The 57671-nt window shown below is 71.0% G+C and carries 50 protein-coding genes, 1 tRNA gene and 4 pseudogenes (1 of these 55 running past the window's edge); 32 read left to right on the top strand and 23 right to left on the bottom strand.

Annotation, left to right across the window (positions count from 1 at the left end; translation table 11 throughout):
* Nucleotides 1-110 precede the first annotated feature (110 nt).
* Nucleotides 111-788 (bottom strand): potassium channel family protein, encoded by a 678-nt coding sequence (locus ACFW48_RS21880; protein WP_386316975.1) that lies wholly within the window; start codon nt 786-788, stop codon nt 111-113.
* Complete coding sequence (locus ACFW48_RS21885) at nt 788-1459, bottom strand: potassium channel family protein (protein ID WP_386316977.1); 672 nt, start codon at nt 1457-1459, stop codon at nt 788-790. The genes ACFW48_RS21880 and ACFW48_RS21885 overlap by 1 nt, the downstream gene beginning before the upstream one ends.
* Nucleotides 1460-2009: 550 nt before the next feature.
* Between ACFW48_RS21885 and ACFW48_RS21890 the strand changes: the two genes are divergently transcribed.
* The 5 genes from ACFW48_RS21890 to ACFW48_RS21910 all read left to right on the top strand — a co-directional run bounded on the left by ACFW48_RS21890 (nt 2010) and on the right by ACFW48_RS21910 (nt 7053).
* A complete protein-coding gene (locus ACFW48_RS21890; protein WP_386316979.1) occupies nt 2010-4073 on the top strand; it encodes an APC family permease in 2064 nt (687 codons plus the stop codon).
* 77 nt (nt 4074-4150) lie between these two features.
* Complete coding sequence (locus ACFW48_RS21895) at nt 4151-5503, top strand: class I SAM-dependent RNA methyltransferase (protein ID WP_386316981.1); 1353 nt, start codon at nt 4151-4153, stop codon at nt 5501-5503.
* Between the two features lie 280 nt (nt 5504-5783).
* Nucleotides 5784-5978 carry a ribbon-helix-helix protein, CopG family gene (locus ACFW48_RS21900; protein WP_121749681.1) on the top strand — a complete coding sequence of 65 codons (195 nt, stop codon included), beginning with the start codon at nt 5784-5786 and terminating at the stop codon, nt 5976-5978.
* Nucleotides 5975-6367 carry a type II toxin-antitoxin system death-on-curing family toxin gene (locus tag ACFW48_RS21905; RefSeq protein WP_386316983.1) on the top strand — a complete coding sequence of 131 codons (393 nt, stop codon included), beginning with the start codon at nt 5975-5977 and terminating at the stop codon, nt 6365-6367. The genes ACFW48_RS21900 and ACFW48_RS21905 overlap by 4 nt, the downstream gene beginning before the upstream one ends.
* Before the next feature lie 500 nt (nt 6368-6867).
* A complete protein-coding gene (locus ACFW48_RS21910) occupies nt 6868-7053 on the top strand; it encodes a hypothetical protein (RefSeq protein WP_386316985.1) in 186 nt (61 codons plus the stop codon).
* 103 nt (nt 7054-7156) lie between these two features.
* Here ACFW48_RS21910 and ACFW48_RS21915 read toward each other — a convergent pair.
* The 3 genes and pseudogenes from ACFW48_RS21915 to ACFW48_RS21925 all read right to left on the bottom strand — a co-directional run.
* Nucleotides 7157-7315 (bottom strand): annotated as a pseudogene (locus ACFW48_RS21915) (transposase); the annotation flags it as partial.
* Nucleotides 7316-7353: 38 nt separating this feature from the next.
* Nucleotides 7354-8913, bottom strand: coding sequence for an ISL3 family transposase (locus tag ACFW48_RS21920; RefSeq protein WP_386316988.1), 1560 nt, complete (start codon nt 8911-8913; stop codon nt 7354-7356).
* Between the two features lie 182 nt (nt 8914-9095).
* Nucleotides 9096-10298, bottom strand: coding sequence for an IS110 family transposase (locus tag ACFW48_RS21925; RefSeq protein ID WP_386316990.1), 1203 nt, complete (start codon nt 10296-10298; stop codon nt 9096-9098).
* Nucleotides 10299-10565: 267 nt separating this feature from the next.
* Here ACFW48_RS21925 and ACFW48_RS21930 point away from each other — a divergent pair.
* A pseudogene (locus ACFW48_RS21930) lies at nt 10566-11201 on the top strand (IS256 family transposase); the annotation flags it as partial.
* 52 nt (nt 11202-11253) lie between these two features.
* Nucleotides 11254-11706: an HAD family hydrolase gene (locus tag ACFW48_RS21935; RefSeq protein WP_386316992.1), complete on the top strand. Its 453-nt coding sequence runs from the start codon at nt 11254-11256 to the stop codon at nt 11704-11706.
* A 696-nt stretch (nt 11707-12402) separates the two neighbouring features.
* On the opposite strand, the gene ACFW48_RS21940 is transcribed toward ACFW48_RS21935, so the two are convergent.
* Nucleotides 12403-13410 (bottom strand): hypothetical protein, encoded by a 1008-nt coding sequence (locus ACFW48_RS21940; protein ID WP_386316994.1) that lies wholly within the window; start codon nt 13408-13410, stop codon nt 12403-12405.
* Between the two features lie 1146 nt (nt 13411-14556).
* Nucleotides 14557-15573, bottom strand: a complete 1017-nt coding sequence (locus ACFW48_RS21945; RefSeq protein ID WP_386316996.1) for a hypothetical protein — start codon at nt 15571-15573, stop codon at nt 14557-14559.
* Between the two features lie 1175 nt (nt 15574-16748).
* Between ACFW48_RS21945 and ACFW48_RS21950 the strand changes: the two genes are divergently transcribed.
* From ACFW48_RS21950 to ACFW48_RS21960, 3 genes are all read left to right on the top strand, one after another.
* Nucleotides 16749-17372: a DUF6183 family protein gene (locus ACFW48_RS21950; protein WP_386316998.1), complete on the top strand. Its 624-nt coding sequence runs from the start codon at nt 16749-16751 to the stop codon at nt 17370-17372.
* Between the two features lie 481 nt (nt 17373-17853).
* A complete protein-coding gene (locus tag ACFW48_RS21955; protein ID WP_386317001.1) occupies nt 17854-18420 on the top strand; it encodes a DUF5994 family protein in 567 nt (188 codons plus the stop codon).
* 29 nt (nt 18421-18449) lie between these two features.
* Nucleotides 18450-18638 (top strand): hypothetical protein, encoded by a 189-nt coding sequence (locus ACFW48_RS21960; RefSeq protein WP_386317003.1) that lies wholly within the window; start codon nt 18450-18452, stop codon nt 18636-18638.
* 241 nt (nt 18639-18879) lie between these two features.
* Here ACFW48_RS21960 and ACFW48_RS21965 read toward each other — a convergent pair whose 3' ends face one another.
* The 5 genes and pseudogenes from ACFW48_RS21965 to ACFW48_RS21985 form a co-directional block, all read right to left on the bottom strand.
* Complete coding sequence (locus ACFW48_RS21965) at nt 18880-19629, bottom strand: GAF and ANTAR domain-containing protein (protein WP_386317005.1); 750 nt, start codon at nt 19627-19629, stop codon at nt 18880-18882.
* 79 nt (nt 19630-19708) lie between these two features.
* A complete protein-coding gene (locus ACFW48_RS21970) occupies nt 19709-20431 on the bottom strand; it encodes an ANTAR domain-containing protein (RefSeq protein ID WP_386317007.1) in 723 nt (240 codons plus the stop codon).
* Nucleotides 20432-20815: 384 nt separating this feature from the next.
* Nucleotides 20816-21241: an STAS domain-containing protein gene (locus ACFW48_RS21975; RefSeq protein WP_386317009.1), complete on the bottom strand. Its 426-nt coding sequence runs from the start codon at nt 21239-21241 to the stop codon at nt 20816-20818.
* 436 nt (nt 21242-21677) lie between these two features.
* Nucleotides 21678-21878: pseudogene (locus ACFW48_RS21980) on the bottom strand (LysR family transcriptional regulator); the annotation flags it as partial.
* A 165-nt stretch (nt 21879-22043) separates the two neighbouring features.
* Nucleotides 22044-23243, bottom strand: coding sequence for a hypothetical protein (locus ACFW48_RS21985; protein WP_386317011.1), 1200 nt, complete (start codon nt 23241-23243; stop codon nt 22044-22046).
* A gap of 84 nt (nt 23244-23327) precedes the next feature.
* Between ACFW48_RS21985 and ACFW48_RS21990 the strand changes: the two genes are divergently transcribed.
* The 11 genes from ACFW48_RS21990 to ACFW48_RS22040 all read left to right on the top strand — a co-directional run bounded on the left by ACFW48_RS21990 (nt 23328) and on the right by ACFW48_RS22040 (nt 36161).
* Nucleotides 23328-24305 carry an ABC transporter substrate-binding protein gene (locus ACFW48_RS21990; protein WP_386317014.1) on the top strand — a complete coding sequence of 326 codons (978 nt, stop codon included), beginning with the start codon at nt 23328-23330 and terminating at the stop codon, nt 24303-24305.
* A 104-nt stretch (nt 24306-24409) separates the two neighbouring features.
* Nucleotides 24410-25471, top strand: a complete 1062-nt coding sequence (locus ACFW48_RS21995; protein ID WP_386317344.1) for a FecCD family ABC transporter permease — start codon at nt 24410-24412, stop codon at nt 25469-25471.
* Complete coding sequence (locus ACFW48_RS22000; protein WP_386317016.1) at nt 25468-26475, top strand: FecCD family ABC transporter permease; 1008 nt, start codon at nt 25468-25470, stop codon at nt 26473-26475. The genes ACFW48_RS21995 and ACFW48_RS22000 overlap by 4 nt, the downstream gene beginning before the upstream one ends.
* A 26-nt stretch (nt 26476-26501) precedes the next feature.
* Nucleotides 26502-27299, top strand: a complete 798-nt coding sequence (locus ACFW48_RS22005) for an ABC transporter ATP-binding protein (RefSeq protein ID WP_386317018.1) — start codon at nt 26502-26504, stop codon at nt 27297-27299.
* A 79-nt stretch (nt 27300-27378) separates the two neighbouring features.
* Nucleotides 27379-27492, top strand: coding sequence for a streptamidine family RiPP (gene amiA / locus ACFW48_RS22010; protein ID WP_240449975.1), 114 nt, complete (start codon nt 27379-27381; stop codon nt 27490-27492).
* Nucleotides 27493-27583: 91 nt separating this feature from the next.
* Nucleotides 27584-28441 carry a hypothetical protein gene (locus ACFW48_RS22015; protein WP_386317021.1) on the top strand — a complete coding sequence of 286 codons (858 nt, stop codon included), beginning with the start codon at nt 27584-27586 and terminating at the stop codon, nt 28439-28441.
* On the top strand, nt 28438-29925 hold the full coding sequence (locus ACFW48_RS22020) for a CocE/NonD family hydrolase (RefSeq protein WP_386317023.1): 1488 nt from the start codon (nt 28438-28440) through the stop codon (nt 29923-29925). The genes ACFW48_RS22015 and ACFW48_RS22020 overlap by 4 nt, the downstream gene beginning before the upstream one ends.
* Nucleotides 29922-31301 carry a YcaO-like family protein gene (locus tag ACFW48_RS22025; protein ID WP_386317025.1) on the top strand — a complete coding sequence of 460 codons (1380 nt, stop codon included), beginning with the start codon at nt 29922-29924 and terminating at the stop codon, nt 31299-31301. The genes ACFW48_RS22020 and ACFW48_RS22025 overlap by 4 nt, the downstream gene beginning before the upstream one ends.
* 200 nt (nt 31302-31501) lie before the next feature.
* The gene (locus ACFW48_RS22030) at nt 31502-32671 is read left to right on the top strand and encodes a SagB/ThcOx family dehydrogenase (RefSeq protein WP_386317027.1); all 1170 of its coding nucleotides are present in this window, start codon (nt 31502-31504) and stop codon (nt 32669-32671) included.
* A complete protein-coding gene (locus ACFW48_RS22035; RefSeq protein WP_386317028.1) occupies nt 32668-34407 on the top strand; it encodes an ABC transporter ATP-binding protein/permease in 1740 nt (579 codons plus the stop codon). The genes ACFW48_RS22030 and ACFW48_RS22035 overlap by 4 nt, the downstream gene beginning before the upstream one ends.
* The gene (locus ACFW48_RS22040) at nt 34404-36161 is read left to right on the top strand and encodes an ABC transporter ATP-binding protein (protein WP_386317031.1); all 1758 of its coding nucleotides are present in this window, start codon (nt 34404-34406) and stop codon (nt 36159-36161) included. Before ACFW48_RS22035 ends, ACFW48_RS22040 begins: the two co-directional genes overlap by 4 nt.
* A gap of 36 nt (nt 36162-36197) precedes the next feature.
* On the opposite strand, the gene ACFW48_RS22045 is transcribed toward ACFW48_RS22040, so the two are convergent.
* Together ACFW48_RS22045 and ACFW48_RS22050 are read right to left on the bottom strand one after the other, a co-directional pair.
* Nucleotides 36198-36283 (bottom strand) — tRNA-Leu (locus ACFW48_RS22045).
* A gap of 87 nt (nt 36284-36370) precedes the next feature.
* Nucleotides 36371-37588, bottom strand: a complete 1218-nt coding sequence (locus ACFW48_RS22050) for an MFS transporter (RefSeq protein WP_386317033.1) — start codon at nt 37586-37588, stop codon at nt 36371-36373.
* Nucleotides 37589-37740: 152 nt separating this feature from the next.
* On the opposite strand from ACFW48_RS22050, the gene ACFW48_RS22055 reads away from it, so the two are divergent.
* Nucleotides 37741-38082, top strand: coding sequence for an ArsR/SmtB family transcription factor (locus ACFW48_RS22055; RefSeq protein WP_386317035.1), 342 nt, complete (start codon nt 37741-37743; stop codon nt 38080-38082).
* 66 nt (nt 38083-38148) lie between these two features.
* On the opposite strand, the gene asnB is transcribed toward ACFW48_RS22055, so the two are convergent.
* From asnB to ACFW48_RS22070, 3 genes are all read right to left on the bottom strand, one after another.
* The gene (asnB, locus tag ACFW48_RS22060) at nt 38149-39999 is read right to left on the bottom strand and encodes an asparagine synthase (glutamine-hydrolyzing) (RefSeq protein WP_386317036.1); all 1851 of its coding nucleotides are present in this window, start codon (nt 39997-39999) and stop codon (nt 38149-38151) included.
* Nucleotides 40000-40114: 115 nt separating this feature from the next.
* The gene (locus ACFW48_RS22065; RefSeq protein ID WP_386317037.1) at nt 40115-41170 is read right to left on the bottom strand and encodes a Gfo/Idh/MocA family oxidoreductase; all 1056 of its coding nucleotides are present in this window, start codon (nt 41168-41170) and stop codon (nt 40115-40117) included.
* The gene (locus ACFW48_RS22070; RefSeq protein ID WP_386317039.1) at nt 41167-41676 is read right to left on the bottom strand and encodes a GNAT family N-acetyltransferase; all 510 of its coding nucleotides are present in this window, start codon (nt 41674-41676) and stop codon (nt 41167-41169) included. Before ACFW48_RS22070 ends, ACFW48_RS22065 begins: the two co-directional genes overlap by 4 nt.
* Nucleotides 41677-41894: 218 nt before the next feature.
* On the opposite strand from ACFW48_RS22070, the gene hemA reads away from it, so the two are divergent.
* Both hemA and ACFW48_RS22080 read left to right on the top strand, forming a co-directional pair.
* Nucleotides 41895-43124: a 5-aminolevulinate synthase gene (gene hemA, locus ACFW48_RS22075; protein ID WP_386317040.1), complete on the top strand. Its 1230-nt coding sequence runs from the start codon at nt 41895-41897 to the stop codon at nt 43122-43124.
* 91 nt (nt 43125-43215) lie between these two features.
* Nucleotides 43216-44214, top strand: a complete 999-nt coding sequence (locus tag ACFW48_RS22080; RefSeq protein ID WP_386317042.1) for a hydroxyacid dehydrogenase — start codon at nt 43216-43218, stop codon at nt 44212-44214.
* A 307-nt stretch (nt 44215-44521) separates the two neighbouring features.
* Here the strand turns inward: ACFW48_RS22080 and ACFW48_RS22085 are convergent, their stop codons facing one another.
* Both ACFW48_RS22085 and ACFW48_RS22090 read right to left on the bottom strand, forming a co-directional pair.
* Nucleotides 44522-45481, bottom strand: coding sequence for a LysR family transcriptional regulator (locus ACFW48_RS22085; RefSeq protein ID WP_386317044.1), 960 nt, complete (start codon nt 45479-45481; stop codon nt 44522-44524).
* Nucleotides 45478-46509 (bottom strand): ScbA/BarX family gamma-butyrolactone biosynthesis protein, encoded by a 1032-nt coding sequence (locus ACFW48_RS22090; RefSeq protein WP_386317047.1) that lies wholly within the window; start codon nt 46507-46509, stop codon nt 45478-45480. The genes ACFW48_RS22085 and ACFW48_RS22090 overlap by 4 nt, the downstream gene beginning before the upstream one ends.
* 116 nt (nt 46510-46625) lie before the next feature.
* Here ACFW48_RS22090 and ACFW48_RS22095 point away from each other — a divergent pair, with 116 nt between their 5' ends.
* The 4 genes and pseudogenes from ACFW48_RS22095 to ACFW48_RS22110 form a co-directional block, all read left to right on the top strand.
* Nucleotides 46626-47255, top strand: coding sequence for a ScbR family autoregulator-binding transcription factor (locus ACFW48_RS22095; RefSeq protein ID WP_386317049.1), 630 nt, complete (start codon nt 46626-46628; stop codon nt 47253-47255).
* Nucleotides 47252-48193 carry an NAD-dependent epimerase/dehydratase family protein gene (locus ACFW48_RS22100; protein WP_386317051.1) on the top strand — a complete coding sequence of 314 codons (942 nt, stop codon included), beginning with the start codon at nt 47252-47254 and terminating at the stop codon, nt 48191-48193. Before ACFW48_RS22095 ends, ACFW48_RS22100 begins: the two co-directional genes overlap by 4 nt.
* 110 nt (nt 48194-48303) lie before the next feature.
* Nucleotides 48304-48882: a dihydrofolate reductase family protein gene (locus ACFW48_RS22105; RefSeq protein WP_386317054.1), complete on the top strand. Its 579-nt coding sequence runs from the start codon at nt 48304-48306 to the stop codon at nt 48880-48882.
* A gap of 52 nt (nt 48883-48934) precedes the next feature.
* Nucleotides 48935-49181, top strand: a pseudogene (locus tag ACFW48_RS22110) (putative quinol monooxygenase); the annotation flags it as partial.
* Between the two features lie 57 nt (nt 49182-49238).
* On the opposite strand, the gene ACFW48_RS22115 reads toward ACFW48_RS22110, so the two are convergent.
* From ACFW48_RS22115 to ACFW48_RS22125, 3 genes are all read right to left on the bottom strand, one after another.
* On the bottom strand, nt 49239-49922 hold the full coding sequence (locus ACFW48_RS22115) for a response regulator (RefSeq protein WP_386317056.1): 684 nt from the start codon (nt 49920-49922) through the stop codon (nt 49239-49241).
* Nucleotides 49919-51112, bottom strand: coding sequence for a sensor histidine kinase (locus ACFW48_RS22120; protein ID WP_386317060.1), 1194 nt, complete (start codon nt 51110-51112; stop codon nt 49919-49921). Before ACFW48_RS22120 ends, ACFW48_RS22115 begins: the two co-directional genes overlap by 4 nt.
* 98 nt (nt 51113-51210) lie before the next feature.
* Nucleotides 51211-53445 carry an MMPL family transporter gene (locus tag ACFW48_RS22125; RefSeq protein WP_386317062.1) on the bottom strand — a complete coding sequence of 745 codons (2235 nt, stop codon included), beginning with the start codon at nt 53443-53445 and terminating at the stop codon, nt 51211-51213.
* Nucleotides 53446-53764: 319 nt separating this feature from the next.
* Here ACFW48_RS22125 and ACFW48_RS22130 point away from each other — a divergent pair, with 319 nt between their 5' ends.
* The 3 genes from ACFW48_RS22130 to ACFW48_RS22140 all read left to right on the top strand — a co-directional run bounded on the left by ACFW48_RS22130 (nt 53765) and on the right by ACFW48_RS22140 (nt 56151).
* Nucleotides 53765-53842, top strand: a complete 78-nt coding sequence (locus ACFW48_RS22130; RefSeq protein WP_370443954.1) for a 50S ribosomal protein bL37 — start codon at nt 53765-53767, stop codon at nt 53840-53842.
* A gap of 114 nt (nt 53843-53956) precedes the next feature.
* Entirely contained in the window at nt 53957-55306 is a 1350-nt protein-coding gene (locus ACFW48_RS22135) for an APC family permease (protein ID WP_386317065.1), read from the top strand.
* A 188-nt stretch (nt 55307-55494) separates the two neighbouring features.
* Entirely contained in the window at nt 55495-56151 is a 657-nt protein-coding gene (locus tag ACFW48_RS22140; RefSeq protein WP_386317067.1) for a TetR/AcrR family transcriptional regulator, read from the top strand.
* 231 nt (nt 56152-56382) lie between these two features.
* Here the strand turns inward: ACFW48_RS22140 and ACFW48_RS22145 are convergent, their stop codons facing one another.
* Nucleotides 56383-56976 carry a TetR/AcrR family transcriptional regulator gene (locus ACFW48_RS22145; protein ID WP_386317069.1) on the bottom strand — a complete coding sequence of 198 codons (594 nt, stop codon included), beginning with the start codon at nt 56974-56976 and terminating at the stop codon, nt 56383-56385.
* A 155-nt stretch (nt 56977-57131) separates the two neighbouring features.
* Between ACFW48_RS22145 and ACFW48_RS22150 the strand changes: the two genes are divergently transcribed.
* On the top strand, nt 57132-57671 hold the beginning of the coding sequence (locus tag ACFW48_RS22150; protein WP_386317071.1) for an MFS transporter. The gene runs 1077 nt beyond the window's last position; only the first 540 of its 1617 coding nucleotides appear in the window; its start codon is at nt 57132-57134; its stop codon lies off the right edge, out of view.

The raw sequence follows: 57671 nt of genomic DNA on the forward strand, positions 1-57671 counted from the left end.
GTCCCCCTCCACCCACTGAGGGCTCACGGGGGGGGGGCCCCCGTAGACCCCGGGCCCCCCCACCGTCGTACGCGGGTCCTGCGTCGTCGTACGCGGGTCCTGCGTCGGCTTCAGCGCGCGGCGTCGGTCCGCCGCGCCGACAGCAGGTCCTCCAGCTGCTCCTCGCGGGCCTGAGCCGCCACGAACAGCAGCTCGTCACCCGCCTCCAGGGAGTCCTCCGGGGAGGGTGTCAGCACCCGGGTGCCGCGGATGATCGTGACCAGCGAGGTGTCCTCGGGCCACTCCACGTCCCCGACCTGGATGCCGGCCAGGGCCGACTCCTCCGGCAGCGTCAGCTCCACCAGGTTGGCGTCGCCGTGGCTGAAGCGCAGCAGCCGGACCAGGTCGCCGACGCTCACCGCCTCCTCGACCAGGGCCGACATCAGCCGCGGCGTGGAGACGGCGACGTCCACGCCCCAGGACTCGTTGAACAGCCACTCGTTCTTCGGGTTGTTCACCCGGGCGACGACGCGCGGGACGCCGTACTCCGTCTTGGCCAGCAGGGAGACGACCAGGTTGACCTTGTCGTCGCCCGTCGCGGCGATGACGACGTTGCAGCGCTGCAGCGCCGCCTCGTCCAGCGACGTGATCTCGCACGCGTCGGCGAGCAGCCACTCCGCCATCGGAACGCGCTCGACCGAGATGGCGGTCGGCGCCTTGTCGATGAGCAGGACCTCGTGGCCGTTCTCCAGCAGCTCGCCCGCGATCGAGCGGCCGACCGCACCGGCTCCGGCAATGGCGACCCTCATCAGTGACCGCCCTCCTTTTCGGGACCCTTGGCGAACGACGCCTCGACCTTGTGGACCTCGTCGGCGCGCATCATCACGTGCACCAGGTCCCCCTCCTGCAACACCGTCTGCGAGGTGGGCAGGATGGCCTCCCCGAGCCGGGTGAGGAACGCCACCCGCACACCGGTCTCGTCCTGGAGCCGGCTGATCTTGTGGCCGACCCAGGACGTCGAGGTGTGCACCTCGGCGAGCTGGACGCCGCCGGTCGGGTCGCGCCACAGCGGCTCGGCGCCCGAGGGGAGCAGCCGCCGCAGCATCTGGTCGGCCGTCCAGCGGACGGTGGCGACCGTGGGGATGCCCAGGCGCTGGTAGACCTCGGCGCGGCGGGGGTCGTAGATACGGGCGGCGACGTTCTCCACGCCGAACATCTCGCGGGCCACGCGGGCGGCGATGATGTTCGAGTTGTCACCGCTGGATACGGCGGCGAAGGCGCCGGCCTCCTCGACGCCCGCCTCGCGCAGGGTGTCCTGGTCGAAACCGATACCGGTGACCCTGCGGCCCCCGAACGTGGAACCGAGGCGACGGAACGCGGTGGGGTCCTGGTCGATCACGGCGACCGTGTGCCCCTGCTGCTCCAGGGTCTGCGCGAGGGCCGAGCCCACGCGCCCGCAGCCCATGATGACGATGTGCATCGCCTCACACCCCGCTCTCTGCGGGCCCGCCGGCCTCTGTGGATGTCCTGCTCATGTCTCTCTTTCGGCTCGCCTGGCGACACGTCGCGGCCAGTGTGCGGGCCGCAGGGGAACATCATGCCGGTGAGCACCGACGCTGACGCCTCTCGGGGCCCCGGGATCCCGGATTCCCCGTCCGGGAGGCCGGGTCCCCTGTCCGCACCCAAACGTATCGGCAAGCCTCCAGGGCCCGCAGGGGCCGTCTCACCCCCCGGCCGACGACCCCCGCCGGCCGATGCTGCGGATGCTGGCAAGAGTCAGGATTCCGAGGCCGACGAGCGTGGCGGCGCCGCCGATCAGCTCTGCGCTCAGGTGCATGGGACCTCCAGGGGCGGCAACGGCCGGGAAGCGAACGGCAATCGGACGGTGTTTGTCATATAGGCATGCGAACCCGGCGACCTGCGGAATCCGCAGCCGCACCACCCCCCGAATTCACCCGTAGAGCAGACGGCGGGCCGATCTGGGGTGGCGGGTGGGCGGGCGCCCGTTCGAACGCTTACGATCCTCTGTTGTGTCCAAACTGACCGACGTGCCCAAGCGGATCCTGATCGGGCGCGCACTGCGCAGTGACCGGCTGGGGGAAACGCTCCTGCCGAAGCGCATCGCCCTCCCCGTCTTCGCCTCCGACCCGCTCTCCTCCGTGGCGTACGCGCCCGGCGAGGTGCTGCTGGTCCTGTCCATCGCGGGCGTGTCGGCGTACCACTTCAGTCCCTGGATCGCGGTCGCGGTCGTCGTGCTGATGTTCACCGTGGTCGCCTCCTACCGGCAGAACGTGCACGCCTACCCGAGCGGCGGCGGCGACTACGAGGTCGCGAACACCAACCTCGGGCCCAAGGCGGGGCTGACGGTGGCGAGCGCGCTGCTGGTGGACTACGTTCTGACCGTCGCCGTCTCCATCTCCTCCGGCATCGAGAACCTCGGCTCCGCGATCCCCTTCGTCGTCGAGCACAAGGTCCTCTGCGCGATCGCCGTGATCCTGCTGCTGACGCTGATGAACCTGCGCGGGGTCAGGGAGTCGGGCACCCTGTTCGCGATTCCGACGTACGTCTTCGTCGCGGGCGTCTTCATCATGATCGCGTGGGGAGCCTTCCGCGGCCTGGTCCTCGACGACACCATGCGCGCCCCGACGGCGGACTACGAGATCAAACCGGAACACGGCGGCCTGGCCGGCTTCGCCCTGGTCTTCCTCCTCCTGCGCGCCTTCTCCTCCGGCTGCGCCGCCCTGACCGGAGTCGAGGCGATCTCCAACGGCGTCCCGGCCTTCCGCAAGCCCAAGTCGAAGAACGCGGGCAACACCCTCGCGATGATGGGCCTGCTCGCCGTCACCATGTTCTGCGGCATCATCGCGCTGGCCGCCGCGACCGACGTCCGCATGTCGGAGAACCCGGCCACCGACCTCTTCCACAACGGCGTCGCGGTCGGCGCGGACTACGTCCAGCACCCGGTGATCTCGCAGGTCGCCGAGGCGGTCTTCGGCGAGGGCAGCTTCCTGTTCATCGTGCTGGCCGCGGCCACCGCGCTCGTCCTCTTCCTCGCCGCGAACACCGCCTACAACGGCTTCCCGCTGCTCGGCTCGATCCTCGCCCAGGACCGCTACCTGCCGCGCCAGCTGCACACCCGCGGCGACCGCCTGGCCTTCTCGAACGGCATCGTGCTCCTCGCCGGCGCGGCGATGCTCCTGGTCTTCGTCTACGGCGCCGACTCGACCCGCCTCATCCAGCTCTACATCGTCGGCGTGTTCGTCTCCTTCACGCTCAGCCAGATCGGCATGGTCCGCCACTGGAACCGCCACCTGGCCACCGAACGGGACCACGCCAAGCGCCGCCGCATGCACCGCTCCCGCGCGATCAACGCCTTCGGCGCCTTCTTCACCGGACTCGTCCTGGTCGTCGTACTGGCCACGAAGTTCACGCACGGCGCCTGGGTCGCCCTGCTCGGCATGTGCATCTTCTTCGCCACGATGACGGCGATCCGCAAGCACTACGACCGCGTCGCCGAGGAGATCGCCGCCCCGGAGGACCCCGACGAGGCGCAGCCCGACGACATGGTGCGCCCCTCCCGCGTCCACTCGGTCGTCCTGATCTCCAAGATCCACCGCCCCACCCTGCGCGCCCTCGCCTACGCCAAGCTCATGCGCTCCGACACCCTGGAGGCGCTCAGCGTCAACGTCGACCCGGCGGAGACCAAGGCGCTGCGCGACGAGTGGGAGCGGCGCGGCATCGCCGTACCGCTGAAAGTGCTGGACTCGCCGTACCGCGAGATCACCCGCCCGGTCATCGAGTACGTCAAGAGCCTGCGCAAGGAGTCCCCGCGCGACGCGGTCTCCGTGATCATCCCCGAGTACGTGGTCGGCCACTGGTACGAACATCTGCTGCACAACCAGAGCGCGCTCCGCCTCAAGGGCCGTCTCCTCTTCACCCCCGGCGTCATGGTCACCTCCGTCCCCTACCAGCTCCAGTCCTCCGAGGCCGCCAAGCGCCGGGCCCGCAAGCGGCAGGACTGGAACGCGCCCGGCGCGGTCCGGCGCGGTCCGGCCCAGCCCGACCGGGCGAAGGAGCCCTCGTCGTCGACGTAGACTGGACGGCTGTTGTCCTTTGACGTTCGCCTGCCGGCGTCCGTCTCTCGTCGTCCGTTCTCTGGAGTCACCCCGCCATGCAGGCAGAACCGAAGAAATCGCAGGCGGAGTCCCAGGCGGTCTCACTGGTGGGCCAGGAGTACGAGGTCGAGATCGGCCCCGTCGCCCACGGCGGCCACTGCATCGCCCGTACGTCCGAGGGACAGGTGCTGTTCGTCCGGCACACGCTGCCCGGCGAGCGCGTCGTGGCCCGGGTCACGGAGGGGGAGGAGGGCGCCCGCTTCCTGCGCGCCGACGCGGTCGAGATCCTGGACGCCTCCAAGGACCGCATCGAGGCACCGTGCCCCTTCGCCGGCCCCGGCCGCTGCGGCGGCTGCGACTGGCAGCACGCCAAGCCGGGCGCCCAGCGCCGCCTGAAGGGCGAGGTCGTCGCCGAGCAGCTCAAGCGCCTCGCGGGCCTCACGCCCGAGGAGGCCGGCTGGGACGGCACGGTGATGCCGGCCGAGGGCGACAAGCTGCCCGCCGGCCAGGTCCCGTCGTGGCGCACGCGCGTGCAGTACGCCGTGGACGCCGAGGGCAACGCGGGCCTGCGCAAGCACCGCTCGCACGAGGTCGAACCGATCGACCACTGCATGATCGCCGCCGAGGGCGTCAGCGAGCTGGGCATCGAGCAGCGCGACTGGACCGGCATGGAGTCGGTCGAGGCGATCGCGGCGAGCGGCTCGCAGGACCGCCAGGTCATCCTGACCCCCCGCCCGGGCGCGAGGCTCCCCATCGTCGAGCTGGACCGCCCGGTCTCCGTGATGCGGGTCGGCGAGAAGGACGGCGGCGTCCACCGCGTCCACGGCCGCCCCTTCGTCCGCGAGCGCGCGGACGACCGCACCTACCGGGTGGGCAGCGGCGGCTTCTGGCAGGTCCACCCCAAGGCCGCCGACACCCTCGTCCTCGCGGTCATGCAGGGCCTGCTTCCCCGCAAGGGCGACATGGCCCTCGACCTCTACTGCGGCGTGGGCCTCTTCGCGGGCGCCCTGGCCGACCGGGTCGGCGACAAGGGCGCGGTCCTCGGCATCGAGTCCGGCAAGCGCGCCGTCGAGGACGCCCGGCACAACCTCGACGCCTTCGACCGCGTCCGCATCGAACAGGGCAAGGTCGAGGCGGTCCTGCCGCGCACCGGCATCGACGAGGCCGACCTCATCGTCCTCGACCCGCCGCGCGCGGGTGCGGGGCGCAAGACGGTCGAGCACCTGTCGTCGCTGGGGGCGCGGAGGATCGCGTACGTGGCGTGCGATCCCGCTGCGCTGGCCCGGGATCTGGGGTACTTCCGGGACGGGGGGTATCGGGTGCGGATGTTGCGGGTGTTTGATCTGTTTCCGATGACGCATCATGTGGAGTGCGTGGCGATTCTTGAGCCTGCGGGCAAGGGTGCCTGACCTGCCATTTTGTTTCTTTGGTGGGTTGCTCGACCTGTTTCCCTCCGTGTAGCGGTTCAATCGGACGGATCAATCTTCGCCAGCTCTCTGACCTGCGAGTTCATGAGGATGCGCTGCACCAGGGCGACGCCTGAGATGTCTCTTCGGGGATTCTTGACGCTCGGACGACGCTCATAATGGCGTCTCTACCGCGCCTGCACGTTAGCGGTGCCAGCGGCCGCCTGGTTCCGCCCTCGCGGAGCCGAAAGCGCCGTTGATACCGTCCTGGTATCATTGTCGCATGGCGATGACACTCCGACTCCCCGACGACCTTGACGCGAAGCTCACCGAGCGGGCTCGCCGGGAGGGCCGCAGCAAGCAGGAACTCGCTATTGAGGCCATCCGTGACGCGCAGAACCGGGCCGAGCTGAAGGTCGATGACGTCCTGGTCGAGCTCATGGACAGTGATGCGGAGATTTTGGACTACCTGAAGTGACCGACGTGCGCTACCTCCAGATCGACGAAATCCTGGCCATCGCCCGTACGGTCAACGGTACGGAGCACAGCGTGCGTGACATGGGCCTTCTGGTGTCAGCGATCGAGCGACCCCGGACGAACGTGTTCGGAGCCGAGCTGTATCCCACGCTGCACGAGAAGGCGGCGGCACTGCTGCACTCCGTTGCCCGCAATCACGCACTGATCGACGGCAACAAGCGCACTGCCTGGCTGGCCATGCGCGTCTTCCTGCGGTTCAACGGCGTCAGTGCCAGTACCGTCCCACCGCCCGTCTCCATTGCCGGCCCGTTCGTCGAGGACGTTGCGCAGGACAACATCGATGTACCGGTCATCGCCAAGCGCCTGGCGGCCTGGTTCCCTGTTTTCTGAGATTCGACGACGTGAGGGCAGGGCACGCGCGTGCCCTGCCCTCACGCGCGGTCCGGTCCTGCTCAGGTCGAGCCGGAATGGGACGCTGTCTGCTGGAAGGCGTGGCTCCCTTTAGACGCGGGATACCGGACAGCAGTCGCAGGCTTTCCGCTCGAGTTCTTGGCTCGGGTCACCGGGTGACGCGGGGTGCCTTACCCCGGCGTCACGTACCCGGCGCCGATGCGATCGAGGCCCCTGCGTCAACGCGGCGACGGGGGACACCTGAGTCGACGCCCGCCTCTTGCCGGTCCCCGCTCCATCGCTCGACGCGTTGTCGACGATGACGGCGACCTCGCCGGATGGATCCCGGGGTGCAGGCGACGCCTGGTAGCCGCTGTCGCTCTGCGCCGATAGTTCTCTCAGTGTGTGTCTGCGCGATCAGAATGGGCAGAAGCAGGCCGGGTTCCACGGTCTGACCGAGTCTGTGGTAGGGCGTGAACAGGGAGCGTGAGGCTTCCAGCATGCCGGCGCCGGCGGCCGGGGAAGCCGGACCTGATCCGTCCGACCTCCAGGTCATCGGCGAGGCGACACCGGCATTTATCACCTCACGCCGGCCCACGGGCCTGAACGAGTTCGGGCCGTCCGGTGACAACTGCATCATCCAGTTCTCCTTCCTCGACCCGGCCTGGCGCCGACACGGCAGGTGAGTCGGCAGCGGTAGGGGTGCCCAGGGCGATCAGTGCCCCGTCGGCACCGAGTGCGGCGTCGCACAGCCGCGCGAGATCACGGCTGGATGCCTTGATGCCCCGCCACGCCGCGGTTCTTGATCTCGGTGAGGATGTGCAGCCAGTGCTTGGCGCCCTCGCCACCGTCGCCGGCCCACAGCCCGAGGATCTCCAGCCGGCCCTCGGTGGTGACGGCCAGGGCGACATAGATGGGCCGGTTGGCGACCGCGCCGTCGCGGATCTTGGTTCTGTCGACGATCTTGTGATCCGGACGGGCTGGACTCATCGCTCGAGTAGGACGCGTTTGCGAAGGAGACCGAGGCCGGCTCGGCCGAACATCTGACGCTTCAGCATCTTCAGCCGGTTAATGTTGCCCTCGACGGCGGCGGAACTGTGCGGCAGGGAGAGGCCGTTGCCGACGGCGTCGAAATCGCGGCGGAGGTTGCGGGCGAAGGATGCGAGTGGGGCCAGGGAGTCCTGTTCGGCTCCGGTGATCCAGTCTTCGAGGCGGTTGCCTTGGCGTGCGGTCATCATGACGGCGAACTTCCTGATGTGCCCGGTGAGCCGGTCCAGGCCGGGATCGCGTTCACGCAGCCGGTGGAGCTTGTCGGCGTTGTCATCCCGCAGGTGTTCGGGGTGGGTCGTGATCCAGGAGGTGACCTCGCGGACCGATGGAGGCTTGGGCCCCGGGTCTGGTGCGTATCCGCGCCCGGTCCGATAGCGTCGCAGATGACGCTGGACTGCCAACTCGCCTCTGGGATAACCCTGTTTCTGGATCTCGCGGCAGAGCTGAGCGGCGTTTCTGACACCTTCGTTCCAGCGTCGGTGCAGGTAGCCGGTGTACGGGTCGACGACATGCGCCCGCTGCAGGTTCTTGGCCACGACGTCGTCCGCGGAGCGGGCGTTGACCAGCTTGCGGACGGTGGCCTGGTGCAGTCCGAGTTTCCTTCCGATCGCCGCCTTCGACATCCCCTGCTGCCACAGCTCATGGGCAGCAGCATGCTGTTCACAGAGGCGAGTCACGATCTTCAGCTCTGCCGGCGGCCGGACGACCTGCGGTTCGCCGGGCGTGTCCGCCGGTTCCGAAGGCGGTTCGGCCAGACGGGAGCGGTAGCCGTTCACCGTCTTCTCGACCGCTTGGCCAAGATTGGCCCACAGGTGATAGCGATCAGCGACCTGCTGGGCCTGTGGCGCACCAACGCGTGCCCCCCCGAATAGCCGCTGGACCAGGTCCCGGCAGATCACCTTCACCTCGGGGTGGTTGCGGAGCCAGGCGGCCAGGTCCTCGCCCTCGCGCCCGTCGTAGAGATGAAGTGGACGGTGAGTGGCCATGTCGATCAGTACCGTGCCGTAGTGGCGGCCCTTGCGGAAAGCGAAGTCGTCGACGCCGAGAACCTCCACCTCGCCGACCTCCGGCTCGGGCAAGGCCCTGACCAGTCGCAACAGCGCATCCTTGCCCACGGTGATGCCGACCGCGAAGGCCAGGCGGGCTCCTGCCCGGCCGGCCAGGGCCAGCCCGATCTGTGTCAACACTCCTCGCAGCAAAGGGGTCTGTCGACTGTGCGGGCTCGTCAGTCCCGTGATCTGTTCAGCGAACGTCACCGCCGGGCAGGCAGAGTTCTCGCAGCGGAAGCGACGTATCGATAACTCGATCACGACACCGAGACCGCCCACGGCGACGTCACGCAGCTTGCGTACATACCGGCCATGCACCCGTGCCGAGCTCTGGCCGCACCGACAGACCGCGGTCGCCGCCCGCACCCGCGTCCGCAACACCACCTTGTCCGGCCGGCGCTCGACCTCCTCGACCAACAATGCGGACAGGTACGGGAACAGCTCCAAGAGCACATCACGAGAGCACGCGATGCCTGATCGCGAACATCCAGAACGGCTCGCCTACCCGTCCGGATCACGAGATCGTCGACAGAACCAAGGTCCGCGACGGCGCGGTCGCCAACCGGCCCATCTATGTCGCCCTGGCCGTCACCACCGAGGGCCGGCGGGGGGTGCCTCTATGTCTTTCATCAAGCGAGCCGTGGGGTCCTGGGTTCGTAGAAGGTTCCGTCGCGGAGTATGGCGAACAGGACGCTGATGCGGTGGCGGGCGAGGCGGAGGAGGGCCTGGGTGTGGGTTTTGCCGCGGGCTCGGCAGCGGTCGTAGTAGCTGCGGGAGGCGGGGTCGTGGAGGGCTGCGAACGCGGAGAGGAACATCGCGCGTTTGAGCTGTCGGTTCCCGCCTCTGGGGGCGTGTTCGCCGTGGATCGAGGTACCCGATGACTTGGTGGTCGGTGCGAGGCCGACGTAGGAAGCCAGGTGGGCGGCGCTCGGGAATGAGCTGCCGTCGCCGACGGTGACCAGGAGGACTGCGGCGGTCCTGACACCGACGCCGGGCATCGACGTCAGGACCTTGGCAAGAGGGTGGGCCTCCAGCAGGCTCTCGATCTGGCCCTCGAGGGTCCTGCGTTGTTCGTGGATGGCGGCCAGCGACTTGGCGAGCGAGGGCACGATCACATCGGGCGTGGTCGTGCCGGGAACGACGACGGTCTGTTCGTCGAGGGCGGTGAAGATGTCGTCGACGAGCCGCTGGGCCATGCGCGGGGCTCTGGGCCGGGTGACCTCGATCAGTTTGCGGCGGCCTGCCTTGCGCAGAGCGGCCGGGGATCCGTAGCGCTCGAGGAGCCAGGTGACGGCCTGGTGGTCCAGGCGGGGGCCCAGGACCCGTTCGGGGCTGGGGTGGAACTGGGTGAGCAGGCCGCGGATGCGGTTGGAGGTGCGGTTGGCCTCGGCGGCGAGGTCCTGGTCGAAGCCGACCAGCATGGTCAGCTCTGCGGCGACCTCGTCGGCGAGGTCGAGGGTGCGCAGGGTGTGGGGCATGGTGCGGGCGGCGTCCGCGATGACGGTGGCGTCTTTCGCGTCGGTTTTGGCCTCGCCGGGGTAGAGGTCGGCGATCCTGCGCATCGCGAGTCCGGGCAGGTAGGCGACCTGGCAGCCGGTGTCCCGGGCGACGGTCAGCGGCAGGGCGCCGATGGAAGCGGGCTGGTCCACGATCACCAGGACGGTGCCGAACTTGGCCTTGAGCTTGTCGAAGACGGCCCGCAGCTTCGGTTCGGTGTTCGGCAGCGGCTTGTCGAAGACCGTCTTCCCGGCCGGGTTCAGGCCGTGTCCGTGATGCGTCTGCTTGCCGACGTCCAGGCCCAGGAAGACGCCCACGCCGTCGATGCTGATCACCGTGCCCCCACATGTGTCGATGCGTGCCAGCCTCGGCGGTCGGGAGCCGTTCGCGCGCATCCACGTTATGCAGCCCTGCCGCCCGCGAGCGGCAGGGCATTGCGCCCGGCCGGGCGGTGGTCGGACCTCTCATCAGCGTCTGTGACGGCACCCCTCGGGCCCGGTGACACCACCCCCCAGGTCATCCCTTCGACAGGGGGCAACAGTCATGCCGGGCCCGGAGGCCAGCGGCCCTCTTGCAGGACCGCGAAAAAGATAACGGGGTAGATTCTCGGGCTGTGGGCCGGCGACGGCGGCGAGGGCGCCAAGCACTGGCTGCACATCCTCACCGAGATCAAGAACCGCGGCGTGAACGACGTCCTCATGCTGGTCTGCGACGGGCTCAAGGGCCTGCCCGAAGCGGTGGTAACCGTCTGGCCCCGCACCATCGTGCAGACCTGCGTGGTCCACCTGCTGCGGAACTCCTTCCGCTATGCCGCCCGCCAGGACTGGGACAAGATCGCCCGCCTCCTCAAGCCCGTCTACACGGCGCCGACCGAGGAAGCCGCCCTGGAGCGGTTCGCCGAGTTCGCCGACACCTGGGGACGGAAGTATCCGGCGATCGTGAAGCTGTGGAAGAACGCCTGGGAGGTGTTCACCCCATTCCTGCGGTTCGACACCGAGATCCGCCGCATCGTCTGCACCACCAACGCGATCGAGTCGGTGAACGCCCGCATCCGGCGGGCGGTCAAGGCCCGCGGCCACTTCCCCCACGAGCAGGCCGCCCTGAAGTGCGTCTACATGGCCATCATGTCTCTCGACCCCACGGGCAAGGGCCAGGCCCGCTGGACCATGCGCTGGAAGACCGCACTGAACGCCTTCGACATCACCTTCGACGGCCGACTCTCAGCAGCCCGCCAGTAACCCAACCACCCCAGTTACACCGCTCGTTTGACAGACACTGCGAACACTGAATGTGTTGATCAGGAGCTTGGGCTGTCCGAGAATCTTTCCACCGGGATCTCGGAGGTGCCGAAGTGGCGCCGTATACCGGGGTGTTGACATCTTCGCTGCCCTGCGTGCCCAGGGCCGGGCTCTGGCTGTGTTCACCGGTGCAAGTTCGAGGGCGGCCGGGATGCTGGTGAGGTCTGCAGGGTTGCATGTTGACGTGTTGATCGGTGGCGACCATGTGTCGCGTCCGAAGCCAGCACCGGACGGAATCCTCCTGGCTGCGAAGGAGATCGGTATCGATGCCGTGGACATTGCCTATGTCGGCGGCTCGCCACTCGACCTGCGTGCTGCTGTTGGCGCTGGAAGTCGCGGCGCGGCAGAGGCTTGGGGACACATGTACGGCCAGGCGGAGCGTGCGGATGTCGTTTTGTCGGGCCCCTGTAGGCACTTGATCTCCTGTTCATCGGGGACGTCGTGAGCTAGCGCATCACTTTTTGGTCCTGGCTCAGGGAGGCCAGGTCCGACTCACCCACACATCCATGGGAAGGCCGTGTGGACGGACAGCAAGGCGAGGACGAGACATGTGCTGACTCTGGCGAGGGTCGGGGAGCACGGTCCGGAGCCGTACGGTTCGCCCTCGAGGGCCGTGGACATGGACCGAGGAGGGACGCGGCGAAGTCTGAATGAAGCAAGCCCCCTCGCGCGCCCTCCGGCGAACACTTCATCAGGCGGCGACCGAGTGTCTTCACCACAGACCTCACGGACCGGCCGAGCAGCGGCTCGCACCTTGACGAAGGCCGTTCAGGCTGCCGCCACGACGCCGACGCCGGTCCGATCAAGAGCCAGCCAGTCGCCAGCTCCCAGCGGTGGTGGTCTTCAGGCGTGTCTGGAGGGTGTGTAGGTGGGTGCCACGTCGACCAGGACCCTCCGAGCATGCCCACTCCGCGGGAATCGAAATCTGCTGACCTCCAGCCCCTTCTGAAGGCCAGCGACGCCGGGATGCCCGCTGCCCTGCGTTCAGAGGTCGTCGCCAGTGGCGGCCTGGCGGAGCCTCCGGGGTGTCCGAACGGCCGATGGCCGTGGCGAGGAAGGCGCCCGATCGCTGGTGGCGACTGCCGCCTTGTGGCCCTGACGCTGCCCCAACTCGGTCCCGAGGAAGCCCGGCACGGATGGGTCAGGAGCGTACCTGAGCCGTGTTGGTGTTCTGGTCGGGCACACGAGCCTGGCGTGCAGTGCGACGTGGTGACAAGGGCATTTTGTTACTGTCCGGGTCGGCTGATTCGTGCTGCACCTCGGTGAATCTGCGCGCCGAGCCAGCGCGGACGACTTCGGGCATACGCTCGTTGGGTCGGAAGTACGCCATCTCCCAGACACCGTCAGAGATCCAAAGATTCCAGGTCTTAAGCAGCAGCCCCAGCTGAAGTGAGCTGACAGTGTTGCCGCGCCGTGGCCGGGCCGGATTCTGAAAGTATCGGCGGACAACCCATCTGGGGTCGGCTGTGTCCAGGTGGGCTCCGGAGATCAGGCCCCGGAAGAAGTCGTCCGCGTGCGAGGTGCTCCCGCCGTCCCGGTGGACCAGGTACGCGCATGCCAGTGACGCTGCGGGGGCGGAGTACACGCCGCTTTTCAGGGCGGTCATCAGTGGCAGGAAGTCCGGAAGGTCGAGGTACTCCGACTGGAAGAATCTTACGATCTCGGCGTTGGTGTAGACGACCGACCGCCATGCGGGCCAGGCAATCTTCTTGCGCTCGGCGTCGTAGAGTCGCAGCAGTCGGACGGTCGAAGAGATGTCCTTGCGGTGCCGCTCGACGCCCACCAGGGACAGCGCGGTGGCAGCGGAGCGAGCCTTGCCGCAGTCCATAGTGGTGGCTGTCTGGTGTGGCAGGTCCCGGACGACAAGGAAGCTGCGGGGCGTCTTGCTGATGATTACCGCTTCGAGGCGGTGTTGTCCCTGGATGGCGGCTCCATGACCGCACAGAGACAGGACGTCGGGGTTGTAGTCGTCCCAGCTACCGTTGCACATGTCACGAGCGAGCCGCCGGGCGTGAGAGGAATCCAGCTTGCGTGGGTTGCAGCCGTGCAAGCGGGTCTTCTCAAGGATTTCGGCTGCCGCAGCAGGGGTGACGATCTCACGCACCGGCAAGGGGAGCGGTGCAGAGGAAGACATGCTCTCGTCGTTCATGTCAGACTCCGATGGATCCGAGACAGAGGCGATTGGGTGGCGTTTTCCGCAGCGACGGTTCGTGTCTGCGCAGTCAGTCGCGGGCTCACGTCGCCGGAGCGGGCGACCTTGCTTTGTGAGAGGTGAGCCCAGCGCGGTGAGTAGTGCCCGCCTATGCCGACGGCTCGTCTTCCTTTTCTGGATCGAGAATGGGGCTCGGTTGACGGCGAGGCGGGCGGTGCACCGTCAGCTCGGCAAGGGCCGGTATTCAGTGGCCGGTGGTGTCAGTCCGTATGTTCATGGAAGAATCCGATGGTTCCACCGAATGCGAAGATTCCTGCGACCAGCCCGGCCAGTGGATCGCTGCTTGCGGACGCCGTGATGTAGCCCACGCTGTTGGCAAGGGTGACCGCGGCGCACAACACGAGGAGGGTGCGTTGTTTGAACAATGAATCGTGCCGGGCCTCTCTGAGAGGGGTGCTCTCGGGAGGCTGCAGGTGCGAAGGGGCATTGCAGAGCGGTGAAATTTCGTCCGGTTGAGGGACGGCATCACCGGGGGTCCTGCGCCAGCGTGAAGTGGCTCCGGATCTGGGAGAGTGACTCATGACCGTGTTTCTCCGTTCGCTGGGCACACGGGAAGGTGGTGGGAGCCCTCTCGGAAAGGGCTCCCACCTGCATATGATCAGTCACACCACCGAAGATCAATTTCTCTCGCGCGAATCGATGTCGTGGCGCGACCACGTGAAACCGGGTGGCGCAACGAGGTGCGTCGGATGTGCCCATTCGCTCCATGATTCGGAGCTACGTCGGAGACACGCGACCGCGGCTTGCCGGCAGCGCTGTCGAAAGACGTTCTGCTTGGGCCAGCGTGTTCTTGCCCACCGGCAACGCCGTGACAGCAGTCCATCCCGGCTACTGGTCGCAGCGACACTCCGCGGTGGCCTCGCCGCAGGAGGCGACCAAGCATGCCGGTCGGCCCTAGGAGGCAGAGCCGAAGGCTCCTGACGCACGTCCACGTCGATGTCCGACCCGGCAACCATGTCCGAAGCTCGGCGAGGCATGGTGTTGCGTGTCCGCCCGCCAATGCCTTGGTGTCCAGCAGCGCTTCTTGAACGGGTCGTGCAGGGCGAGCGGTCCAACGCCATCGCCTTGTCCGGGATGCGCCTCTCATGCGGGGAAACCCTCTTCCATGGGCAGGTGCATCATGCCCATCGTCTGTCCAGGAACGCCGGCTCGGTCTGCAGCTCGGCGGCGTGGAATGACGGGTCCGTCCATGCTCGGTTTCCTGAAGGATTGCTGCGTTTGTGCAGGACATGGCGCATTGACGATGTCTGGCATGCGCTGTGTCGCGCGAAAGTTGGCGATCTCCCAGGTCTGACCGGTGACCCAAAGGTTCCACGTCTTCAGGAGGAGTCCCAGGTGGAGGGCGCTGGTGATGTTGCCGCGTCGTGGCCGGGCCGGGCTGTGGAAGTACCGGCGAGTGATCCATCTGGGGTCGGTTGTGTCCAGGTGGGCTCCGGAGATCAGGCCCCGGAAGAAGTCGTCCGCGTGCGAGGTGCTCCCGCCGTCCCGGTGGACCAGGTACGCGCATGCCAGTGACGCTGCGGGGGCGGAGTACACGCCGCTTTTCAGGGCGGTCATCAGCGGCAGAAAGTCCGGCAGGTCGGAATACTTGGACTGGAAGAACCGTACGATCTCGGCGTTGGTGTAGACGACCGACCGCCATGCGGGCCAGGCAACCTTCTTGCGTTCGACGTCGTAGTTCTGCAGCAGTCGGATGGTCGAAGAGATGTCCTTGCGATGCCCGTCGACGCCCACTAGAGACAGCGCGGTCGCAGCCGATCGAGCCTTGCCGCAGTCCATCGTTGTCGCCGCACCATGTGGCACGTCCCTGGCGACAAGGAAGCTGCGGGGTGTCTTGCTGATGATCACCGCTTCGAGGCGGTGTTGTCCCTGGATGGCGGCTCCATGACCGCACAGAGACAGGACGTCGGGGTTGTAGTCGTCCCAGCTACCGTTGCACATGTCACGAGCGAGCCGCCGGGCGTGAGAGGAATCCAGCTTGCGTGGGTTGCAGCCGTGCAAGCGGGTCTTCTCAAGGATTTCGGCTGCTGCAGCAACGGTGACGACCTCGCGTACGAGATCAGGCAGCGCTACGGTAGCGGGCGCGGCGTCTTCGATCACGGTCAACTCCGGTTACGTGCTGAATGCGGGGCGAGCCGGAGTGGTTCACCGTGCGGACTTCTACGAGCGATCGGGTGACCGTTCTCCGAATTGGCGTCACTTGGCGCGGTGACCTGAAGCGTGGGCAGTGACGCAGCGGCGATGTATCACATCGGGCAGCTTCATAGCCCGCAAATGCCTAGTTCATCGAGCACGCGTGACGTTGTCGCAATAGTGACGGATGGCGCACTGTCAGTCGGTGATGACACGCATAGCAGCGGCAGGCAACCGTCCACGTACCGAAGGAATGAGGCGAGTGCCGTCCTGGACTGCTCGAAGAGCCCGTCACGCCACCGGCCGCTGGACCCGATTCCAGGGCGGCTTCCGTCGGCCCACGTTCGACTTCGAGCCCGATGAGGGGGAGCGGGCCCGCCGAACCGCCGACCTGTTCATCCACCAGGAGAGGCACCCAGAGGCGGACCACGTGCCGGAACCGTAGGGCGACGCGGCGACGGCGGATGTCATAGCGCACTCGGGTGTGCTGTTTCGCGGCTCTGCCAGGGCTGGTGCACCACGCTGTTGACCGGACCAGAGACTACACGGGCAATCTCGTCAGCGTCAGCGACCCGCTCCAGGGCCCTCATGGATCGTTCAGAACGCGGAGGCCTCTGGGCGCCACCGACTGACGCGTCCTCGACGGAGAGAGGGACCCTCTGGGTGCTCACAACGGTGCTCCGGCACGGCTGACGAACGTGGTAGCCCCGGCCTTGCCGTGGCAGTCGAGCAAGGCCGACCAGGCTGAGTTGACAGGGCGGTCAGGGACCAGACGCAGGACACTGCACTCGCTCCCGCCCCTGGACTGTTCGATGCGGAGACGATGGACACGTGGCTCGACACCTGTCCGGCGCGCTGCTTCTCCTCGATTGGGTGGCTGGTGTCACCCACTTGGGCGTGCAGAGCGACGTCAGGCATGGGCCCGCTCTGCCCTGGGAGCCCGAGCTCGCCTTTTAGTCAGTGGCGCGGGCCGTCGGGCGGATCGCCGAGACCCTCGCCGACACGCGCTCGCGGGACTGTGCGACGTTTGCCGTGGACTCGCGGATCGGCTGATGCCTTTCGAGATCACGGATCGAGGGAGGCCGATCGGTTGCTGCGTTCGGTGTCCGCGAAGCTGGTCAAGGCTCAGTACCCGCGGGACCTTGAGCCTCTGTTCGGGGGTTGCGGGACGGAATCCGAAGTCGGGCGTCGAGTTGCGGGCGTGTCTGCTCGGAGAGCTGACACTCATCGGCTCGGAGGCCGATCGGCGCTCTCTGGACGCGTACGCCGAAAGGCTGCGTGAGCTGGGACATCCGTTGGCTCGGCTGCCCAGGACGCGCCTGGAGATCGAGCATCGGTTCATGGTACGTGTCCGGGGACTGGGGTCGATCAAGACTTCGAAGCAGCTCCGGTCGCGCTTTCCGGAGATTCCCTCGACCAGCATCGGTGCCGTCGCGGGCCGCACGGCGGGTGAAACGCGTGACGGCGGGCGGGCGAAACGGCTGCTTGGCCGTTCACGGCCGGTGGATGGATCTGTGCGGTTGAGGCACCGTTCTTCACGCTGCCGAGTGCGCTCAGTCCGGACGACTTCGGTGACCGCCGGCGTGCCGCTCCTGGAAGCCGTGCGGCGCGCCGTGGAGCACCGGTGGCTGCGATTCATGGCGTTCACGGACTGGTTCCGCCACGACACCTCAGACGTGGCTTTCGCCGTCCTCGATCCCTCCCGAACCCGGGTCGCGGTGCTGGCGGCGACCGATACCGACGTCGACCGAGACGTTTTCGGGTAGCCGCAGCCGGCTCCCGACGGAGCCCGGCAGCTTCTCGAGCGGTCCCGGCCCTGGCGCTTCCTCGGCTGCCCCGGGCGTTGGAGCGCGGGCCGGGAGTGACGCTCGTGTGCTGTTCCGGGCGTTCGGTGCGGCTCTCCAAGCCTCGACCTACCTGCGCTGACCTGCGGCTCTGCGATGGGCATGTTGGATGAGGGATCCAGCAGCCCGGTCTTCGCGGGGGCGGTGGGAAGTCGTTTCGACGCTCATCTCGCGCTGATCCTGACGGGACCGCAGCGCATTGATTTCGGGGCCTGCCATCGGGTTTCAGGTTGGGCCATGGCGACGGCGGAGTTCTGCTGTCGGCTCCACGGTCCGTTCGGATTGTCCGAGGAGTAGGCTGGAGGTACCGAGGATTCTTCGCACACCGGCTTCCACGCTCGTGTCGTTTTCGGCGATTGATGACGCCGGGCCGGTCGTGACCGCCCGGGGCAGGGTTCGCGTCATGACTGCGACCACTTTCCTCCCGCCGACACTCGAAGGCCGGTCCTCCTCCTCACCGCCGCGTCTGTCGCTGGCTCCCGTCGGTTCCGCACCAGCTTTGCTGGACGGCGCCTGGTGGCCCCACTCCCGTGATCTCGAGGCGGAACTCCCCTCGCTGCTGGCGTTGCTCGATCCCTTGTGGGGCCGGATCACCCGCGTCACGGTGAATCCTGTCCACTGGCCGGTCGTCCCGCGCAAGGTGCCTCTCGCCGGGCGTGCGGTGAAGGTCGGCTGGTTCCGGGCCGAGCAGGATCCGCACGAGCTGTTGCTGCTCTCGTACCGCGTGGGCCGCTGGAACCTGCTGGTGGTCCCGCCGCAGACGCCGGCTGTCTCGGCCGCGTGGCTGATGGCCGCCGCGAGCGACCCGCTGGGCATGTCGACCGCGAGCCGGTTGATGGAGGAGGCGGCACTCCTGCGGACCGTGGCGGAGACCGACGGGGCCGTGGAAGCGGTCTGGGTCTCCGAAGGCGGGCAGGTGGCCGGCGATCCTGTCTCCGCGGCCACGGATTCCCGGGTCACAGCCGCGTAACCGAATCTGACGAAGGTGGTGTGAGGACCGTGGAGATCTTCGTGACCGTGATCGTGGTGCTCGCGGTGGTCGCTCTGGGTGTGCTGCTCATCCACCTGCTCAACGCGCAGAACGATGAACGCATCGCCGCCTTCCGGTACGGCACCGGTGGCCGCCGTGAGCTCAGCGACGGCGAACGCGGGCGGGTTCGACGCCGGCGCCACTCGCGGAACGGATGAACACAACGCCCGAGCGTAGGACGCCGTTCAATGGCGCCTGAAGGCCGCGATCGCCGGACGGCAATGCATGCGGGCGGAACGGCGGTCGTGCTTCCGGTCGTTCAGCGCCCTCGCCCCTGACCAGGTGCGTACCGCGTTCGCCGACATCGTGCCCTGCCTCGACGACGCGGTGCCGGTCGTGTCCGAGCCGGTGGGCAACGCCGTCCGGCACACGGCCGCCGCAACGCCGGGAGCCGTGGTCTCAACTCTCCGGCGCCCCCGACCAGGGCGCGGGCCAGGACCCCAGACCGGCGAGGGGCTCGGAGTCGTTGACGAAGGCGCGGGCCACGTCGGCCAGGCGCCGGTTGTGGGCGCGGGCGTAGCCGCGCAGGGAGCTGAACGCCTGCTCCATGTCGATGCCCTGGCGCTCGGCGAGTTTCCCCTTGGCCTGTTCGATCAGCACCCGGCTGTTCAACGCCGTCTGCAACTGCTCGTTGAGGATCGTGCTGCGGTGGGCGGTGCGTTGTTGCAGCAGGCTGATGGTGGCGACGTCGGCCAGTGCCTGGGCGACCAGCGTGGCGGCCGGGTCGAAGGGGCCGGGCGCGGCGCGGAAAAGGTTCAGGGCGCCCACGGTCTCGTCCCGCAGGCGCATGGGCAGGGCCTGGACGGCTCCGAACCCGCTGCGGTGGGCCACGGCGACGAAGCGCGGCCAGCGATCGACCTCCCGGGTCAGGTCGTGGACGATCACTGGTGCGCCGGTGCGGAAGCACTCGAGACAGGGGCCTTCGTCGTTCTGGAGCTGGAAGAGTTCCAGCAGACGGACCTGTTCGTCGGAGGCGGCCATGACGCGGAGTTTTCCGTCCCGGTCGGCGAGCAGTACCCCGGCGGCGCCGGCGTCGAGCATGCCGACGCAGCGGTCGGTGAGCAGGCGCAGGAAGTCGATGAGGTCGAAGTCGGCGACCAGGTTGTCGGCCAGCTCGACGAAGGTCTTGGCCAGAAGTCGTTGATCCACGTGGGCACCCTTGGTTGAGACTGGTCCCTGCCCCGAGGGGTGGGACGGGCGGCTCGTTCCTCGGCCGGCGTCGCCTGCGTCAAGTCTCCTCCTCGGCCTGGCCCTCCTCCGCGTCGGGTGAGAAGCGAAGCCTACGGGCCACCACGTCGGCGGCCACGTCGGCGAGTTGGCGTCCCTGGGCGTAGGCGTGGGCGCGGAGCCGGGCGAAGGCCTCTTCGATGCCGACTCCGAGCTGGATCGTGAGCATCCCGCTGGCCTGGTCGATCTCCGCTCGGTATGCGCCCAGGTCCTCGGAGCCGGGGACCGGGACCCGCCCGTCGGCCGGCGCGCCGGTCTCGCCGATCGTCGTATCGAGCAGGAGGAGGGTCGCGAGATGGGCGAACGCCAGCGCGTCGGCCAGTTCCTCCGCGTCGAGTACGGTCGGAATGCCGGCGTACAGGTCCAGGACCCCCGGGCTGATCGCCCCCATCCGCAGGGGAAGGGAGAAGACCGCTCGGGCTCCGGCCTCCAGGGCCGCGTCGGCGAACACGGTCCAGCGAGCCTGGATTCCGGCGGTGAGCAGATCGGGTGCCAGTACGGCCGAGCCGCGGGCGAAGGCGTCCACGCATGGCCCCTCACCGAGCGTGAGCTGGAGCTCTTCCAGTCGCCCGCTGATCTCGTCGGTGCTGCACAGTGGGTGGCTCGCCGCGGTCCGCGACATCGCCGACAGGCCGGCCCCGCCGACCGGTAGCGCGGCCACGGCCGCGGTGCAGACGTCCAACACACCGACCGGGGAACCGCGTCGGGCTGCCTCCCTGGCCACCAGCACCTGGATACGCGCCGGCCGGTTGTCAGGCTCGACCCGGACCACCCCCTCCAGACATCCCGACAAGGAGCTCCAGCCTCGCGGCGGCGTCGATCGGGTTGTGGTCCTGTGGGCGCGGCCGGACCGGGGTGCCGACGAACGCGAAGGCGCTGCGGGGTACCGCGGGTCGCCTGTTGCCGTGTGGCAGCGCCCGATCGCGGCCGAGCCGCCGGGAGCCGTCGCCGCGTACCGGGAATCCGGAGGCATGCCGCCTGAGACCGCCTGCCCCGGTGTTCACCGCGGCGTGCCCCGGTCGGCCGATGCCGGCGGTGAGACAGACCATGGCGGACGGCTCGCCGCCCCCTCGGGCTTCCGTGGCTGTCCCGGCCGGCCGGCGGCCGGTCATCCCGTGCCGCCCGAGAGGGCGGGCATCGTCGGGACGGACTCGTGCGGCGGGGCTGAGCGGGATACGGCAGGGGTGTCGCCGAGAGGAGGCGACGACTGGCCGAACGGGAGGCCCAGGAGGAGGAAGCCGCAGCCGGTCAGGTCGAGCATCCGGGCCAGCATCGCCGGAGGATGATGCAGTCGCAGGGTCTTCTCGGCCAGGGTGGCCTGCTGCGACGCACGAAGGAAGGCGTTGAGGCCGCTGCATTCGCAGAAGTTGACGGCGGTGAGGTCGACGTCGATGCTGCGGATGCCGTCCCGCAAGCACCGCTCCAGGGCTGCGCGCACCAACGGCACGGATTCGAGATCGATCTCACCGGCCAGGGTGATCAGTGTCCGGTCCCCTCGGTCATGGCGGTGGACGGCGAGCTGTGGAAGGGGCATGACGCCTCGGTTCGGAAGACTGTCCGGCAGCGGGCGCGACGGTGTCGGATCTCTTGTTCCCGGGCGCGCTGTCGGCAGGATGTGCGTTCGGCGGAGGTGGAACAGCGGCCGGTCCACAGCCTGCACAGCAGGCCCGCGCAGTTCCCTCCAGGGATGCGCCGGGTGGCGGACGAAGGATCCGCTTCCGCAGCCATCCGTGATCAGCAACAGAATGCCGCCGGGGTCTGGGACGTCTCCACAGCAGCATAGTCCTCGCGTCGTGGGATGGGGCGGTCCGAGGCCGCCCGATCCCACGATGCGGACGGTGCGGGACACGGTGGCCGGCGCGCGTCCGAGGCCCCGCACGGCACTCGGCACGCGGAGCACCCAGGACGCCCGAGTACGGCAGCCCCTGCTCGCAGCCCGGTCCGTACGCAACCGCCGCCGGAGGCCGCTGCCGGCCCGGTGTTTCCCGCGGCCGGATGTGAGCCGCGTCGTGGGTGTGCACCCGATGCCACCACAATGCTTCCCGCACAGGTACCGCATCGCACGGCGGCTCGACCACGCGTACGGCGGCGAGCGGCGCGAGGAGCCGGGCGAGGAGCCGGGCGAGGCGGGCCTGGATGAGGGCGATGCGCCGGTCGCCGGCGACCAGGAAGAGCACCAAGTGGTTCACGCCCGCCGAAATCCTGCGGCAGGCGACCTCCAACAACCCGAGAGGCTCGCGCTGATCACGAAGGACGGTGTGATCTTCAAGTACACGTTGGACCTGAGTACCGCGCCGGGGGAGTGCTGGGTCGGCAGCCCCGCCGGCCGTGCCCCGTCAACGGCCCACGGGATCGCCGTCGGCGCCGTCGTTCCGGCTGATCAGCATCACGTGGCCGCCGTGATGCAGCGGAGTGCTCAGTCGTAGGCGGGTCGCCTCGTGTCCCGTCTCCGAGTCGACCAGGTGCACTTCGCCGTGACCGCCGCGGGTGACGGCCACCCAGTCGGAGCCTGGTGAGGCAGCCACCGCTCGGCGTTCCACGCCCTCCCAGGGGGTGCCGCCGCGCCGCGGCGCGCCGTCCATGGCGGGGAGCGGGACGCGGCGAAGGGTGTCGTCGGCCCCCAGAAGCACCAGTTCGTCGCCGTCGGGGTGGATGCGGGTGAAGGCGGTGTCGTGCCGGGCGAGCGCCAGCCGGAAGACCAGACCGGGACCGAGTTCGGTGAGGAGGGTGCGGCCCGTCTCCAACTCGTGGAACCATGCCTGGTTCGTCCAGTCCGGCCACCGCAACGGGTCCGGAGGGCCCCCGCGCAGCGTGGTCCACAGCGCCCGCCGACGGGTGTCGAGGCGGAGGTACCAGCCCCGCGCGGGCGACTCCCAGGGAATCACCGTCCCGGCCACGAGCGTGTCACCCTTCCTGCGCGCCGAGTGCACTCCCGTGCCCGTGGCCGCGAACACCTGCCCCGATCCCGGGTCCTGCGCGTCACCGTGCCCGTCGTCCGGCAGGGGCAGGAGCGCATGAGGCGTGACCGCGGGGCAGCCGGGCGGAGCCGCGAGGAGATCCGCGAACCGGTGGACCGCCAGCGCGCCCGGTTCCCGGTGCCGCAGTACGACGAGCGGATCGCCGCCGCCCAGTACTGTCGCGCCTGGTTCGCCCACGCGTGTGCGTACGCGAGCCGCCTCTCCGGTGGCCAGGTCGACTACCGTCAGAAGGTCCGACCACGGTTCCGCGTTCTCGCCCAGGCCGGTTGTGACGGCCAGTCGGCGACCGGACGGATCGCAGGCCAGGTGCTCGGCCGGGACGGCGACGGGGACCGCGAGTTCCACGAGCTCGGCGCCGAACGGGTCGAGGACCAGCAGTTCCCCCCGGCGGTCGTCCACACAGGCCACCCGCCCTCCCGGCAGCGCCAGGAACCCGGCGTGCTCGGAGAGATGGCGCCCGGTGAGGCGTCCTGTGACGGTGCCGTCCGGCACGGTCAGGGCGTACACGGAGCCGGCCACGTGGTCGGAGACGAGCAGTGCGGAAGCGGCAGCGTTCATGGGTCCTCCAGGAGTATTTGGTGAAAACGATTATCATGTATGTTCGGTGCGTTCGGGGTCCCTGAAGGAGAAGCGAGGGCATTGATGCTGCGCGCACCGTCCAGATTCGTCCGTAGTTGGCTCACCGCGGCTGTGGTGGGTTCCGTCCTGGTCGGCTGCGGCTCGACCCCCGACGAGCCCGCGAGCGGCAAGGCCGGGCACACCGCGAAGACCGACGTCACCGTCGAACCCATCAAGGCGGCGACCGAGTTGACCGACGTGAACGGCGTCAAGGTCTCCCTGGAGGAGCAACCGAAGCGGATCGTCTGCCTGTTCGCGCTCTGCGACGACATCCTGACCGAACTCGGCATCGTCCCGACGGCCACCAACAGCGCGCTGCTCGCCCACCCCGGTTTCCTCGGGGAGGGGAAGGCCGAGAAGGTCGACGTCGTCCCCGGCGGATTCATCGCCCCGGAGGCGGAGGCGATCCTTTCCCACAAGCCGGATCTCGTGATCGGGCTTGGGGACACCCACGGCAAGCTCGCCCCCGCGCTGAAGGGCGCCACCGAGTTCTGGGCCATGCAGCCCGAGACGTGGGAGGACAGTGTCGGTTACCTGCGCGACACCGCAGCCCTCACCGGCCGCACCGCGGAGGGGGAGAAGGCCGAACGGGCCTTCCGGACCAAGCTCGCGAAGGCCGAGAAGGCCCCGAGCGACAAGACCGCCCTCATCATCTACGGCAGCGACGAGAACTTCGGCGTCGCGACGCCGGAGGGTGATGTGACCGCCAGCCTGTTCCCCAAGATCGCCGAGTACCCGTGGAAGTCCCGCGGCGTGGAAGGCAGCTACAGCCTCGAAGAGATACTCGCCCAAGGCGTCGATGTGCTGTTCGTCGAGACGATGAGCTTCGGTGACGCGGACGGCGAGCTGTCGGAGAAGCTGGCGAAGAACCCCCTCTGGAGCAAGATCCCGGCCGTGCGGAACGGCGACGTCCACGAGGTGAACTCGGAAGTGTGGGCCAAGGGGCGCGGTACCCGTTCGATGGGCATCGTCCTCGACGAGGCCACGGCCGCGCTGCGGTGAGGGCGCCCTCCTCGGCGCCCACTGCGGCGGACGGCCCGGCGGGCAGGGCCCGGCGGCTCTCACCGACTGAACGGAGGTGGCAGCCCCTCCTGCTGATCGGGGTGCTGCTCGCCGCGTCGGCCTGCGCACTGTGCCTCGGTAACCCCTACGTCCCACCGCACCGGCTCGTCGGCGCGGTGCTGGACGGGGACACCACGCTCGCCGGGATCGTGGTGACCGAACTCCGCGTCCCACGACTGGTGCTGGCGCTCATCGCCGGAGCCTGTCTGGGTGCGGCGGGGCTCGTGCTCCAGGAGGCGCTCCGCAATCCCCTGGCCGTGCCGGAAATGCTCGGTGTCTCCTCCGGGGCGGCGCTGGGCGTGGCCGCGCCGCTGGTGCTGACCCTGTCGCTGCCCGCCGCGGTCCAGCCCGTGCTCGCCCTCGGCGGAGCGGCGCTCGGCGGCGGGCTGACGCTGCTCGCCGCCGGGCTCGGGCGCAGCCCGTCCGCGGTGCTGCTGACCGGCGCCGCGGTCGCGGCCGCGTTGCAGGCCGCGCTGCTCGTCCTGATGGTCATGGCGGACCAGCTCGACCTCCAGCTCATCTACCGCTACCTGCTGGGGTCCCTCTCCGCCCGGACCTGGGACGATGTCGCGGGGCTGTGGCCGTGGCTGCTCGTCGCGGTCCCCGCCCTCGTGCTGTGTGCGCCGGTGCTGTCGGTGATGCGGCTGGGCGACGAGGACGCCGAGGCGCTGGGCGTACGGGCCCAGCGGGCCCGGCTGGGTGCGCTGGCCATCGCCGTCGTGCTGATCGCGCCCGTCACGGCCGTGTGCGGGCCCGTCGCGTGGGTGGGGTTCCTCGCCCCGCACCTGGCCCGGTGGTTCAACCCCGCCTCGGGAGCGGTGCGTTGGCTGCCGTGGTCCGCCGCGTGGGGTGCGGCCGTCGTGACGGTCGCCGATCTCCCCGCCCGGCTGGCGCTGGCACCCGTGGAGACCCCGGCCGGCGCCTGGACGGCCCTGCTGGGGGTCCCGGCCGGGGTCGCCCTGATGCGATCAGACCGCCGCCGGGGCCGGACCGGTGGGCGAAGGCAGGCCGATTCGACGCGCGGGCCGGTGCCGCACGGCGCGCCCGGGGCCCGCGGCGGCTCCCCACTCCCCGTAGCGAAGACCGGAACGGAGAACGCACGGTGAGCCGGCGTTTCGCGGCCCTCGCGGCGCTGGCCGTCGTGTGCGCGGGGGTGGAACTGGTGGCCGGACGCGGCATGTCGCCGGGTGCGGTCTGGGACGTGCTGGGTGGCGGCGGGGACGCGACGGAACGGCACATCCTCCTGCAGCTACGGCTGCCCCGACTGCTGGTGGCCCTGGGCGCGGGCGCGTCCCTCGCCGTGGCCGGGCTGATCCTGCAGTCCGCGCTGCGCAACCCCCTCGCCGGGCCCGAAGTGACAGGGGTGACCCCGGGGGCGGTCCTCGGGGCCGTCACCGCCACGGCTCTGGGACTCGCCGGGTGGGACTCGCCGCTGGCCGTGGTGCTCGCCGCGTGCGCGGGCGGATGCGTCGGAGCGCTGCTGCTCTGGCTGCTCGCGGGCCGCCAGAGCGGCGACCCCGCCCAGACCGCCGTGCATGGAGTCCTGGTGTCGGCGGTGCTCGGCGGACTCACCGCCATGGTGCTGCTCGTGGAGCCGGGCGAACTGGGCAGCGTCGTGCAGTGGCTGGTGGGCACCACGGAGGGCCGGGTGTGGGAACACTGGCACCTGCTGTGGCCATGGGCCCTGGCCTGGGGGGCCGCGGCCTGGCTGCTTGCCGGGCCGTTGACCCTGCTGCGCTGCGGTGACGACATCGCCCTGGCCGCCGGACTCGCCGCCCGGCGTGCCCGCACCCTCGCCCTGTTGTGCGCGGTGGCGTTGACGGCGGGTGCGGTGGCCGCCGTCGGAGCGCTGGGCTTCGTGGGACTGCTCGTCCCGCATCTCGCCGTGGCCGTCTTCGGCGCGGACCTGCGGACGAGTCTTCCCGGCTCCGCCCTGATGGGAGCGGTCGTCGTGTGCGGGGCGGACGCCGCGGCGCAGCTGTTCTCGCGGCTGCTGGCCCAGGCGCTGGACGCCGGACGGCTCACGCTTCCGGTCGGGGCGCTCACCGCCTGCCTGGGCGCCGCCCTGCTGCTGGTCGTCGTGCGCCGCGCGCCCGGCCGTACGTTCTGAGAGTCGACGGAGGACTGAGCACCACCATGAGCGAGTCCATGGGAATACACGTCGAGGGGGCCCACTTCGGCTACCCCGGACGTCCCGTGCTGCGGGGCGTCGACCTGGCCGTCCGGCCGGGTGAGCTGACAGCACTCATCGGCCTCAACGGCTGCGGGAAGTCGACCCTGCTGCGGCTGGCCGCCGGGCTGCTGCGGCCGGACCGGGGGCGTGTGCTGCTCGGCGGGGACGACCTCGCCGGGCTCTCCCGGCGGGCCACGGCCGCGAGAGTCGCGCTGCTGCACCAGTCGGCGCCCGCCGTACCGGGGATGACGGTCCGCCACCTGGTGCGACAGGGGCGGTACGCGGCACGGGGTCCGCTGGGCATGCTGCGCGAGGGTGACGATCCCGTCGTGCACCGGGCGCTGCGCGACGTCGGTGTGGAGGAATGGGCCGACCGTGACGTCGACGCGCTGTCCGGGGGTGAGCGGCAGCGGGTGCGGCTGGCGATGGCGCTCGCCCAGGACACCCGCGTCCTGCTGCTCGACGAGCCGACCACCTATCTGGACCTGCACCACCAGCTCGACGTGCTGCGGACGGTGGTCCGCCTGCGCGAGGAGCGCGGGCTCACCGTGGTCATGGTGCTGCACGACCTGGCCCACGCCGCCCGGTTCGCCGAACGCGTCGTCGCTCTGCGCGAAGGCCGCGTGGTCGCCGACGGGGCGCCGAAGGAGGTCGTCACGCCGGGGCTGCTGGCGGACGTGCTGAAGGTGGCCGGCCGGGTGGGCCGGGACCCCGAGGGCGGCTGGCCCGTGTGTTACCCAGATCACCCTCTCTCTGAATAGGAAATGAAAATCGATTCCATTAGTGTCGGTCGCGGCGCTCGACCGAACGCCGCATCTCCCTTATGAACAAGGAGAGTTCATGGACAACGAGCAGATCTTCGCTCCGATCGCCGACCCGGGTCAGCTGGCCCACGCCTCGGCCACCCACTCCAACGCGCTCGTCGAGAACCCCTTCGAGGACACCGAGGAGTAAGCGAGGGCCTCACCACCCTCGACCGTGGGCCCGCCCGTTGCCTTACGGGCGGGCCCACGCCCATCCCAGCCCCTGTCGTCAGGAGATCGTCGTGTCCCGCAGCCGGCTCGTACCCGGAGTCGAAGTCGTCGCCGTGCCCGGGCGGGGTCTCGCCGTCCGCACCAGCGAAGGAGAGTTCCTCAGCGTCCGGACACGGCAAGCGGACGAGAGCGCGTTGCTTTCCCTGCTCTCCGGCGCCGACGCCGCCCCGCTGGACGAGGAACTGCACCGTGTGGTCCGGGCATTCGAGGAGGCCGGCTACCTGGCGGCGGACGAGCCGCAGCCTCCGCGGTGGCCCGCCGACCGCCGGAACATCCGGCTGCTGGGCGACCCGGCACTGACCCGACCGCTGGCCGCGCACCTGTCCGCCCTGGGCGCCGAACCCCGAACGACACACACCGTGACCGCCCCCGACGCGTCGCCGCTGGAGATCGAGGACCTGCTCGAAGGAGACCCCGCCGCTGTCGCGTGGTGCCTGGACGGTCCGGTACCCGACGGGCTGTGGGAGGCCGCCGACCGGCTGCCCGAGCACGGGGTCGCCTGGCTGCGCTGCCACCGGGAGGGCTGGCAGGCGTACGTCGAGCCCCTCGCCGCCGCCTCCGGAGACGTCACCGCCGCCCACGTACGGGGCCGTCGGCTCGCCGCCACCCCCGCCCACCGCGAACTGTCCGCCTACTGGAGCGGGCCTCGTACGTCGAGCGCACCGGTGCGGCTCACCGTTCCCGCCGCCGCGCTGCTCGCGGCTCTGCTGGCCGACGATCTCGGCCGGTGGGCCACCGACACCCCTGACACGGCCGGATTGCCGGCACGGCGCCGACTCCGACACGTGGACCTGCGCACGCTGACCGTCACCGAGCACCCCGTCCTGCCGGTGCCCGCCGTCGCATCGATGCCGAGGAAGGACGGATGACGTCCTTCCGTGCGGCTGTCGGAGGTCTCGCCACGGACGTGCGCCTCCCCGACGGCGCCGGCCCCTTTCCCGCCGTCCTCATCCGTACCCCGTACGACCGTGCCCGGCACCTGGCCGAGGCGCGCGGCTGGGCCCGTCGCGGGTTCGCCGCCGTCGTCCAGGACGTCCGGGGCCGGTTCGCTTCGCCGGGGGAGTGGCGTCCGTACGAGAACGAGGCCGCCGACGGGGCGGTGACGGCCCGATGGGTCCGGCGACAGCCGTGGAGCGACGGCCGGTTCGTCGCCGTCGGCGCCTCCTACGCCGCCCACTGCGCCCTCGTCCTCGCCCTCGAAGCACCCGGGGAGGCGGAGGTCCGGCCGGACGCCGTCATCGCCGCCGTGCCCGCGCTGGGCGCGGCCGAGACCGCGCGCGAACCCTCCGGCGTGGAACGGCTGCTGGCCCGCGCCGGGTGGTGGGCCGCCCACGGCGACCGGCCGGACTCGGACGAGGGCGCGCTGGAGAAGGCCCTCGCCGCGGATCCCGGCCTGCTCACCCATCTGCCCCTCACCGGCCTCCCCGACCGGCTGGGACGAAGCCTGCCCTCCTGGGCGGGACTGTGGCGGCGACGCGAGCGCGGCCGACTCGTGTCCCGGGCCGCGCACGCCGATGTGCCCCTGCTCGCGGTCGGGGGCCACCACGATCACTTCACCGAGGACACCGTCGCCCTGTGGCGCACCTGGGGCGGGCCCTCGGCGCGCCTGCTGCTCGGTCCTTGGGGCCACGGTCTCGTCTCCGCGCCCGGGCCCGGCGCCGGCCCCGCCCACCGGGTGGTCCTCGGCGAGCTGTACGCGCGTTGGGCACACCGCGCCCTGACCGGGAGCCTCGCTGCCGGCCGCCACGGCGCACTGGCGCTGAGCGGCGGCGACCTGTGGCTGCCCGCGGGCACCGAAGGCGAACCGCGCACGCAGCCGTTGCGACTGCTGCGCGGCTCCGTCTTCACCGCCGACCCCGACCGCCCCGTCCGCTCCGACGACTTCACCGTGCCCACCGGGGGAGTCCCCGACCGTTGCCTGCTGGCCACCCCGCCGCTCCCGCGTCCGCTCGACGCCGTCGGGCCCGTGCGGGTACGGCTACGGGCCACCGCCGACACCCCGTCCGCCGACTGGGCCGTCCGCCTTGTCGCCCTCACACCGGAAGGGATCGCCGAGCGGCTCGCCGTCGGCGTCCTGCGCAGCGAGGCGCCGGCAGCCCCGCACGCCGAGTTCACCGTCGAACTCGGTCGGCTCACGCGCCGGCTGCGGGCCGGCACGCGGCTGAGGGTCGAGATCGCCGGACACCATTTCCCGGCCCACGCCCGCAACCCCCACACCGGAGACGACCCGGTCACGGCCGAGCGGCTCCTCGCCTCCCGGCGGGAGGTCGACCCGACGAGCGTGACGCTGACCCTGAACGTCCTCCCCTCCCGCCCCACCTCCACCGATCCCGCCAAGGAGATCCTGCGATGACGGCGCTGCCGCTGGAAGCACTCGTCGACCCCGTCTGCGGCATCGTCCGCGCGGTCAAGCCCGTCGAACACCCCGCGGGCGCCCCGCCCCGCTACACCGCGTTCACCGCCGAGATGTCCGACGCCCGCAGACTCGGCCTGTGGCCCGCCGACCGGGTCTCCCTCGGCACCACCTTCGGCGACCCCGAGCAAGCCCGGGTCGCCGCGATAGCCGAAGGGATGGAGCGGTACTGCGGCAACCGCGTGCCCCCGCCCGGCCACCCCGACGCCCCCCTGCGCGCGACAGCCGCCGAACTCGCCGAGAAGGGCCTGAGTCTTTACGGCCCCGACGACCTGCCCGCCTACGCGCCGTGGCAGTACAGCCGGGAGAAGTTCCCCTACCGCCCGCTCACCGCCGACACCCCGTCGCTGTGGACGCGCGGCACCGAGCGCCTGCCCGACGGACGTACGACGGAGGTCTGGGCACCCGCCGCCCTCACCCACCTCAACTGGCGCCAGGGCGACCTGCGCGAGCTGCCCCGCACCCACCACCTCAACTACGCCGGCATAGCCACCGGGCAGGGTTTCGACGACGCCGTCGAACGCGGCCTGCTGGAGGTCGTCGAACGCGACGCCCTGGAACTGTGGTGGCACCTCGACGGACCCACCCGCGGCATCGACCCGGCCAGCGTGCCCGGTCTCATGGACGACCTCGCCGGATCCGGGCTCGACGTCCACCTCGTCGAGATGCCCTCGGAGTTCGCCCCGTGCGTGGCCGCGCTGGTCCACGACCCGGCTCTCGGCCTGTACGCGGCCGGTTTCGCCTGCAAGTACGATCCGGCCGAGGCAGCCCGCAAGGCGGTACTCGAAGCGGTCCACACCTGGGTCTTCACCCAGGGCCTGACCGCCTCCGACGGCTGGGTCTTCCAAGCCGTCGAGGCCGGACTGCTCGCCCGCGGCCTCTACCTGGAGCACCGCGCCGACGGCCGGTATCTCGACGCGTGCGGCCAGTGGTTCGAGCAGGTACGGGACCTGGGCGCGCACGTGCAGGTCTGGCTGGACGAACGGATGGCGGCCGAGGCCAGGCGGTTCTCCGAACCCGCCCACGGCACCGTCTCCGTCGACGCGGTCGAGCCCGGCAGCCGCGAGCGCCTGGAGAACGCGCTGCGCGCGGGCGGCCACCGGGTCATGACGTTCGATCTGACCACCGAGGACGTCGCTGAAACGTCCCTGCGGGTGGCCCGGGTCCTCGTCTCCGGGCTCCTTCCCAACGCCCCCGCCGCCTTCGGCTACTTCGGCTGCCCGCGGCTCGCCCAGGCCGCCGTGCGACGGGGCTGGCGTACGACCGCGCCGGGCGCGCCCGAGGACTTCACGCTGGCGCCTCCGCCGCACATGTGAGGACCGCCGTGGAACATCTCGACCACGACCGACCGACGGACGGAAACCACTGCCCCGAGGACCGCCCGGAGGACTCCGAACGCCTCGGTGACGGTGGTTCGGCTGACGTGAGGCGCCTCGGTGACGGTGGTTCGGCGGACCTTGCGCGCCTCGATGACGGCTGCCCGGGGGACACGGACCACCTGGGGGAGGGGCGCTCGGTGGACACGGACCACCTTGTGGAGGGCCGTCCGGTGGACCTCGCCGCCGCTCTTGGGCGCGCCCGCTCCGCGCGGCGCCCCGCCCCCGACACACCCGCGGGGCCGGCGGTCCCGGCCTGGCCGGGACCGCCGCGGCCGATCCCGGAAGCCGACCCGGCCGAGCTCGATCTGCAGGCCCTGCTGCGCTTGTCCCTGGCCGCGTCGGACGGCTCGGGACGGCTGCGCCCGACCCCTTCCGCCGGTGCGCTGCACCCGGTGGACACCGAACTCGTCGTCGGCGCCGGCTGCTCCCTGCCGCCCGGCCGCTACGGCTACGACCCGCTGCGTCACCGTGTCCACCGCCTCGGCGGACAACCCGACGGCACGCTGCCGGGCGTGACCGTCGAACTCTCCGTCACCGCACGGCGTACGGTCTCCCACTACGGTCACCGCGCCTGGCCGCTGCTGCTCCTCGACACCGGACACGCCGCCGCCGCGCTCTTCCTCGCGGTCCGTGCGCTGGGCGCGGGGGAGCCCGGACTCCATATGGACGGGAGCTCCGAGCGGCCCCTCGCCGCCGTACACGTGCCCCCGCCCGGCCCGGTGCACCGGGCCGACGGATCGGTGCACCGGCTCGACGGCCTCCTGTACTCCCAGCCGTCGGCGAGCGCGCCCACACCTGATGAGCTGCTGGCCCGCCGCAGCACTCCGCCGCCGCTGCCGGGCGCCCCGGCCCCGGACGCGCTGCGGGCCGTTCTCATCACCAGCACCCGTGCGGGCGGCGGTGAGCTGCGGTGGTGCGCCGCCGTCGGCCCCCCACGACCCGGCCTGATGGAACTGGCTCCCGACGGCTCGACACTGCGCCGGTGTGCCGCCGGCGAGGCCCGCCCGACGCTCGCGGCCTGGGCGGCGGGCCAGGCATGGATCGCGGACGCGGGTGCCGTCCTGCTCGCCCGCGGCTGCCCCGCGGACGCCGACACACCTCATATCCGCCGTACCCACCTGCGGGCCGGATTCGCCGTCCATCTCGCCCACGTCACGGCCCGCCGCCACGGTCTGACCGCCCGGCCCGTGGGGTCCTGGCAGCAGGCGGACCTCGGTGCCGCACTGGGCGCCACACCCGGCCGGGACTGGATCGTCCACGGACTGGCCCTCGGCACCCTCCACGCCGAAGAGGAGAACACCTCGTGATCGTCCACCCCGAGCTGCGCCGCGCCGTCCGACGCGCACGGCGCCTCCTGCTCGCCGCCACCCTGCTGCAAGTCGCCGTCACCCTCACCCACCTGGCGCAGGCCGCTCTGCTGGCCCTCGCGCTCGCCGACCTGGCCCGCGGCCACACTGGACGACTCCCATGGCTGCTCATCGGGGTGCTCGCCGTCGTGGCAGGCCGCGCCGGACTCGGCACGTGGCAGCGGCGGACGGCCACTCGCGCCGGAGCCGAGGTCAGGGTCACACTGCGGGACGAACTCCTGTCCCACCTGGGGAGGCTGGGTCCCGCACACCTGACGACCGCACGCGCCGGAGCCGTCCGCACCACCCTCGTCGACGGCGTGGAGGGCGTCGACGCCTACGTCTCCCGCTACCTGCCCCAGCTCCTGATCACCTTGATCGTGCCGCCCTTGGTCCTCGCCGTCCTGGCCGTGGTGGAACCGACGGCTCTGCTCGGTCTCGTCCCCGCCCTGCTGCTCGCCCTGGGCGGCCCCCGTGCCTGGGACCGCCTCCTCGCCGCCCGCGGCAAGGAGCACTGGGACACGTACGAAGGCTTGGGCGCCGACTACCTGGAAGCCTTGCAGGGCATGCCCGCTCTGCGTGCCGCGGGCGCGGTCGGCCGCACCCGCGAACGCCTGGAGAAGCGCTCGGCGGCGCTGCACCGGGCGACCGTCGCCAAGCTCCGCGTCTCCCTGGTCGACACCGGCATCACCGACCTCGCCATTCAGGGTGGCACAGCCGCCGCCGCGCTCCTCGCCTGCTGGTCGGCCGTCAGCGGGTCCACCTCGGCGACCGGCACCTACCTGGTGCTGCTCCTCGCCTCCGAATGCTTCCGGCCGGTCCGCGACCTCGCTCGTGAGTGGCACGCCGGATACCTCGGTGTGTCGGCCGCGGACGGGATCGCGACGCTGCGCACCGCCGAGCCCGCGGTCCGTGACACCGGGACGACACCCTCGGACTGGCCGGCACCCCCTGAACTCCGTTTTGACAACGTCCGGTTCGCCTATGACGGCGCGTCGGCCCCCGCCCTCCGCGGTGTCTCCTTCACCGCGCCGGCGGGACGCACCACCGCGATCGTCGGCCCGTCGGGCGCCGGCAAGTCCACCCTGCTCGCCCTGCTCCTGCGCCACCACGACCCGGACGAAGGTCGGATCACCCTCGACGGGCGCCGCACCACCGAGTACTCCCTCGACGCGCTGCGGCAGGGCGTCGCTGTGGTGTCGCAGGACACGTACCTCTTCCACGCCACGATCGCCGACAACCTGCGCATGGCCCGGCCGGACGCCACGGACGAGGACCTGACCGCGGCGGCGCGCAACGCAGGGGTGCACGACGAGATCGCCGCGTTCCCCGACGGCTACGCCACGGTGCTCGGGGAACGCGGCGCCACCCTGTCCGGCGGGCAGCGACAGCGGCTCGCGCTCGCCCGAGCCCTGTTGGCGGACGCCCCGGTGCTCGTCCTCGACGAGGCGACCAGCTCGGTCGACGAACGCCGCGAGGCGGACATCGTCCGCGCACTGCTGAACGCCGCCGGCGACCGCACCGTCCTGGTGATCGCCCACCGGCTCGCCGCCGTCCAGCACGCCGACCACATCGTCGTCCTCGACGCGGGACGGCTGGACGCCATCGGCGACCACGCCGGCCTGGTCGAGGCCGGCGGCGTCTACGCCCGACTCGTCGAGGCCGGACGTACCCACCGAGGAGAACTCGCCGCATGAACCCCGCCATCGACTCCGCCACGACCGAAGCGGGCGTGCCCGAACGAGGTTCGTTGCGCGCCCTGCTCCCCGCCCTCGCCGAGCACCGAGCCATGACGGTCCGCACCTGCGCCGCCGCACTCCTCGAACAAGGCTCCCTCGTCGCGCTGGTCACGCTGGCCGCCCACACCGTGGGCGCAGCCGTCGTCGACACGAAGGCCCCTTCGCCAGGCACCGTCACCGCACTCGCCGCCCTGGTCCTCCTACGAGCGCTGACGACCTGGCGCGAGATGGACCTCTCGCACGACCTGGCGTACCGGGTACTCGCCGCGCTGCGCGTACGCGTCTTCGACGGGCTCGCCCGAAGAGCGCCCGCCCGAGTCGCGGGCCGACGCAGTGGGGACCTCGCCGCCACCGCCATGGCCGACGTGGAGGCACTGGAGTTCTTCTACGCCCACACCACCGCCCAACTCCTGGCGGCGGGGACGGTCTTCACCGGCGGTGCGGCGGTCCTCGCCGCGGTGGAACCGTGGCTGCTCGCGGCAGTGCTGCCGGTCGCGGCCCTGCTCGCCGCGGCTCCCTTCGCCGACGCGCGCGGACGCGCGGTACGCGGTGCCCGCACCCGGGTGGCCAACGCCACGCTGTCGGCCGACACGGTGGAGATCGTCGACGGACTGCGTGAGCTGCTGGCCTTCGGCACCCTTGCCGGACGCCGACGCCGGCTGGCGGAGCGCGGACGACGGCTGGGGGACGCCCAGCGCGCCGAGGCGACGTGGGAGGCCCTCGCCGCCGCGGTCCGCGATCTCCTCATCGTGGGGGCGGTCCTCGGCGTGGTGGCAACGGCGGCGCAGTCCATGGCCGCAGGGCGGCTGCACGGCGCGTGGGCGCCGGCGGCGATGGCGCTGGCCCTGGCCGTTCTCGGGCCCGTCGCGGAGTCGGCCCGGTCCCTGAGCCAGGCCGTGTCCCTGCGTGCCGCCGCATCCCGCGTCGGTGCGGCCGTCAAGGCTCCCGCGCTCGCCCCGCCGCCTGCCGCGCCCCGCCCGCTTCCTCCCGGCCCGCTGGGCGTCCGGCTGCGCCAGGTGAGGTTCGACTACGGCGGCAGTCCCGTCCTCGACGGCGTCGAGCTGACCGTCCGCGCGGGGCAGACGCTCGCCCTGGTCGGCGCCTCGGGCGCCGGCAAGTCGACCTGCGCCCACCTCCTGGCCCGCTTCTGGGACCCGTCCGAGGGCGAGATCCAGCTGGTACCCGCCGACGGCGACCCCATCGACCTGCGCGAGGTGGGCGACGCCGAGCTCCGGAGCGCCGTCGCGCTGGTGGGGCAGGAGACGCCCCTCTTCCACGGCACCCTCGCCGAGAACCTGCGGCTCGCCGCCCCCGAGGCCGACGACGACCGCCTGGCCGAGACGGCCCGCCTGTGCGGCGTCGACCGGATCGCCCCGCTGCCCACTCCGGTCGGCGAGCGCGGCGCCACCCTCTCCGGAGGCCAGAGGGCCCGTATCGCCCTCGCCCGCGCCCTCCTCGCGCGGCCGAGAGTCCTGATACTGGACGAGTCCACCGCCCACCTGGACAACGCGAGCGACGCCCAACTCGCCACCGCGCTCCACCAGGAAGGCCGCACGACCGTCGTCATCGCCCACCGCCGCGCCACCATCCGCCGGGCCGACCGCATCGCTGTCCTCGAAGCCGGACGCATCACCGAAGAGGGCACCTGGGAGGAGCTGACCGGCCGCCCCGACAGCGCACTCAACCGAAGCCTGTCCGACATCGCCCCATGAGGGCATGGAGCCTTTTCGGCCTTGAGATGTCCGCGGTGCCCGGGGCGGGGTTCGAACCCGCATGGCCCTGAAGGCCAGAGACTTTTAAGGTCCCCGTGTCTGACCGATTCCACCACCCGGGCCGGAGAGGGGCGCTCCCGGTCGGCCACCGGGGGAGAACGCCTTCCTCGGTGGCCGGTGCCTCCCTGTGCGGAGGAGGGGCGGTGCGCTCAGTCCGTCGTGGATGTTGCGGACGTCGCCGCGGATGCGGTGCTCGGTGCGGTGGAGGCCGCGGGCTTCTTCGCCGCGGCGCGTACCGCGGTGAGCTGGAGCAGCAGCGCGGCCGCCGCGAAGCCCGCCGCCCAGAGCGGGAGTACGGAGCCGCTCCAGCCGAAGGCGAAGGCCGCGCCGCCGAGGCCGGAGCCGATCGCGCTGCCGAGGTAGAGGGCGGACTCGTTCAGGGCGACGGCGACCGGGCCGCCGCGCTCCCCGCGCGCTGCGAGGAGGTCGTTCTGCTGGGGGACCTGGAGTGCCCAGCCGACCGCGCCCCAGACCGCGATGGGGATCAGCGCGAGCAGCGGGGTGATGGAGGCGGTGATCCGGAAGGCGAGCAGCGAGAGGGTGAGGATCGCCAGGATGCCGACGACCAGGGTGGCGGGCCGGCGGACCTTGTCGACGAGGGATCCGACGAGGACGCTGCCGAGTACGCCGCCGATGCCCCAGGCCCAGAGGTACGGGGTGATGTTGTCGACGCTGCCCATCGCGCCGGTGGCCATGACCGGGACGAAGTACGTGTAGAGGCCGAGGCTGGCGACGGCCGCGAGCAGGGAGACCCCGACGACCGAGGCGACGCGGGGGTCGGTGACCACCTGGGCGCGCTGGCGCAGGCTCACCGTCTCGGTGGCGGGGAGCTGCGGGAGTCGCAGCAGCAGTCCGACGAGGGAGACGACACCGATGCCGGTGACCAGCCACAGGGTGGCGCGCCAACTGGTGTGCTGGGCGATGTAGACGCCGGCGGGCACGCCGATGACGGTGCCCGAGCTCATGCCGCCCATGATCACGGCGAGGGCGCGGCCCCGGCGCTCGCGCTCGACGAGCGAGGCGGCGGCCGCCGCGGCGAGTGCGAGGTAGAGGCCCGCGCCGACGCCCGCGAAGGCGCGGGTGATCAGCAGCACGGGGAGCGAAGTGGCGAGCGCCGAGCCCGCGTTGGCCAGGGAGAAGACGGCCAGGGAGGCCAGCAGTCCGGTGCGTACGCGAGAGGCGGAGAGCAGCGTGGCGAAGATCGGGGAGGCGATGGCGTACGCCAGGGTGAAGGCGGTGACCATCTGGCCCGTGGAAGAGACGGTGGCGTCGAAGTCTGCCGCGATAGAGGGCAGCAGACCCGCGGTGACGTAGGCGTCGAGTCCGAGCGCGAAGGCGCCCAGGCCGAGCAGGTAGACGAGTTTCACTGATACCCCATTGTTCGAAACTTCTGGTACATCGGAACATCGGTACATTGACGGGGGCGGGTGCGGCAGGGCAAACGGGAACGATGGATTCCGGCCACCTGCGACAAGGACGGAGCAGGAGGTGGGGTGAGCGGTTGTGCGATTCTTGAGGAGTGCGCCACTACTTCCACCCGGAGATCGAAGACGTCTGCCTGCCCGACGTTCTGTTCGCGCTGAGCGACGCCACCCGTCTGGGCATCGCCGTCGCGCTCGCGGACGGCGCCGAGCGCACCGCGGGCGAACTCGGCGGCTCCCTGGCCAAGTCGACGATGACCCACCACCTCAAGGTGCTGCGTGAGGCGGGCGCGCTGCGGGTGCGGTCCGAGGGCACCCGCTGCTACAACTCGCTGCGCCTGGAGGAGCTGGAGACACGCTTTCCCGGCCTGCTGGACCAGCTTCTCGGCTTCGCCGTGAAGTTCGGCTACACCTCGGCCGACGCCCGCCCCCGCGACTGACGGGGGCTCGCGCGGGGGCGGGCGCCGGGGCTGTGGGTGCCGTGCGGCGGCAGGTGGAGCCGCAGGTCAGAGGGCCAGTTCGATGTCGTAGGCGGAGAGCCAGGAGTTGAGTCCCAGCGCCATCTCCAGACCCGAACGGTCGTACTGCGCGCTCATGTCCCCGACCGGACGGTCCAGCAGGGCCTTGGTCGCGGCGGTGTCGAGCAGCGGGAGCACCGGGGACGAAGAGTCGGCGAGCACCTCGTGGAGGGACGCGCGCAGGCCGAGCTCGTACGCCGGGTCCTGGGTGGTCGGGTAGGGGCTCTTCACCCGCTGCACGATCGACTCGGGCAGGAGGTCCTTGGTGGCGGCGCGCAGCAGGCTCTTCTCGCGTCCGTCGAACGACTTCATCTCCCAGGGGGTGTTGAAGACGTACTCGACGAGCCGGTGGTCGCAGAACGGGACGCGCACCTCCAGACCGACCGCCATGCTCATGCGGTCCTTGCGGTCCAGAAGGGTCTGCACGAAGCGGGTGAGGTTCACGTAGCTCATCTGCCGCATACGGCGGTTGACGGCGTCCTCGCCGGCCAGCTCGGGGGTCTCCGAGATCGCCTGGGCGTAGCTGTCCTTGAGGAAGCCCGGCATGTCCAGTTTCTGGATGAGACCGGGGTCGAAGAGCGACTTGCCGTCGAAGTACTTCCCCGTCGCGGAGGTGAGCCAGGGGAAGGTGTCCGCGCCGACCGCCTCGTTGTCGAAGAACCACCGGTAGCCCCCGAACACCTCGTCGGCGGACTCGCCGGAGAGCGCGACGGTGGAGCGTTCCCGGACCGACTGGAAGAGGCGGTACAGGGAGGGCCACATGTCGCCCCAGTACGCCGGCGGCAGGTCCAGCGCCTGGAGGACCTTGGCCCGCAGCGCGGGGTCCGCCAGCTCGCTGCTGTTCATGATGATCTCGCTGTGGTCGGCGCCCACGTGCTTGACCAGGTCGTGCACGAACGGGGTGTCGGAGGAGCCGCGCACCGGGTCGACGACGAACTCGGCGCCGTGCTCCTCGAAGTCGACCGAGAAGGAGCGGACGGGGCCCTCGCCCCGGCCCGCGAGGGTGCGCGAGGCCAGCGCGGTGATCACGGAGGAGTCCAGGCCGCCCGAGAGCAGCGAGCACAGCGGCACGTCCGAGACGGTCTGACGCTCGACGATGTCCTCGAGCAGGCCCCGGACCGTGTCCACCGTCGTGGCCAGGTCGTCGGTGTGCTCGCGGGCCTCCAGCGCCCAGTACGTGCGCTTCGTCAGGCCCGAGCGGTCGACCCGCACCAACTGACCGGGACGCACCTCGTACATGCCGCTGAAGATCCCCTGCTCGGGGGTCTTCACCATCTCCAGGATCTCGCGCAGACCGTCCTGGCCGACCCGGCGGGGCACCGAGGGGTGGGCCAGGAGGGCCTTGGGCTCCGAACCGAACACCACGCCGTCGGCGGTGGGGAAGTAGTAGAGCGGCTTGACGCCCATGCGGTCGCGCACCAGCAGCAGCGTCTGCGTGCGCAGGTCCCACAGGGCGAAGGCGAACATGCCGTTGAGCCGGTCGACGATGCCCTCGCCCCATTCGAGGTAGCCCCGCACGACCACCTCGGTGTCGCTGCGGGTACGGAACGCGTGGCCCCGGGAGATCAGGTCCGCGCGCAGCTCCTTGAAGTTGTAGACCTCGCCGCTGTACGTGAGGCAGGCCAGCTCGCGGCCGTCGCTGTCGGCGACCATGGGCTGCCTGCCGCCGTCCAGGTCGATGATGGAAAGCCGGCGGTGTCCGAGGGCGGCGTGTTGGTCCGTCCACATGCCTCCGGCGTCGGGGCCGCGGCAGGCCATGGTCTGGGTGACGGCCTCCAGGGTGCCCTGGTCCAGGCGCACGTCCTGGGCGTAGCTGACCCAGCCTGCTATTCCGCACATGGTGTCTCCCTGTGTCTCTCTGTGTGGGGTTCTCTGCGTGGGGTGATGAGGGGTGATGAGGGGTGACGAAAGGGTGCTCGAGGTGACGGCCGGAGGCGGTGGTGGCCGGGGCTCGTCAGCCCAGGCGTTCCAGGTCGGCTTCCTGGAGCACCGTGCGCCCTGCCGGAAAGTAGGTGACCGGGTCCGCCGAGTTCACCTGCGCGTCCATCGTGTTCAGCAGGCGCTGGAGGGAGAGTGCGTCGGCCAGCCCGGGAAAGGGCGAGGCGGGCTGCCGGCCCCGCACCACGAACTCCGTGACGTCCTCGGCCATGCGGCTCAGCTTCACGATGGTGCGGGCCTCGTCCGGTACGGGCTCCTCGCGGGTGTCGACCTCTCGGATCACCTCGTCGCCCGAGGACGTCCGGCGCCACACGCGCAGCCGGTCGGCGTCCCAGGCGGGTGTGTCGTACACGGCGCCGGCGTAGGTCAACTCCCCCTGCGGGTCGCGGAAGACGAAGTCGATCGCACGCGAACGCGTGATGTTCACGAAGCTGCTGTATCCGGTGACCCTGCCCGCGTCCAGGCGTGCGGACAGCGCGACGCTGTCGAGCACGGCGTCGCCCGACACGGAGAAGTCCGACCGGGTGCCGAGTACGGATTCCAGCTCCAGGCCGGCGCCGCGGCCGGCGATCCACTGGACCAGGTCCAGCGGGTGGATCACCTCGCTCTGGACTCCGCTGGTCGGACGGTGGTCGTTGATGCGGTCCTTGCCCCAGGTGAAGTGCGCCCGCACCAGCCGCAGGTCCCGCTCCAGGACGTGGGCGCGCAGAGCCCGGGTGGCGTCGGAGTACCGCTCCACCAGGTCCATGCAGAATCCGGAGACCGTGCGCAGGTGGGACTCGATTTCCCCCAGGTTCTCGCCGGGCAGCGCCAAGGGCTTTTCCGCCAGTACGAACCCCCGATAACCGTCCAGCTCCGAAAGGATCTCGGCATGCGCCATGTCCGGCACCGTCACGACCACCACGTCGGGCCGGAATTCTGCGAGGGCCCGGGTCGTGGAATCGTAGTAGGGGAGCGAACTTTCCTTCGGGCTGCGGCCCACGTAGGCGAATTCGGTCTCCGCGGCGGTACGGGAGAACGCGTTCAGGAACCGGGTTCCGGCATAGCCGAGACCCACGATCAGGACTCTCATGTCTGGTCTCCTCCGAGAGGGCGTGCGAGAAGCTCCTCGCCGGACGGCTGGAACCCCAGCTTCCGGTAGAGGGGTGCGCCGACGGCTGTCGTCTGGAGGGCCACCGCGTCGGCGCCGGCCCGGCGCAGCCAGCCGAGCACGTGGTCCATGACCATGCCCCCCAGGCCCTGCTGCCGCAGAGCCGGATCGACCACTACGGCCTGCACCCAGCCCGAACGCCCGCTGGGACAGCGCACCGTGGGGGCGCGCTGGTCCACGACCGCGACGGCGCAGGCGAGAAGCTCACCCGGCTCGCCGATCACGGCGACGTACACCTGGTCGTCGGCCGCCGTGAGAACCCGGCCGAGCCAGGCGCGGTAGTCCCGTTTCCACGCCTTGTCCTCCGCCTCGTCGCGCGCCGCGTACACCGCGGTCCCCGAACTGAGCAGCAAGGCCCGCAGACGTACCAGCTCCGCGATGTCCTCCACCGTTGCCGAGCGCGGCTTCAAGTCGTCCTGGGAACTCATGTCGAGAGACTTTAGAAGCCTGCGGAATGAAAGAGAAATGGCAGTCCCGCCCCGCCTATGCAGTTCGTGAATAACTGACGCCGACCCCTCTGTGACCTCTTGTTATACGGATATCCCATGAGGTTGTGGATTCGGTATTTCCCTGCGCGCCCGAATCCCTCTAGGTTCGGTGCGGCGCGACAAGCAATCGACGTCGCAATACGTTCACGGGAGATTTCATGTTCGGCTACGTAGACTTCTTCTCGTCACAGATAGACGCCCTCAAACAACAGGGCGGGTACCGCACCTTCCTGGAGATCGAGCGGCGGGCGGGTGCCTTCCCGGCGGCGCTGAAGTTCGGCCCCGGCGACGGCCGGAGGATCAGCGTCTGGTGCAGCAACGACTACCTGGGAATGGGTCAGCACCCCCTGGTGCTGGAGGCCATGAAGAAGGCCGTGGACGAGACGGGCGCGGGCAGCGGCGGCTCCCGCAACATCTCCGGCAACAACCACTACCACGTGCAGCTGGAGCGTGAACTCGCCGATCTGCACGGCATGGAGTCGGCGCTGATCTTCCCCTCCGGCTACGCGGCGAACGACGCCGCGCTCACGGTTCTCGGCAGCAGGCTGCCGGGCTGCGTCGTGCTCTCGGACGAGCTCAACCACGCGTCGATGATCGCCGGCATCCGGCACAGTGGTGCCGAGAAGCACATCTTCCGGCACAACGACGTCGATCACCTGGAGGAGCTGCTGGCCGGTACGGACCCCTCGCTGCCCAAGATCATCGCGCTGGAGAGCGTCTACTCCATGGAGAGCGACGTCGCCCCGTTGCAGCGGGTGGCGGAACTCGCCGCGCAGTACGGTGCGTTCACCTACCTCGATGAAGTGCACGCCGTGGGCATGTACGGCCCGCACGGCGCCGGAAAGGCCGCCGAACTCGGCATCGCCGACCGGTTCGACGTCGTACAGGGCACCTTGGCCAAGGCGTTCGGGACCGCCGGCGGATACGTGGCGGGCCCGGCGTCCGTCGTGGACGCCATCCGCAGCTTCGCCGGGGCCTTCATCTTCACCACGTCGCTGCCGCCGGCCGTGGCGGCCGGAGCGCTGGCCGCGGTGCGCCACCTCAAGCGGTCCGAACTCGAACGTGCCCAACTGGCGCAGAAGGCAGCCCTGCTGCAGGGGCTGCTGCGCGACCACGGCATCCCGGTCGTCTCGGAGGCGGCCCACATCGTGCCCGTGCTGGTCGGGGACGCGGTCAAGTGCCAGCACGTGGCGCGACGGCTGCTGGACCAGCACGGCTACTACGTGCAGCCGATCAACTCGCCGAGCGTGGCGGTGGGTTCCGAGCGGCTGCGGGTCACTCCCACGCCCCATCACAGTGACGACGAGATCGCGGGATTCGCCCGCGCGCTCGACGCCATCTGGGAATCCGAGTCGCTGCCTCGCACGTTTGCTCCCGCCCCCGCGTGACACCGACCGTCGCGGCGGGTCCGTCCCCGGCCGGCGGAGGCCCTCGCCGCTCATCGGTTCCGCCTCCCGCCCGTACGAAAGGAAACAGCCTGTGCGCAAGCCCGTTGTCGTCGTGGCCGACCCACTGGACCCCGCGACCCTGAAGGACCTGCACGCCTGCGAGGTCAGGACGTGCGACGGCCGCGACGCGGTCGCCCTGCACACGGCGCTCCGCGAGGCCGACGCCCTGCTCATCCGCAGCGGCACGCGGGTCGACGAGGCCGCCTTGGCCGCCGCACCCCGGCTCCGGGTCGTCGCACGGGCGGGCGTCGGCCTCGACAACGTCGACGTCGAGGCGGCCACCCGGCACGGCGTCCTCGTCGCCAACGCGCCCCTGTCCAACGTCCTCAGTGTCGCCGAGCTGACGATCGGGCTCGTCCTGACCCACATGAGGAATGTGGTGCCGGCCGGTTCCGCGCTGCGTGCCGGGCGCTGGGAGAGGTCCCGTCATCAGGGCATCGAACTGGCGGGCCGCACCGTGGGGATCGTGGGACTCGGCCACGTGGGCACCCTGGTCGCCCGCCGGCTGGCCGCCTTCGACGTCGAGGCGATCGCGTACGACCCCTACGTTCCGCAGAGCCACGCGCGGTCCGTGGGGGTGACGCTGACCGACCTCGACGAGCTGATGGCCCGCAGTGACGTCGTCACCGTGCACCTGCCCAAGAGCCCGGCCACGACCGGGCTCATCGGCGACCGGGAACTGCGCCTCGCCAAGCCGTCGATGCTGCTCGTCAACACCGCACGCGGCGGAATCGTCGACGAGACGGCCCTGGCGGTCGCCCTCAAGGAGGAGCGTCTGGCAGGGGCGGCGCTGGACGTCTTCGAGATCGAGCCGGCGGTGGGCAACCCCCTCCTGGACTTCCCGAACGTGCTGGCCACCCCCCACCTGGGCGCCGGCACCCACGAGGCCCAGGGACGGGCCGGCCGGGACGCGGTGTCGGCGGTGCTGCGCGTGCTGTCGGGTGAGCGGCCCGAGCACGCGGTGAACCCGGCCGTCCTGGAACGGGCCCGCACGAGCGGCGGCTCCGCCCGAGCGGGGCGGCACAACTAGCTAGGGCCTGTCCGGCGGATCAGGTCCCAGGAAGGGCACGGCGCCTGATCGGCGCAGGTGAGCGGGGACTGGTGCGTCCAGACGCAAGGTGGAGGAGGGAGTCGACGCGATGGGGCCCCCGCGAGCGCAGTCGAGCGTGGGGGAGTCGGCGAGTGACGACAACGCCGCAGGTGGGCGTGCCAGACCCCGCGTCTGCGGCGTGATCCGCCGGGTAGGCCCTAGCCGCAGGTCGAGAGCGCGCCTGTGGGGGTGCCGACCGGAGGGTCGGCACCCCCACAGCGGGTTTCCCTACCGCGGGTGTCGGGGCTCAGCGGGCGAGGGGGCGGGCGTGCCGCATCCCCGGGGGGAAGTCCCGGCGGTAGCCGGGTGCCAGGATCTCCTGGGCGATGCGGACGAACCGTCCGGCCAGCGGATGGCTCCCCTGGACCGGCTGGATCAGCGAGACGGGAACCCGGGGCCCGCCCCGCAGCGGAACGAAGGTGACCGACGGGTGCACCGTCCGCCGCAGCGCCAGCTCCGGCACCACGCCCAGGCCCTTGCCGGCGGCCGCGGACTCGATGCACTCGTCGAAGTTGTGGCACCGTAGTGCGATCCGGGGCAGCTTCACCCCCCAGTCGCCCTCCGTGACGGGCCCCACCGCCTCGTTGACGATCACCGTGTGTTCGGCGAGTTCGCTCCAGTCCAGCCGGCTCCGTGCGGCCAGGGGGTGCCGGTTGGGCACCACCGCCACGTACTGCTCACTGCTGACCCTGGTCGCGCGGATGCCCGCCCGGTGCGCGTGTCCCCGCAGGATCGCCACGTCCAGCGCCGATGTCGCGATCCCGGCGCCGATGTCGTCCCGGCCCTTCAGCTCCACGCGTACCCGGGTCTCCTCCTCGAACCTGTTGATCGCGTCGTGGACCCAGACGTCCGGCAGCAGCCAGGAGAAGCCGAGGCGCAGGGGCGCGCCGGTGCTCTCGGGCCGCAGGGCCTTCTCGAACAGGGGTAGGAGGAGCAGGAGTTCCTCGCGGAGCTTCTCGCCGGCCGGGGTCAGCGACACCTGACGGGTCGTGCGGTGGAACAGGCGCAGGCCCATGTGCTCTTCGAGGCGCTGGACGGAGCGGGTCAGCGCGGGCTGGTTGCTGGAGAGCCGGTTGGCCGCGTCCGTGAAGCTCAGCGCGTCGGCGACGGCGAGGAAGGCGTTCAGATGGCGCAGGCTGATGTCGGAAAGGCGCGCCGCGGACGGGTGCCGCGGCGGCTGGCCAGATCCCCCGAACCGGCGTGTCATGACAGGGCGCCGCCTCGTGACGCTCCCGCGGCTCCACACGGCGCCTGCTGGAGGGAGGGTGTCGTAGGGGTCGAGGGCGCGGTGGTGGAGAGTTCGGCGGTGAAGGCCACCAGGTCGTTCTGCACGGCCTTGACAGCCGTCCGCCGGTTCCCGGACGCGTCCACGGGCAGCTCCTCGGTGAACAGCGCGCAGGGGGAGTCCAGCTCCACGTAGCGCTTGAAATCGCAGGACAGCGACAGGATTTCGGCCCCCGGCCCGCCCGTCCCGCCCTGATTCGGGGCGCTGCTCGCCCCTATCGCCGCTTGGTGCGCGGCTTCCAGCAGGAGCATCCCCGGTACGTGGTCCACCGGGTGGTCGAAGAAGACGGGGTGGTCGGTGGCGACACGCAGCCACTGCGCGCCGTCCGCGTCCGGAGCGGTCAGGAGCACATCATCGGTGCTCGCGCGGTGGAACCTCGCGGGACGCCCGGGAACGGGGCGGGGCACAGGCACGGCACTCGACATCGCCGTGGGGATGTCCGCGTACGCGCCCCGAAGACGCTGGTACACCCGCTTGGCCATCACGGCGAACCGGGTCTCGGCCCGGGCGACCGGGACGCCGCCCCGCGTGACGGTCACCCACATCGACAGTGCGGTGGGGCGGCTGCCGCGGTAGGAGATGTCGTAGCACCGCACGTGCAGGTCGACGTCCCGCCCGCTCGCGGGAGCGTCGGCGGGTTCGAGCATCAGGTAGGAGAACCGCTCCCAGATGAGCTGGTCGCCGAGCGGCACCCCGTACGCGGCGTGGCACAGCAGGGGGAAGGTCTGCCGGATCGTCTCGGAGAGGAGCAGCGGGTCGAGGCTGTCCGCCACCCGGTAGAACGGGTGGGCGTCCGGCCACAGCGCTTCTATCTGGAAGCGGTCCTCGCCGAACCCGGTCCAGCTCCTGAGATAGACCTCAGCGGCATTCGTCTTGTGTACGTAGTGCTGTGGCACCCGGCCCCTGGCGGGCTCAGCGATGCAGTTGCCGACAGTTTCGTGTGGGGGCACGAGATCCGTTCTCCTCCGTATGGGTTCTCATCGCCGCAGTAGTTGAGCGATGTCTGATCACGAAATAACATAGAGATTGATCTGTTTCTTGTCGAGAGAGCTTGGTGATCTTGAACGTGACTCGGAGCACACAGGAGCGCGCGGTCCGTACCCGAAGGGCGTTGATCTGCGCCGCGGCCGAAGTCTTCGACGAGGCCGGCTACTCGGGGGCGGGGGTCACCCGCATCCTGGAGAAGGCGGGGCTGACCCATGGCGCGATGTACTTCCACTTCAAGTCGAAGGAGGACCTCGCCCGCGCCGTGATGCTGGAACAGGCTTCCGACCTGAACCTGCCCGAAGAACCCCGGGGTCTCCAGCAGTTGGTGGACCTGACGCGCATGCTGGCGGTCGAGTTGCAGCACAACAGGATGCTCCGTGCGGGGGTCCGGCTGGCGGTGGACCCGGGCGGCCCGGCCCGCCACGACGACTCGATCTACGTCTGGTGGGCCGAGCTGTTCGAAAGAGAGCTACGGGCCGCCCGCGACGCGGGTGAACTGCGCTCGGAGGTCGACGAGAAGGACTTCGCCCTGACGCTGGTGGGGGCGTTCACCGGTACCCAGGTGATGTCCGAGATCATCACGGGGCGCGCCGATCTCAGCCAGCGCGTCACCGCCCTGTGGCGCTACCTCCTGCCCGCCCTCGCCCCACCCGACGTCCAGGCCCGCCTCACCCTCGACGGTGCGCTGGCAAGGGGGAAGCACTCGTGAAGCCGGTACGCGTCGTACTGACGGGTGCCACCGGGTTCGTGGGGAGCCGGACCGTCGGAGAACTCCTGAAGCACCCCGGAGTCGAGCTGCGCCTGGTGGGCCGCACCAGGCCGCCCGGCACAGACGACGACCGCGTGCGCTGGACGCCGGCGGACCTCACCGACCCCGCGTCGCTGCGCGGAGTGTGCCGCGACGCCGACGTCGTGGTGCACCTCGCCTCGCTCGTCTCCGGTACGACCGAACAGTGCGGGAAGGTGAACGAGGAGGGCACCGCCGCCCTGGCGCGGGACGCGACCGCCGCAGGCGTCCGGCACCTCGTGCACCTCTCCACCTCAGCGGTCTACGGGGCAGGCCCGCACTCCGGCCAGGACGTCGAGGACCTGGTACCCGCCCCGGTCTCGGCGGCGAGCGCCACGCGCCTCGCCGGCGAGCACCACACGCTCCGGGCCGGTGGACTCGTCCTGCGCGCCGGGCTGGTGCTCGGTGCCGGTGACCGCTGGGTGGTCCCGGCGCTCGCCCGGCTCCTGGCGTCCGTCCCCTTTCGCTGGGCCGGAGGCGACGCCGAGCTGTCCCTCGTGGACGTGTCGGATCTCGCCCGTCTGATCGCACGCACCACGCTGGCACCCCTCCTTCCCGGGCCACAGGTCGTCCACGCCAGCCATCCCCGGCCGGTACGCGTCGGCGACCTCATGGAGACCCTCGCGGAACTGAGGATCCTCCCGCCCTGGCCGAGCGAAGCGCGTACCTGGGAGGAGTGCCTGGAGATCTTCGCGGCCGACCCGGGCGGTCTGAGCGCCCGCCAGTTCCACCTGCTGGCCCAGGACCACTGGTACCGGAGCGACTCCATCTGGCTCCGCGCCGCGTGCGACCCCGGCCCCGGCCCACTGGCGCGGCTGGCAGAGGCGGCGGACTGGTACCGAGGCTTTCTCGCCGAGTGATCCGTCGAGTGATCCAGTGAGGTGGCTCGGCCCAGGGGATCCCGCGAGGCGCGATGGTTCCGCGGTGGTCAGCGGTCGTACCGTCGACCCATCACCGAGGAGGACTTCTGATGCGCGGAGTGACCTATTCGATGAGCGTCTCACTTGACGGCTACATCGTCGGGCCGGACGGCGACTTCGACTGGACGGCGCCGGGCGATGACGTCTTTCGCTTCTGGATCGACGAGATCCGAGAGGTCGGCGTCCACCTGCTGGGACGTCGGCTGTACGAGACGATGCTGTACTGGGAGACCGCCGACCAGGATCCGTCGCTCGACGACTCGATGCTCGAGTGGACCGCGCTCTGGAAGCCGCTCCCGAAAGTGGTGTTCTCCACCACGCTGTCGGCGGTGCAGGGCAATGCGCGGCTGGCTTCCGGCGGTGTGGCAGAGGAGATCGAGCGGTTGCGCGCCGAGCCGGGGGAGGGCGACATCGCGATCGGTGGCGCGGTGCTCGCCGCCGAGGCGGCCGCGTCGGGACTGATCGACGAGTACCGGGCCATGGTCTACCCGGTACTGGTCGGCGGTGGCATCCCGTTCTTCCCCCGGCACGAGCGCCGGGTGGATCTCGAACTCGTCGAGACCCGCACCTTCAACTCAAGGGTCGTCTACCTCCGCCACCGCGTGGCGCGCCGGCCGGATCGGCCCTGAAGCCGAAACCTCACGAGGTGCCGAGCCGCTGGGCCGCCAGCGTAGCCGTGAGGAGTTCACCCGGTCGACGCGCGCCGAACCAGGATGCCTGTGGTTCGACTGGTCCCGCGGCATCGAGGGGCCGACGGAGTACGTGCTGGTGGCGGCCTTCCGGGACGACGAAGCCGGTGCGGCGCACGTGGGCTCGGCGCACTTCAAGGCGGCGCAGCAGACCTTGCCGCCCCATCTGCACGCGGCGCCGAGGGTCGTCAACGTGAAGGTGCCCCCAGGACGACTGGTCGCTGCGCGGTGAGATGACGGGTCCACGTGAGCTGACGCGGGGGAAGTGCGCCTTTCGCGCAGGCGACCCGGCACCGTCAGGCGTCACCCTGTGGGCGCGGCTGCACCAGGCCGCTCTGGTAGGCGATGACGACGAGCTGGGCCCGGTCGCGGGCGTGGAGTTTGGTCATGGCGCGCTGGATGTGGCTGCGCACGGTCAAGGGGCTGACCACGAGGTGGTCGGCGATCTCGGCGTTGGACCTGCCGTGCGCGGCCATGGACATGACCTCGCGTTCGCGTTCGGTGAGAGTGGCGAGGCGCTCGGGCGGGGCGAGCGGTGTGTCGTTGTCGGGGGTGCTCAGGAAGCGGGTGATGAGGGTCCGGGTCGCCGTGGGGGAGAGCAGGGACTCGCCGGCGGCCACGGTGCGGATCCCGGTCAGGAGGACGTCCGGGCTCACGTCCTTGCCGAGGAAGCCGCTGGCGCCGGCGCGCAGGGCCTTGGCGACGTTCTTGTCGTTCTCGAAAGTGGTGAGGATCAGGACGCGGGTGGCCGCCAGTTCGGGCCGGGAGCAGATGTCGGACGTCGCGGTCAGGCCGTCGGTGCCGGGCATGCGGATGTCCATGAGGACCACGTCCGGTTCGTGGGCGCGGGTGAGGTCGATCGCCTCCTGACCGTCGGTGGCCTCCGCGACGACGGTCATGTCCGGGTCCGAGTCGATGAGGATGCGGAACGTGGCTCGCAGCAGGGCCTGGTCGTCGGCGAGCAGGACGCGGATGGTCATGGGGCGGCGCTTTCGTCGTGGCCGTGCAGGGGGAGGGCGCAGGAGACTTCGAAGCCGCCTTCCGGCCGGGGCCCGGCGTGGAAGGTGCCGCCCGCGGCGAGGGCGCGCTCGCGCATGCCGAGGAGCCCGAAGCCGTGGGCGGACCCGGGCGGCGGAGCGGGGCGGACGGTGGCGGTGTCGTTGGTGACCGTCAGGGTCAGGAAGTGGGGGGTGTAGGCGAGCCGGACCCCCGCGGTGCGGGAACCGGCGTGCTTGGTGACGTTGGTGAGGGCTTCCTGGACGATCCGGTACGCCGTCAGGTCGAGCCCCGGAGCGAGCGGTCGCGGGTCCCCCGCCACGGTGACGGTGACGGCCAGGTCGGCCGCCGCGCAGGCGGCCACCAGGTCGGGCAGCCGGTCCAGGCCAGGCGCCGGGGCCAACTCGTCCTCGGTGTCGGTGTCCTGGCGCAGCAGGCCGACGGTGGACTTGAGCTCGCGCAGGGCCGCGACGGTGGTCTCCGACAGCTTGTCCAGGATCTCGTACGCCTGGTCGGGAGCCGATCGGGCGAGGTGGGCGGCGGTCCCCGCCTGGGCGTTGGCCAGGGTGAGATGGTGGGCGACGACGTCGTGGAGTTCGCGGGCGATGCGCATCCGCTCCTGGACGACACGGTGGCGGGCCTCCTCCTCGCGTTCGCGGGCGATGTGCTCGGCCCGTGCGGCGGCGTACTCGCGGCGGACGCGTACGTAGCCGCCGAGGGCCGCGGACAGCGGGACCCAGGCCGCCGGATTGGCCAGGCCGATCAGCCACTGGTCCCGCAGCCCGCTGTGGAGGAGACCGGAGCCGACCATGGCCGCGGTGACCAACAGCGCGCTGTACCAGGCCGCCCGGCGCTCGACGCGCAGGCTGGCGGAGTACTGCGCGACCATGAGGGGGGCCATGGTCAAGGCCGTCACCAGGTGGCCCAGTGCGGACACGGCCACCATGCACAGCGCTGCCACCGCCAGCACCCGCAAGGGCGCGCTGCGGCGCCGGGGCAGTGGCGCGCAGGCGAGCGCGGACAGCGCGATGCCGGACCACAGCGGGGGCGGCCCCGGCATCACCCCGTAGGAGAGGACGCAGCCGGAGACGGCGAGCGCGAGGACGAGCGCGAGTGTGCCGGCCTCGGTGGTCCGGGGACGGCTCGCCGCCCGGCGTTGCCAGGGTGTGCTCATCGCGCGTTTCTCCGAGTGGGGCTGGGGTGACATCGTGACAGACGCGGGCCGCGGAGCCGTTGGACACGGTTCCGCGGCCCGCCGGGTGCCGGGCCGGATCAGGTGCGGACCGGCTCGTGCGGGTGGGTGCCCCCGGCCGCGGGGCCCGGGACGGGCACGGGCCGCTCGGCGAGCCCGGCGCCCTCGACGTCGACGCGGGGCAGCAGCGTGTCGAGCCACCGGGGCAGCCACCACGCCCTGTCCCCGAGCAGGGCGAGGACGGCGGGCACCAGAGCCATGCGGACGACGAACGCGTCGAAGAGCACGGCGACGGCCAGGCCGAAACCGATGGTCTTGATCATCGACTCGCCGGAACCGACGAATCCCGAGAACACCGCGACCATGATCACCGCGGCGGCGACGACCACGCGGGCGCTGTGCCGGAAGCCGCTGACGACCGCCTGCGCGGGCCGTTCGCCGTGGACGTACGCCTCCCGCACGCGGGAGACCAGGAAGACCTCGTAGTCCATGGCCAGGCCGAAGACGATGCCGACCAGGAAGATCGGCATCAGGCTCATGATCGGGCCGGTCTGCTCGACGCCCAGCAGCTGAGCGCCCCAGCCCCACTGGAAGACCGCCACGACGGCGCCCAGCGACGCCAGCACCGACAGCAGGAACCCGAAGGCGGCCTTGACCGGCACCAGTACGGAGCGGAAGACCAGCATCAGCAGGACGAGGGAGAGGACCACGATCACGGTGAGGTAGGGCACGAGGGCGTCCTGGAGAGCCTGGGCGACGTCGATGTTCATCGCGGTGCTGCCGGTGACCTCGAAGACCGCGCCCGTGTCGCTCTCCAGGCCCGGACGCTCCGCCCGGATGGACTGCACGAGGTCCTTGGTGCGCTCGTCGTTCGGTCCGGTGGCCGGGACCGCCGAGAAGAGCGCGGTGTCGCCGGCGGCGTTGAACCGGGGCGGGGAGACGGACACGACACCGTCCGTGCCCCGGATCCGCTCGGCGATCGCCGCCGCGGCCGCCTGGGGGTCGGACGCGTCCTCGACGTCCGCGACGATCGTCAGCGGACCGTTGAAGCCGGGACCGAAACCGTCGGCGAGCGCGTCGTAGGCGCGCCGCTCCGTCGTCGAGACCGGCTTGGCCTCGTCGCCCGGCATGCCGAGCTGCAGGTCGGCGGCGGGCAGGGCGAGTACGCCCAGGCCGGCCACGCAGGCCAGCAGCACGGCCACCGGGCGGCGCAGCACGAACCGGGCCCACCGGGTGCCGCCGTTGTCCGTGGCTCCGGTACGGTGCTCGCCGGAACCGGCGGCGCCCCGCCTCCGTGCCTTGCGGGACAGGACGGCGTTCGGCCACATCCCGAGCAGGGCGGGCACCAGGGTCAGCGCCACCAGGACGCCCACGACGACCGCGCCCGCGGCGCACAGGCCCATTTTGGTCAGCATCGGCACGCCGACGACGGAGAGTCCGGCCAGCGCGATGACGACCGTGAGACCGGCGAAGACCACCGCGGAACCGGCCGTACCGACCGCCAGGCCCGCCGCTTCCCGCGCCTCGTGGCCGTTCTCCCGCTCCTCCCGGTAGCGGGAGACCACGAACAGGGCGTAGTCGATGCCGACCGCGAGGCCGAGCATCGAGGCGAGCGTGCCCGTGGTCATGGACAGCCCGAGCGCGCTGCCGAGGGCCAGGATCGCGCACATGCTGATCCCGACGCCGATCACGGCGGTCAGCAGCGGTAGCCCGGCCGCGGCGAGGGAACCGAACGTGATCAGCAGGACGACGGCGGCGAGACCGATACCGATGGCCTCCGCCGCGCCCCCGGCGGCCGGCTGGGAGGCGAGCGCGGTGCCGCCGACCTCCACCGTGAGACCGGAGTCGCGGGCCTCGGCGACGGCCTCCTCCAGTTCGGTCCGGCCCGCGTCGGTCAGGTCGTCGGCCTTGACCTTGTAGGTCACCGTGGCGTAGGCCGTGGAGGCGTCCTCGCTCACCGCGTCCGCCGTGAAGGGACTCACCGCACTGGCGACCTGCGGCCCGTCGCCGACGTCCGCCACGAACGCGTCGACGGCGGAGCGGTGGCCGGCGGCGGTCACCTTGTCGCCGTCGGGAGCGATGAACACGACCCGCGCGCTCGCCCCGTCGGCGTCCGAGCCCGGGAAGCGCTCCCCGATCAGATCGAAGGCCCGCTGGGCCTCGATGCCGGGCATGAAGGACGTGCCGTCGTCGCCGGCGGCGGGTGCCTTGGCCGCGCCGGCCCCGGCCGCGCCGAGGATCACCGCCCACAGCAGTGCCACGAGCCAGCGCCGCCGAAAGGCGGTACGGCCCATGCGATACAGGAAGGTAGCCACGTTTCTGGGATCTCCGCATCCGGTCTTGGGTACGTTCCAAGACTCGCGGGCGGAGGCCCGTGCGGCGTCGTGCGCCTGCCGTCACTTCCCCCTGGTGCGACCGCACGAGACGAGGAGCCCTCTCCTCCTCACGGAGGACGGCGTCCACGGGCCCGCCCGGTCCCGGTGGGCGCCCCGGCCCCACAGCCGTGACGTGAGCCACCCGTGTGCATTTCACGCCGGGGAGTTTGCCGCCGCGTCGACGGGAAAGGGGCCCTGTGATCCATCGCGGCGACAATCCGGTGGATAGTACGTAAAAGTAGAGGGAGAGGAGAGTTCGATGTCCTCGAAGCGACGTCGTAAGAAGAAGGCCCGCCGCAAGAACGGCGCGAACCACGGCAGCCGTCCGCAGAGCTGAGGGCGCGTCGACGCATCGGGTGGGTGGCACATGCCACCCACCCGAGCGCTTTCCCGGCGCGGTGAGCGGCAAGACCATGGCGTGCTTCTCGTCCTGCGGGAAACCTGGGGCGCCATGGTGAGACTCGGAAAGCAACGGCCCGCGGACGCGCAGGACAGCCCGGCGCTCAAGCGCGCGCTGACCACCCCGTTGCTGTACTTCTTCATCCTGGGCGACGTGCTCGGCGCCGGGGTCTACGTGCTGGTGGGGCAGGTGGCCGCCGACGCCGGGGGAGCGGTCTGGGTGCCGCTGGTCGTCGCGCTGCTGCTGGCGATGCTGACCGCCGCCTCGTACGCCGAGCTGGCCACGAAGTACCCGCGGGCGGGCGGCGCCTCCCACTACGCCACCCGCGCCTTCGGGCCGTTCGCCGGCTTCGTCGCGGGCTTCTGCATGCTCGCCGCCGGCATCGTGTCCGTGGCCGCGCTCGCCCGCGGCTTCGGGGGCGACTACCTCTCCGGCTTCGTGACCCTGCCGGTCGGGCTGGTCGCCGTACTGTTCCTCGCCCTGCTCGCGCTGGTCAACGCGCGGGGCATCAAGGAGTCGACCCGCGCCAACGTCGCCGCCACCGTCGTCGAGGTCGCCGGTCTCCTCGTCATCGTCGCCCTCGGCGTCTGGCTGCTGCTGCGCGGCGACGGCGACGTGGCGCGACTGGGCCGGCTCGGTACGCCGGAGAAGGGGGCCGCGGCGGCCGTACTGAGCGGGTCGGTACTGGCGTACTACTCCTTCGTCGGGTTCGAGACGTCCGTGAACGTCGCCGAGGAGACCCGCGACCCCCGGCGCTCCTACCCGCGCGCCCTGTTCGGTGCCCTCGCCACCGCGGGCGCCGTGTACGTGCTGGTGGGGGTCGCCGCGTCAGTGGCGGTGCCGACGGCCCGGCTGGCCGAGTCGAGCGGGCCGCTGCTGGAGGTCGTCGAGGCGGCGGGCGGCGTCCCGACCCGGCTGTTCAGCGCCATCGCGCTCGTCGCCGTGGCGAACGGCGCGCTGCTCACCGGCATCATGTCCTCCCGCCTGGCCTACGGCATGGCCCGGGACGGACTGCTGCCCGCCGCGCTGGCCAAGGTGCTGCCCGGCCGCCGTACGCCGTGGGCCGCGATCGCGGTCACGACCCTGCTGTCGATGCTCCTGGCGCTCACCGGCAGTGTCGCCACCCTGGCGTCCACCCTGGTTCTGCTGCTGCTCGTGGTCTTCCTCATGGTCAACACGGCCGTACTCGTGCTGCGCCGCGACCCGGGCGAGGCCGACCACTTCCGGGCCCCGACCGTGCTCCCCGTGCTGGGCGCCCTGTCCTGCGTGGCGCTCGCCACGCAGATCGAGGCCGAGGTGTGGCTGCGCGGGCTGCTGGTCGTGGCGGTGGGGACGGTGCTCGCCGCGCTCGCCGCCGCACGGCGGACGGCCGGGGGTGCGGACCGGGCCGGGCGCGGGTGACCCGGGCGCGGCCGACCGGTCGCGGAGCCGCCGACCGCGCGGTCGCGGTCGACTCGGCCACGAGAGGGTCGACTACGAGAGTGTCGTTCCGGCGCGGGGAGGGCGCGCCACCGGCCGGGCCGGGCCGAGGCCCCCGTGCCAGAATGGACGCCCCCGCAGCCCGACCGTTCCCGCCCCAGAGGTTCCCCGTGACCAAGCCCGTTGCCCGTGAGCCGCAGCGACGCAACGCGCGGTCCAACCGGGCGCGCATCCTGGCCACCGCCCGCCGGGAACTGGGGCGGAACCCGGACACCACGCTCGAGGAACTGGCCCGAGCCGCCGGTGTCGTACGGCGGACCCTCTTCGGCCACTTCCCGGGGCGCGCGGCGCTGCTGGAGGCCCTCGCCGAGGAGGCGTCCGAGGTGCTGCGGAGCGCGATGGCCGCCGGGGCGGAGCGGGTCGGGCCCGCCGAGCCGGCCGAGCGCGCGCTCGCGCACTTCGTGCTGCTGATGTGGCCCGTGGGCGACCGCTACCGGATGCTGCTGGCGCTGGCCCGGCACGACCTGGGCGTCGAGCGCGTGGCCGAGATCCTGGCCCCCGCCCGCGCCGAGGTCACCGCCATCCTGGAGCGGGGGCAGCGGGACGGAGTCTTCCCCGGCCACCTGCCGCCCGCCGTGCTGAGTGCCGGCCTGGAGGCGATGACGGTCGCGCTGCTGGAGCAGGTCAACACCGGCGCGCTGGAGGACGACGGCACCCGCGTCGCGGCCGCCCAGCTCATCGCGGCGGGCGTACCGGAGGAGCGGGCCCGGGCGGTGGTCGAGGACGTGGCCCCGACGGTGACGGTGGAGGGCGTCGCGGACGAGTGAGCCGCGGCCCGTGTCCCCGTAGGGGCCGCCGCCCGTATCCCCGTAGGGCAGCTTCGCCCGCCGCGTGACCCGGCGGGTTTGCCGGTTCGCCCGTGCACCCCTCAACCCTGTACTGCGGGTTCGCCCGCGTGCTCCCCGTCCCTGTACTGCGGGTTCGCCCGCGTACCCCTCACCCCGGTACGGCGGGGAGGCCCAACCCCTGTACCGCGGGTAGGCCCCGCCCCGCACCCGTCACCCCTCACCGCGCAGCGCGCGCACCGCCCTTGACGCGGTGTCGGCGCCCACCCCCGCGACGATCAGCGCGGCCACGGCGGCGCCCGTGCCGTCGTCGTCCCAGACCCCGCGACGCGCGCAGCCCAGAAGCGCCAGCAGGTGCGCCTCCAGTGCCGCGCCGAGTACACCGGGCGGCACGGCGGTGTGGAAGACGCCCGCTCCCCGGCCGCGGGCGAGGATGCCGGCGAGCCTGTCACGGGCCGGGGCGAGGATCGCGCTCACCCCTTCCGGCCCGAGGCCACGGTGGCGGGCGAGGGCGATGAGCGTGCCGTAGCGGTCGCCGATCGGCCACAGGCCGAGGACGAACCAGGCCAGGGCCACGGCGGGATCGTCGTCCGGGGCCGGCGCGTCCGACCCGCCGATCGCGCGCAGTACCGCCTCCGCGGCCTCCTCGACGAGCCCTCCGACCAGCGCGTCCCGGCCGGTGAAGTGACCGTAGAGGGTGCGGCGCGCCACGCCGGCGGCCGCCGCGATCTCCGTGAGGCTGCGGTCGGGGTCGCGGCCCAGTTCCCGCTCGGCCGCTCGCAGGATGCGGGCGCGTGTGGTGGTCACGTCGGTACCTCGATCGGAAGGGGCCTCGGGAACGGGCATCGGGAAGGCCGGTATTTGCACGTCGCTGTGCAACAAACTACTCTGCCACTGATCTGCACATCGATGGGCAATTAACTTGCCCCTCGCTCGCTTGCCCTCTTTTCCCGGGAGCCCCCATGCCCCTCCTAGCCACCACACCCGTCGAGAAGATGACCGGGCCCTACGAACGGCGCTGGTGGGCACTCCTCGTGCTGTGCCTGAGCCTGCTGATCGTCGTCATGGCCAACACGTCCCTGATCGTGGCCGCGCCGGACATGACGGCCGACCTGGGCCTGAGCAGCAGCGACCTTCAGTGGGTCATCGACGGCTACACCGTCCCGTACGCCGCGTTGATGCTGGTGCTGGGCTCGATCGGCGACAAGTACAGCCGTCGAGGTGCGCTGATCACCGGCCTGGTGATCTTCGCCGGCGGTTCGGTGATGGGCAGTCTGGTGGACGAGACCGGGCTGGTCATCGCGGCCCGGGCGATCATGGGCGTCGGCGCCGCCGTCGTCATGCCGGCCACGCTGTCCCTGCTGGTCGCGGTCTTCCCGAAGGGGGAGCGGGTCCGCGCCATCACGGCCTGGACCGCCACCTCCGGCCTCGCCATCGCCGTCGGCCCGCTGGTCGCCGGGTGGCTCCTGGAGGACCACGCCTGGGGCTCCACCTTCCTGGTC

Origin of the sequence: Streptomyces sp. NPDC058812 (assembly GCF_042744565.1) — a bacterium.
Classification (GTDB): domain Bacteria; phylum Actinomycetota; class Actinomycetes; order Streptomycetales; family Streptomycetaceae; genus Streptomyces; species Streptomyces thinghirensis.

Coding starts and splice junctions, on each gene's coding strand:
- ACFW48_RS21880 (WP_386316975.1), bottom strand. CDS start 788: ATGAGGGTCGCCATTGCCGGAGCCGGTGCGGTCGGCCGCTCGATCGCG.
- ACFW48_RS21885 (WP_386316977.1), bottom strand. CDS start 1,459: ATGCACATCGTCATCATGGGCTGCGGGCGCGTGGGCTCGGCCCTCGCG.
- ACFW48_RS21895 (WP_386316981.1), top strand. CDS start 4,151: ATGCAGGCAGAACCGAAGAAATCGCAGGCGGAGTCCCAGGCGGTCTCA.
- ACFW48_RS21900 (WP_121749681.1), top strand. CDS start 5,784: ATGGCGATGACACTCCGACTCCCCGACGACCTTGACGCGAAGCTCACC.
- ACFW48_RS21910 (WP_386316985.1), top strand. CDS start 6,868: ATGCCGGCGCCGGCGGCCGGGGAAGCCGGACCTGATCCGTCCGACCTC.
- ACFW48_RS21940 (WP_386316994.1), bottom strand. CDS start 13,410: ATGAACGACGAGAGCATGTCTTCCTCTGCACCGCTCCCCTTGCCGGTG.
- ACFW48_RS21955 (WP_386317001.1), top strand. CDS start 17,854: ATGACTGCGACCACTTTCCTCCCGCCGACACTCGAAGGCCGGTCCTCC.
- ACFW48_RS21975 (WP_386317009.1), bottom strand. CDS start 21,241: ATGCCCCTTCCACAGCTCGCCGTCCACCGCCATGACCGAGGGGACCGG.
- ACFW48_RS21985 (WP_386317011.1), bottom strand. CDS start 23,243: ATGAACGCTGCCGCTTCCGCACTGCTCGTCTCCGACCACGTGGCCGGC.
- ACFW48_RS21990 (WP_386317014.1), top strand. CDS start 23,328: ATGCTGCGCGCACCGTCCAGATTCGTCCGTAGTTGGCTCACCGCGGCT.
- ACFW48_RS22005 (WP_386317018.1), top strand. CDS start 26,502: ATGAGCGAGTCCATGGGAATACACGTCGAGGGGGCCCACTTCGGCTAC.
- amiA (WP_240449975.1), top strand. CDS start 27,379: ATGGACAACGAGCAGATCTTCGCTCCGATCGCCGACCCGGGTCAGCTG.
- ACFW48_RS22020 (WP_386317023.1), top strand. CDS start 28,438: ATGACGTCCTTCCGTGCGGCTGTCGGAGGTCTCGCCACGGACGTGCGC.
- ACFW48_RS22025 (WP_386317025.1), top strand. CDS start 29,922: ATGACGGCGCTGCCGCTGGAAGCACTCGTCGACCCCGTCTGCGGCATC.
- ACFW48_RS22040 (WP_386317031.1), top strand. CDS start 34,404: ATGAACCCCGCCATCGACTCCGCCACGACCGAAGCGGGCGTGCCCGAA.
- asnB (WP_386317036.1), bottom strand. CDS start 39,999: ATGTGCGGAATAGCAGGCTGGGTCAGCTACGCCCAGGACGTGCGCCTG.
- ACFW48_RS22065 (WP_386317037.1), bottom strand. CDS start 41,170: ATGAGAGTCCTGATCGTGGGTCTCGGCTATGCCGGAACCCGGTTCCTG.
- ACFW48_RS22070 (WP_386317039.1), bottom strand. CDS start 41,676: ATGAGTTCCCAGGACGACTTGAAGCCGCGCTCGGCAACGGTGGAGGAC.
- hemA (WP_386317040.1), top strand. CDS start 41,895: ATGTTCGGCTACGTAGACTTCTTCTCGTCACAGATAGACGCCCTCAAA.
- ACFW48_RS22085 (WP_386317044.1), bottom strand. CDS start 45,481: ATGACACGCCGGTTCGGGGGATCTGGCCAGCCGCCGCGGCACCCGTCC.
- ACFW48_RS22105 (WP_386317054.1), top strand. CDS start 48,304: ATGCGCGGAGTGACCTATTCGATGAGCGTCTCACTTGACGGCTACATC.
- ACFW48_RS22115 (WP_386317056.1), bottom strand. CDS start 49,922: ATGACCATCCGCGTCCTGCTCGCCGACGACCAGGCCCTGCTGCGAGCC.
- ACFW48_RS22120 (WP_386317060.1), bottom strand. CDS start 51,112: ATGAGCACACCCTGGCAACGCCGGGCGGCGAGCCGTCCCCGGACCACC.
- ACFW48_RS22130 (WP_370443954.1), top strand. CDS start 53,765: ATGTCCTCGAAGCGACGTCGTAAGAAGAAGGCCCGCCGCAAGAACGGC.
- ACFW48_RS22135 (WP_386317065.1), top strand. CDS start 53,957: ATGGTGAGACTCGGAAAGCAACGGCCCGCGGACGCGCAGGACAGCCCG.